Origin of the sequence: Nocardiopsis synnemataformans (assembly GCF_965343085.1) — a bacterium.
GTDB classification, from domain to species: Bacteria; Actinomycetota; Actinomycetes; order Streptosporangiales; family Streptosporangiaceae; genus Nocardiopsis; species Nocardiopsis alborubida.
Window position 1 is genome coordinate 1 of record NZ_CBDRFA010000068.1, and the last position, 45,847, is coordinate 45,847.

Annotated in this window: 44 protein-coding genes, 1 tRNA gene and 2 pseudogenes; 26 read left to right on the forward strand and 21 right to left on the reverse strand. The window is 72.4% G+C overall.

Annotated features, from left to right (window positions below):
• Nucleotides 1-156 precede the first annotated feature (156 nt).
• From ACSIH6_RS29880 to ACSIH6_RS29905, 6 genes are all read left to right on the forward strand, one after another.
• The gene (locus tag ACSIH6_RS29880; protein WP_435111673.1) at nucleotides 157-1,320 is read left to right on the forward strand and encodes an iron-containing alcohol dehydrogenase family protein; all 1,164 of its coding nucleotides are present in this window, start codon (nucleotides 157-159) and stop codon (nucleotides 1,318-1,320) included.
• A 76-nt stretch (nucleotides 1,321-1,396) separates the two neighbouring features.
• A complete protein-coding gene (locus ACSIH6_RS29885; protein WP_435111674.1) occupies nucleotides 1,397-2,884 on the forward strand; it encodes an aldehyde dehydrogenase family protein in 1,488 nt (495 codons plus the stop codon).
• 83 nt (nucleotides 2,885-2,967) lie between these two features.
• Nucleotides 2,968-4,137, forward strand: coding sequence for an FAS1-like dehydratase domain-containing protein (locus ACSIH6_RS29890; RefSeq protein WP_435111675.1), 1,170 nt, complete (start codon nucleotides 2,968-2,970; stop codon nucleotides 4,135-4,137).
• The gene (locus tag ACSIH6_RS29895; protein WP_435111676.1) at nucleotides 4,134-5,717 is read left to right on the forward strand and encodes a class I adenylate-forming enzyme family protein; all 1,584 of its coding nucleotides are present in this window, start codon (nucleotides 4,134-4,136) and stop codon (nucleotides 5,715-5,717) included. The genes ACSIH6_RS29890 and ACSIH6_RS29895 overlap by 4 nt, the downstream gene beginning before the upstream one ends.
• Nucleotides 5,714-6,463, forward strand: a complete 750-nt coding sequence (locus tag ACSIH6_RS29900) for an enoyl-CoA hydratase/isomerase family protein (protein ID WP_435111677.1) — start codon at nucleotides 5,714-5,716, stop codon at nucleotides 6,461-6,463. Before ACSIH6_RS29895 ends, ACSIH6_RS29900 begins: the two co-directional genes overlap by 4 nt.
• 49 nt (nucleotides 6,464-6,512) lie before the next feature.
• Nucleotides 6,513-7,274 (forward strand): IclR family transcriptional regulator, encoded by a 762-nt coding sequence (locus ACSIH6_RS29905; RefSeq protein WP_435111678.1) that lies wholly within the window; start codon nucleotides 6,513-6,515, stop codon nucleotides 7,272-7,274.
• 227 nt (nucleotides 7,275-7,501) lie between these two features.
• On the opposite strand, the pseudogene ACSIH6_RS29910 reads toward ACSIH6_RS29905, so the two are convergent.
• From ACSIH6_RS29910 to ACSIH6_RS29925, 4 genes and pseudogenes are all read right to left on the reverse strand, one after another.
• Nucleotides 7,502-7,795 (reverse strand): annotated as a pseudogene (locus ACSIH6_RS29910) (zinc-binding dehydrogenase); the annotation flags it as partial.
• A 104-nt stretch (nucleotides 7,796-7,899) separates the two neighbouring features.
• A pseudogene (locus tag ACSIH6_RS29915) lies at nucleotides 7,900-8,298 on the reverse strand (alcohol dehydrogenase catalytic domain-containing protein); the annotation flags it as partial.
• A 130-nt stretch (nucleotides 8,299-8,428) separates the two neighbouring features.
• Nucleotides 8,429-9,466: a zinc-dependent alcohol dehydrogenase family protein gene (locus ACSIH6_RS29920; protein ID WP_435111679.1), complete on the reverse strand. Its 1,038-nt coding sequence runs from the start codon at nucleotides 9,464-9,466 to the stop codon at nucleotides 8,429-8,431.
• A gap of 41 nt (nucleotides 9,467-9,507) precedes the next feature.
• Nucleotides 9,508-10,695 carry a CaiB/BaiF CoA transferase family protein gene (locus ACSIH6_RS29925; protein WP_435111680.1) on the reverse strand — a complete coding sequence of 396 codons (1,188 nt, stop codon included), beginning with the start codon at nucleotides 10,693-10,695 and terminating at the stop codon, nucleotides 9,508-9,510.
• 206 nt (nucleotides 10,696-10,901) lie between these two features.
• On the opposite strand from ACSIH6_RS29925, the gene ACSIH6_RS29930 reads away from it, so the two are divergent.
• Nucleotides 10,902-12,173, forward strand: a complete 1,272-nt coding sequence (locus tag ACSIH6_RS29930; protein WP_435111714.1) for an MFS transporter — start codon at nucleotides 10,902-10,904, stop codon at nucleotides 12,171-12,173.
• A 27-nt stretch (nucleotides 12,174-12,200) separates the two neighbouring features.
• Here ACSIH6_RS29930 and ACSIH6_RS29935 read toward each other — a convergent pair whose 3' ends face one another.
• Complete coding sequence (locus ACSIH6_RS29935; protein WP_435111681.1) at nucleotides 12,201-13,106, reverse strand: MBL fold metallo-hydrolase; 906 nt, start codon at nucleotides 13,104-13,106, stop codon at nucleotides 12,201-12,203.
• A 7-nt stretch (nucleotides 13,107-13,113) separates the two neighbouring features.
• Here ACSIH6_RS29935 and ACSIH6_RS29940 point away from each other — a divergent pair, with 7 nt between their 5' ends.
• Entirely contained in the window at nucleotides 13,114-13,512 is a 399-nt protein-coding gene (locus ACSIH6_RS29940; RefSeq protein WP_435111682.1) for a tyrosine-type recombinase/integrase, read from the forward strand.
• Nucleotides 13,509-13,646: a hypothetical protein gene (locus ACSIH6_RS29945; protein WP_435111683.1), complete on the forward strand. Its 138-nt coding sequence runs from the start codon at nucleotides 13,509-13,511 to the stop codon at nucleotides 13,644-13,646. The genes ACSIH6_RS29940 and ACSIH6_RS29945 overlap by 4 nt, the downstream gene beginning before the upstream one ends.
• Before the next feature lie 100 nt (nucleotides 13,647-13,746).
• Here ACSIH6_RS29945 and ACSIH6_RS29950 read toward each other — a convergent pair.
• The 6 genes from ACSIH6_RS29950 to ACSIH6_RS29975 form a co-directional block, all read right to left on the reverse strand.
• Nucleotides 13,747-13,820: transfer RNA gene (locus tag ACSIH6_RS29950), tRNA-Pro, on the reverse strand.
• Between the two features lie 111 nt (nucleotides 13,821-13,931).
• Nucleotides 13,932-15,212: a hypothetical protein gene (locus ACSIH6_RS29955; protein WP_435111684.1), complete on the reverse strand. Its 1,281-nt coding sequence runs from the start codon at nucleotides 15,210-15,212 to the stop codon at nucleotides 13,932-13,934.
• 176 nt (nucleotides 15,213-15,388) lie between these two features.
• Nucleotides 15,389-16,687, reverse strand: coding sequence for an erythromycin esterase family protein (locus tag ACSIH6_RS29960; protein ID WP_435111685.1), 1,299 nt, complete (start codon nucleotides 16,685-16,687; stop codon nucleotides 15,389-15,391).
• A complete protein-coding gene (locus tag ACSIH6_RS29965; RefSeq protein WP_435111686.1) occupies nucleotides 16,684-17,343 on the reverse strand; it encodes a dienelactone hydrolase family protein in 660 nt (219 codons plus the stop codon). Before ACSIH6_RS29965 ends, ACSIH6_RS29960 begins: the two co-directional genes overlap by 4 nt.
• An 84-nt stretch (nucleotides 17,344-17,427) precedes the next feature.
• A complete protein-coding gene (locus ACSIH6_RS29970; RefSeq protein WP_435111687.1) occupies nucleotides 17,428-18,126 on the reverse strand; it encodes a phosphoribosyltransferase in 699 nt (232 codons plus the stop codon).
• 253 nt (nucleotides 18,127-18,379) lie between these two features.
• Entirely contained in the window at nucleotides 18,380-19,033 is a 654-nt protein-coding gene (locus tag ACSIH6_RS29975; protein ID WP_435111688.1) for a TetR/AcrR family transcriptional regulator, read from the reverse strand.
• 74 nt (nucleotides 19,034-19,107) lie between these two features.
• Between ACSIH6_RS29975 and ACSIH6_RS29980 the strand changes: the two genes are divergently transcribed.
• Nucleotides 19,108-20,706: an MFS transporter gene (locus tag ACSIH6_RS29980; protein WP_435111689.1), complete on the forward strand. Its 1,599-nt coding sequence runs from the start codon at nucleotides 19,108-19,110 to the stop codon at nucleotides 20,704-20,706.
• 78 nt (nucleotides 20,707-20,784) lie between these two features.
• Here ACSIH6_RS29980 and ACSIH6_RS29985 read toward each other — a convergent pair whose 3' ends face one another.
• The 3 genes from ACSIH6_RS29985 to ACSIH6_RS29995 form a co-directional block, all read right to left on the reverse strand.
• Nucleotides 20,785-21,150, reverse strand: a complete 366-nt coding sequence (locus ACSIH6_RS29985; RefSeq protein ID WP_435111715.1) for a VOC family protein — start codon at nucleotides 21,148-21,150, stop codon at nucleotides 20,785-20,787.
• 186 nt (nucleotides 21,151-21,336) lie between these two features.
• Nucleotides 21,337-21,684, reverse strand: coding sequence for an aldo/keto reductase (locus ACSIH6_RS29990; RefSeq protein WP_435111690.1), 348 nt, complete (start codon nucleotides 21,682-21,684; stop codon nucleotides 21,337-21,339).
• 18 nt (nucleotides 21,685-21,702) lie between these two features.
• Nucleotides 21,703-22,854 carry an RNA-guided endonuclease InsQ/TnpB family protein gene (locus tag ACSIH6_RS29995; RefSeq protein ID WP_435111691.1) on the reverse strand — a complete coding sequence of 384 codons (1,152 nt, stop codon included), beginning with the start codon at nucleotides 22,852-22,854 and terminating at the stop codon, nucleotides 21,703-21,705.
• A gap of 23 nt (nucleotides 22,855-22,877) precedes the next feature.
• On the opposite strand from ACSIH6_RS29995, the gene tnpA reads away from it, so the two are divergent.
• Nucleotides 22,878-23,306: an IS200/IS605 family transposase gene (gene tnpA, locus ACSIH6_RS30000; RefSeq protein ID WP_435111692.1), complete on the forward strand. Its 429-nt coding sequence runs from the start codon at nucleotides 22,878-22,880 to the stop codon at nucleotides 23,304-23,306.
• A 58-nt stretch (nucleotides 23,307-23,364) separates the two neighbouring features.
• Here tnpA and ACSIH6_RS30005 read toward each other — a convergent pair whose 3' ends face one another.
• Nucleotides 23,365-24,072, reverse strand: coding sequence for an aldo/keto reductase (locus tag ACSIH6_RS30005; RefSeq protein WP_435111693.1), 708 nt, complete (start codon nucleotides 24,070-24,072; stop codon nucleotides 23,365-23,367).
• A 198-nt stretch (nucleotides 24,073-24,270) separates the two neighbouring features.
• Here ACSIH6_RS30005 and ACSIH6_RS30010 point away from each other — a divergent pair, with 198 nt between their 5' ends.
• The 5 genes from ACSIH6_RS30010 (at nucleotide 24,271) to ACSIH6_RS30030 (ending at nucleotide 27,829) form a co-directional block, all read left to right on the forward strand.
• On the forward strand, nucleotides 24,271-24,867 hold the full coding sequence (locus ACSIH6_RS30010) for a TetR/AcrR family transcriptional regulator (RefSeq protein ID WP_435111694.1): 597 nt from the start codon (nucleotides 24,271-24,273) through the stop codon (nucleotides 24,865-24,867).
• Nucleotides 24,868-25,116: 249 nt separating this feature from the next.
• On the forward strand, nucleotides 25,117-26,340 hold the full coding sequence (locus tag ACSIH6_RS30015) for an MFS transporter (protein ID WP_435111695.1): 1,224 nt from the start codon (nucleotides 25,117-25,119) through the stop codon (nucleotides 26,338-26,340).
• Between the two features lie 108 nt (nucleotides 26,341-26,448).
• Nucleotides 26,449-26,841 carry a DUF2267 domain-containing protein gene (locus tag ACSIH6_RS30020; RefSeq protein ID WP_150254920.1) on the forward strand — a complete coding sequence of 131 codons (393 nt, stop codon included), beginning with the start codon at nucleotides 26,449-26,451 and terminating at the stop codon, nucleotides 26,839-26,841.
• Between the two features lie 182 nt (nucleotides 26,842-27,023).
• Nucleotides 27,024-27,353: an ArsR/SmtB family transcription factor gene (locus tag ACSIH6_RS30025; protein WP_435111696.1), complete on the forward strand. Its 330-nt coding sequence runs from the start codon at nucleotides 27,024-27,026 to the stop codon at nucleotides 27,351-27,353.
• A complete protein-coding gene (locus tag ACSIH6_RS30030; protein ID WP_435111697.1) occupies nucleotides 27,350-27,829 on the forward strand; it encodes an SRPBCC family protein in 480 nt (159 codons plus the stop codon). The genes ACSIH6_RS30025 and ACSIH6_RS30030 overlap by 4 nt, the downstream gene beginning before the upstream one ends.
• 63 nt (nucleotides 27,830-27,892) lie before the next feature.
• On the opposite strand, the gene ACSIH6_RS30035 is transcribed toward ACSIH6_RS30030, so the two are convergent.
• Nucleotides 27,893-28,717 carry a universal stress protein gene (locus ACSIH6_RS30035; RefSeq protein WP_435111698.1) on the reverse strand — a complete coding sequence of 275 codons (825 nt, stop codon included), beginning with the start codon at nucleotides 28,715-28,717 and terminating at the stop codon, nucleotides 27,893-27,895.
• A 48-nt stretch (nucleotides 28,718-28,765) separates the two neighbouring features.
• Here ACSIH6_RS30035 and ACSIH6_RS30040 point away from each other — a divergent pair, with 48 nt between their 5' ends.
• Nucleotides 28,766-30,238, forward strand: coding sequence for a potassium/proton antiporter (locus ACSIH6_RS30040; RefSeq protein WP_435111699.1), 1,473 nt, complete (start codon nucleotides 28,766-28,768; stop codon nucleotides 30,236-30,238).
• Nucleotides 30,239-30,267: 29 nt separating this feature from the next.
• Here ACSIH6_RS30040 and ACSIH6_RS30045 read toward each other — a convergent pair whose 3' ends face one another.
• Nucleotides 30,268-31,272 carry a LacI family DNA-binding transcriptional regulator gene (locus ACSIH6_RS30045; protein WP_435111700.1) on the reverse strand — a complete coding sequence of 335 codons (1,005 nt, stop codon included), beginning with the start codon at nucleotides 31,270-31,272 and terminating at the stop codon, nucleotides 30,268-30,270.
• Between the two features lie 147 nt (nucleotides 31,273-31,419).
• On the opposite strand from ACSIH6_RS30045, the gene ACSIH6_RS30050 reads away from it, so the two are divergent.
• The 5 genes from ACSIH6_RS30050 (at nucleotide 31,420) to ACSIH6_RS30070 (ending at nucleotide 37,324) form a co-directional block, all read left to right on the forward strand.
• Nucleotides 31,420-31,974, forward strand: coding sequence for a TRAP transporter small permease (locus ACSIH6_RS30050; RefSeq protein WP_435111701.1), 555 nt, complete (start codon nucleotides 31,420-31,422; stop codon nucleotides 31,972-31,974).
• On the forward strand, nucleotides 31,971-33,245 hold the full coding sequence (locus ACSIH6_RS30055) for a TRAP transporter large permease (protein WP_435111702.1): 1,275 nt from the start codon (nucleotides 31,971-31,973) through the stop codon (nucleotides 33,243-33,245). The genes ACSIH6_RS30050 and ACSIH6_RS30055 overlap by 4 nt, the downstream gene beginning before the upstream one ends.
• Before the next feature lie 90 nt (nucleotides 33,246-33,335).
• Nucleotides 33,336-34,331 (forward strand): DctP family TRAP transporter solute-binding subunit, encoded by a 996-nt coding sequence (locus ACSIH6_RS30060; RefSeq protein ID WP_435111703.1) that lies wholly within the window; start codon nucleotides 33,336-33,338, stop codon nucleotides 34,329-34,331.
• A gap of 36 nt (nucleotides 34,332-34,367) precedes the next feature.
• Nucleotides 34,368-36,434 carry a sugar phosphate isomerase/epimerase and 4-hydroxyphenylpyruvate domain-containing protein gene (locus ACSIH6_RS30065; protein ID WP_435111704.1) on the forward strand — a complete coding sequence of 689 codons (2,067 nt, stop codon included), beginning with the start codon at nucleotides 34,368-34,370 and terminating at the stop codon, nucleotides 36,432-36,434.
• Nucleotides 36,431-37,324, forward strand: a complete 894-nt coding sequence (locus ACSIH6_RS30070; protein WP_435111705.1) for a shikimate dehydrogenase — start codon at nucleotides 36,431-36,433, stop codon at nucleotides 37,322-37,324. The genes ACSIH6_RS30065 and ACSIH6_RS30070 overlap by 4 nt, the downstream gene beginning before the upstream one ends.
• 78 nt (nucleotides 37,325-37,402) lie before the next feature.
• On the opposite strand, the gene ACSIH6_RS30075 is transcribed toward ACSIH6_RS30070, so the two are convergent.
• From ACSIH6_RS30075 to aztA, 4 genes are all read right to left on the reverse strand, one after another.
• Entirely contained in the window at nucleotides 37,403-37,531 is a 129-nt protein-coding gene (locus tag ACSIH6_RS30075) for an MFS transporter small subunit (protein WP_435111706.1), read from the reverse strand.
• 93 nt (nucleotides 37,532-37,624) lie between these two features.
• On the reverse strand, nucleotides 37,625-38,992 hold the full coding sequence (locus ACSIH6_RS30080; protein WP_435111707.1) for an L-lactate MFS transporter: 1,368 nt from the start codon (nucleotides 38,990-38,992) through the stop codon (nucleotides 37,625-37,627).
• Nucleotides 38,993-39,222: 230 nt separating this feature from the next.
• Nucleotides 39,223-40,485 (reverse strand): MFS transporter, encoded by a 1,263-nt coding sequence (locus ACSIH6_RS30085; RefSeq protein WP_435111708.1) that lies wholly within the window; start codon nucleotides 40,483-40,485, stop codon nucleotides 39,223-39,225.
• 155 nt (nucleotides 40,486-40,640) lie between these two features.
• Nucleotides 40,641-41,357 (reverse strand): zinc ABC transporter ATP-binding protein AztA, encoded by a 717-nt coding sequence (gene aztA, locus ACSIH6_RS30090; protein WP_435111709.1) that lies wholly within the window; start codon nucleotides 41,355-41,357, stop codon nucleotides 40,641-40,643.
• A 63-nt stretch (nucleotides 41,358-41,420) separates the two neighbouring features.
• Here aztA and aztB point away from each other — a divergent pair, with 63 nt between their 5' ends.
• The 4 genes from aztB to aztD all read left to right on the forward strand — a co-directional run bounded on the left by aztB (nucleotide 41,421) and on the right by aztD (nucleotide 45,762).
• Nucleotides 41,421-42,329, forward strand: a complete 909-nt coding sequence (gene aztB, locus ACSIH6_RS30095) for a zinc ABC transporter permease AztB (RefSeq protein WP_435111710.1) — start codon at nucleotides 41,421-41,423, stop codon at nucleotides 42,327-42,329.
• The gene (locus tag ACSIH6_RS30100) at nucleotides 42,319-43,518 is read left to right on the forward strand and encodes an ABC transporter (protein WP_435111711.1); all 1,200 of its coding nucleotides are present in this window, start codon (nucleotides 42,319-42,321) and stop codon (nucleotides 43,516-43,518) included. The genes aztB and ACSIH6_RS30100 overlap by 11 nt, the downstream gene beginning before the upstream one ends.
• Nucleotides 43,512-44,480: a zinc ABC transporter substrate-binding protein AztC gene (gene aztC / locus ACSIH6_RS30105; RefSeq protein WP_435111712.1), complete on the forward strand. Its 969-nt coding sequence runs from the start codon at nucleotides 43,512-43,514 to the stop codon at nucleotides 44,478-44,480. The genes ACSIH6_RS30100 and aztC overlap by 7 nt, the downstream gene beginning before the upstream one ends.
• A gap of 79 nt (nucleotides 44,481-44,559) precedes the next feature.
• Nucleotides 44,560-45,762: a zinc metallochaperone AztD gene (aztD, locus tag ACSIH6_RS30110; RefSeq protein ID WP_435111713.1), complete on the forward strand. Its 1,203-nt coding sequence runs from the start codon at nucleotides 44,560-44,562 to the stop codon at nucleotides 45,760-45,762.
• Nucleotides 45,763-45,847: the final 85 nt, after the last annotated feature.

Here is a 45,847-nt window from a genome sequence, read left to right on the forward strand (position 1 = left end):
CCTCCGTATGACTCCGCAGCCAGTCGGAGCGGCGGGCACCCCGGAACTCAATGGCTGTATATACGATCTGTTGTTCCTATATAGGTACCCGGACGCTATGCTCGGTCCCACTTCCTGTCAAGGATCCGACCGCCGACGCCTCTCATGGGAGACCTGATGAGCGCCCTGTCCGTCAGACACACCACCCCGGCCCTGCGCACCTACGCGGGAGAGGACGCGTTGGGCTCGCTCTCCCGCGAACTCGCCCGGACCGGCGTCCAGCGCGTCATGCTGGTCTACGGAGCGTCGATCCGAGACCACGCGAGCGTGCTGGAGCGCGTGGAATCGGCGCTCGGCGACCGCGTGGTGGCCCGCTTCGAGGAGGCGCGCGAGCACAGCCCGCTCCCCTCGGTGGAGCGGGCCAGGGAGACGCTGCTCGGCGCGGAGGCCGACGCCGTCATCCCCGTGGGTGGCGGGTCGGCCGTGGTCACGGCGCGCGCCGCGACGATCCTGGCCGCGGAGGGCGGGGACGCCCGCGACCTGTGCACGCGCCGGGGTGAGGACGGCCGCCTGGTCAGCCCGCGCCTGTCCGCCGCCAAGGCGGCGCAGTGGGTCGTCGCCTCCACCCCGACCACCGCGTACGCGAAGGCCGGCGCCGCCGTCCGCGACCCCCGCAGCGGGGAGCGCCTCGCCCTGTTCGACCCCAAGGCGCGGGCCCGGGGAGTCGTCTTCGACCCGGCGGTGGCCGCCACCGCCCCGCCCCGCCTGGTGCGTTCGTCCTCGCTCAACGCCTTCGCGATGGCGGTCGACGGACTCCAGTCCGCGACCGACGACCCCCTGGCCGAGGCGCTGCTGCGCCACGCGCTGACCATGGTGCGCGAGTGGATCGGCCGCGTCGGCGAGGAGACCGACGGAGACGTGGCCGTGCGGCTGATGTTCGCCTCGCTGCTGGCCGGGCAGGGAAGCGACCACGTGGGAGCCGGGTTGGCCCAGGCCCTGTCCCACGTCGTGGGCCCGCGCTCCACGGTGGGCAACGGCGTCATCGAGGCCCTCCTGCTGCCGCACACCATGCGCTTCAACCTCGGGACCACCGACGAGGCCCTGCGCTCGATCGCCGCCGTGCTGGTCGGACGGGACGACGCCTCCGCGACGGCCGCGATCGACGCGGTCGAGGAACTGCTCGACGGGACCGGGGTACCGACCCGGCTGCGCGACGCGGGGGTGGACCGCGCGGCGATCCCCGAGATCGCCGCGCACGCCCTCGACGACTGGGCCGTCACGACCGTCCCGCGCCGGGCCGACCGCGACGAACTGGAGCGGCTGCTCGACAGCGCCTGGTGAGGGACGGCGCCGACCACGCGCAGGGGCCCGAGCCCCTTTCCCGACCACTCGGACAACGCACACGAAGGAGACGATCATGACGACGACGGTGGGCGACTGGTCCTACCCCGGCGGTGTGAACGGGGACCCCGCCCCCATGCTGGTCGACGGCACCTGGCGCGGGTCGGCGTCGGGCGAGACCTTCCCGACGTTCGACCCGGGTACCGGGGAGGTGATCACCGAGGTCGCCCTCGCCTCGGTCCAGGACACCGACCTGGCTGTGGCCGCCGCGCGCCGGGCCTTCGACGAGGAGCGGTGGATGCGGCTGTCCGCCCAGCAGCGCGGCGCCATCCTCTGGCGCGCGTCCGACCTCATCAGGGCCTCGGCCGACGAGCTCGCCTCGTTGGAGAGCCGCAACATGGGCATCCCGGTCCCCCAGGCGCGGGCGATGGTGCTGGAGGCCGCGGCGCAGTTCCAGTACTACGCGGGCTGGGCCGACAAGATCCACGGCCGCACGATCGACCTCGGACCCGCCGAGCGCAGGATCCAGGGGTACACGCTGCGCGAGCCGATCGGCGTCGTCGCCATGATCGTGCCCTGGAACGCGCCGCTGATCTCGGCGTCCAAGAAGCTCGCCCCGGCTCTGGCGGCCGGGTGCGCGTGTGTGCTCAAACCGGCCGACGAGACGCCCCTGACCGCGCTCTGGCTGGGACAGATCCTCCAGGAGGCCGGAGTTCCGGCCGGTGTGGTCAACGTCGTCACCGGCCCCGGGGAGACGGTGGGGGCCAGGCTGGCTGAGCACCCCGACGTGGACACCGTGGCCTTCACCGGCTCCACCGAGGTCGGGCGGTCGATCGTCCGGGCCGCTGCGGGCAACCTCAAGAAGCTCTCCCTGGAGCTGGGCGGCAAGTCACCGGTGATCGTCATGCCCGACGCCGACCTGTCCGCCGCGATCCCGGGGGTGGCGGGCGCGGTCTTCTGGAACACCGGGCAGGTGTGCGCGGCCGGTACCCGACTCTTCGTGCACGAGTCCGTCTTCGACCAGGTGGTGGAGGGGGTCGCCGAGGCCGGGCGCCGCCTGAGGGTCGGGTACGGAACCGACACGGACGTCGACCTGGGCCCGCTCATCTCCCGCAAGCAGTTGGACCGGGTCACCTCGTACGTGGAGGGCGGGCGACGGGACGGCGCCCGGGTGGTCTCCGGCGGCGCGCGCATCGGCGACGCGGGCTACTTCTTCGCGCCCACGGTGCTGGTCGACGTCGACCAGTCGATGCCCGTGATGCGTGAGGAGATCTTCGGCCCGGTGCTCGGGGTCATGCCCTTCGGCGACGTCGACCAGGCCGTGGCCCTGGCCAACGACAGCTCCTACGGCCTGGCCTCCAGCGTGTGGACGCGCGACGGCGCCACCGGGCACGCGGTCGCCCGGCGCCTGCGGGCGGGCCGCGTGGGCGTCAACGTGCACCGGGCGGGCGGCGTGCACATGCCAGCGGGCGGCTACCGGCAGTCCGGGTGGGGACGCGAGAGCGGCCAGGAGGCCCTGGAGAACTACCTCGAGGTCAAGTCGGTGGTCTCGGCCCTGAACTGAGGCCGGGGATTGACCTCGTCTCATCGGCCTCGTTATATTCATACTAGTGAACTAAAGTTCTTATATACGAACTTGGAGTGAGCATGTCACAGACCGGCCAAGAGAGCATCGGCCGCGAACTCGCCAAGGCGACGTTCACGGACGAGATGCTCGAGGAGATGCGGGCCCTGATCGGCACCGAACTGCGGACCGCCTCGTCGGTGAACAACGAGTACGCCACGCGACTGGCGATCCTGCGCTTCGCGGAGGGCATCGGCGACGACAACCCCCTGTGGACCGACGAGGAGTACGCCGCCTCCGGGCCGCACGGGCGCATCGTGGCGCCGCCGAGCTTCATCTTCGCCTGCCTGGGCTCGGTCCAGGTGGGCTGGCGGGGCCTGGGCGGCTTCCACGCCGAAACGAACATCACCTTCCACAAGCCCATCGGCGTCGACGACAGGATCACCGCGAGCGTGGTCTTCGACGGTTTCGACGGCCCCACCGAGAGCAACTTCGGCGGCCGCCGCATCAAGGACTACCTGCGCCAGGAGTACCGCAACCAGGACGGCGAACTGGTCGCCACCTTCATCTGCTCGCGGATGAGGTTCGAGCGCGGCGAGATGCAGGCGCGCAGGTCCTCCCGCAAGATCGAGCTTCCCCACCCGTGGACCGAGGAGGAGCTGGAGCGGATCGAGGCCGACATCCTGGCCGAGGCCCCGCGCGGCGCCGTCACGCGCTACTGGGAGGACGTGGAGGTCGGGGACGAGCTGGACGTGATCACCAAGGGCCCCATCGGCCTGACCGACGAGATCGCCTTCATCGCAGCCGGTGCCGCCCCCATCCCGCGGATCTCGGCCCACGGCGTCGCGCTGCGCCGCTACCGCAAGCACCCCAAGTGGGCCTTCCGCGACCCGTCCACCCAGGCGCTGGAACCCGTCTACTCGGTGCACTACAACGACTACGCCGCCAGCCTCCAGGGCGCCCAGGCGGCCTACGACGTCGGCATCCAGCGGACCTGCTGGCAGATCCACCACCTGACCAACTGGATGGGCGACGCCGGCTTCCTCAAGGCGGTCCACGGCCAGTACCGCTCCCACGTCTACCTCTCCGACGTCGTGCGCCTGGGCGGCCGTGTCACCGACAAGAAGGTCGACGCCGACGGCGACCACGTCGTGCACGTGGAGACCTGGGCCGTCAACCAGCGCGACCAGAAGGTCATGCCGGGCTCGGCCGTCATCCGCCTGCCGCTGCGGGAGAAGGAGGCGAACCGATGACCGTCCCGACGGACACCGTCTGGGGAACCGACCTGGTACCCGTGGAGGTCGGGGGCCGAACCTACCGCGTGTACGCGGACCGACCGCACCGCCTGGGCTCACTCCTGGACTTCGCCGAGCGCTGGAACGACCGCGCCCACATCGTCCAGGGCGAACGCGTCGTGACCTTCGCCCAGATGCACCAGGCCGTGGCCGCCCGGTCCGGGGAGCTGCGCGCCGCGGGTGTGGGCCCCGGGGACCACGTCGTCCTCCTGGGCTGGAACAGCCCCGAATGGATCGTCAACTTCTGGGCGACCGTCGCCGTGGGGGGCGTGGCCGTCCTCGCCAACGCCTGGTGGAGCGAGGAGGAGCTGGCCGACATCCTCCTGCGCGTCTCCCCCGCGCTGGTGGTGGCCGACGAGCGGGGCGCCCGGCGGCTCCCCGGACTCTGGCCCACGCTGCCCTGGGTCCCCGCTCTGCCGGTGGGCGAGGAGCCCGCCAAGCACATCCCCGACCCGGGCACGGACGAGAACGCGGCGGCCGCGATCATCTTCACCTCCGGCACCTCCGGCACTCCCAAGGCGGCCATGCTCTCGCACCGCTCCCTGCTGGCCGGACTCCAGATGCTGCTGCACATCACCCGCCGCCTGCCCCACCAGGTCGACCTCTCCACCGGTGAGGCCGCGCTGCACACCGGGCCGATGTTTCACGTCGGCGGGGTGCAGACCCTGCTGCGGGCGGTCTGCGTCGGGGACACCCTGGTGATGCCCTCCGGCCGCTTCGACCCCGGCGAGGCGCTGCGCCTCATCGAGGAGTGGGGCATCCGGCGCTGGAGCGCGGTGCCCACCATGGTCTCCCGCGTCCTGGAGCACCCGGACACACGCACCCGGGACCTGACGACGCTGCGCTCGCTCACCGTGGGCGGCGCCCCCGTCCGCGCCGAGTTCCTGGAGCGGGTCCGCACAGGGCTGCCCGGCGTCGAGCCCAGGATCGCGACCGGCTACGGGCTCACCGAGAACGGAGGACAGGCCGTCGCCGCGTCGGGGGCCGACACCGTCGCGCGCCCGGGCACCACGGGCAGGGCTCTGCCGTGCGTCGACGTCATGATCGCCCCGAGCACCGAGTTCACCGACGGGGAGATCCTGCTGCGCAGTCCCACGCAGATGTCCCACTACCTGGGGAACACGGAATCCCCGATCGACGAGGGGGGCTGGCTGCACACCGGAGACCTGGGGCGCCTGGACGAGGACGGCTACCTGTGGATCACCGGCCGGTCCAAGGACATGATCATCCGCGGCGGTGAGAACATCGCCCCGGCCGCGGTCGAAGGCGCCCTGGTGGCCCTGCCGGAGGTCGACGACGCCGTCGTCTTCGGTCTGCCCCACCCGGACCTGGGCGAGGAGGTCGTGGCGGCCGTCGTCCTGGCCGAGGAGGCCGATCCCGCCGCCCTGGGAGCACAGCTGCGCGACCGCGTCGCCTCCTTCTCCGTACCGAGCCGCTGGGTCGCGCGAAGTGAATCCTTCCCCGTCAACCACGCGGGCAAGGTGGACAGGAACGCGGTCATCGCCGATGCCCGCGCCAGGATCGAGGAGGGCGCATGAGCCAGCAGGTGGCGACCGAGATCGACGGCCACGTGGGGATCGTGGAGGTCCGCCGGGGACCGCACAACTTCTTCGACGAGCACAGCCTGCGCGAGGTCGGTGAGGCCCTGACCCACCTGGACACCGTGGACGAGGTCAGGGCGGTGGTCCTGTGCTCCCAGGGCCGCAACTTCTGTGCCGGAGCCGACCTGCGCGGTGTGGACGGGCACCTGCTGCGCCGGGTCTACCGGGCGGCGGCCTCCCTGTTCACCACGCGCAAACCGATCGTGGCCGCGGTCCAAGGCGCCGCCGTCGGCGGTGGCCTGGGCCTGGCCCTGGCCGCGGACTTCCGGGTGGCCGCCGCCGACGCCCGACTCACGGCCAACTTCGCCCGTCTCGGCTTCCACCAGGGGTTCGGGCTCTCTGTCACCCTGCCGGAGATCGTGGGCCGACAACTGGCGATGGAACTCCTCTACACCGGCCGCAACGTGAAGGCCCACGAGGCGCTGGCCATCGGGCTGTGCGATCGGGTGACCGACGGCGATCCCCGAGAGGCCGCCGTCGCCTGGGCCGAGGAGATCGCCGGATCGGCGCCGCTCTCGCTGACAGCAATCCGTGCGACCCTGCGCCGCGACATCGCCTCGCGCGTGGTCGCCGCCCTGGACGAGGAGGCCACCGCCCAGACGGCCCTGCTGGAGACGAAGGACTTCGCCGAAGGCGTCGCGGCGTCCATCGGCAAGCGCCCGCCCGTCTTCACCGGCGCCTGAGGTGGCACGGAAAACGAGCGCGAGTCGGCCACCGAGAGGATGCGGTTAAATGGCAGGCGTGACCGACAAGCCGAGCGAGAGCGCCGACCGAACTCCGCAGAACCACCGCACCATCGACCGTGTCACCCGCATCGTCGAGGAGGTCGTGTACAACCCCGGCATGACCTTCGCCGAACTCTCCCGGGCCCTGGACGCGCCCAAGAGCTCGGTACACGGTTTCATCCGCGGCCTGCTCGCCACAGGATGGCTCTACCAGGAGAGCAACCGGTTCTATCTCGGTCCGGCACTGCACGGGTTGACGGTCGCCAGTGGCCACCTGCGCGCCGGTTCGGTGACCGACGCCGACCTCCACGCCCTGCACGAGGCCGCCGGTGTGACCGTGTTCCTGGGTGTCCAGGCCGGTGACCACCTCATCTACGTTTCGGAGGCGGGAGCCGACCAGCTCGTGGGGTTCGCAGCCCGCAAGAACATCCGCAGGGGGCTCCTGGATACCGCCGGAGGTAAGGCACTGCTGGCGGCCCTGCCGCCGGAACAACGTGACTCCTACCTGCGCCGTCACTCCGGCGAGAACGGCGCCCTGGTCGAGGCGTTCCTGTCCGAGTACGACGACATCCGCGACACGCGAATCGCGCGCAACACCCTGCACTCGGGGACGCGGTTCGCCCTGGCGACCGCCGTGCGGGACAGGGCGGGCCGTGCCGTGGCGGAGACGACGCTCGTGGGCCCCAGCGTCACCATGCAGCCGCGGGAGAAGGAACTGGCGGCGACGCTGCTGGAGCACGTCGACCGCTGGCAGAAGCGATCGGTGTGAAGCGGTCCAGGGCGGTGGGAGCACCTGGTAGGTCGTTCCCACCGCCCCGGCGGCACCGCGACCGGCGTGCCTCGGACCACCACGTCCAGTGTGACCCGGCGCCCCGTGGCCCCGTCTTCGTGGTGGTTATCCGAGGGTGGCGACGTCGATGACGAAGCGGTAGCGCACGTCGCCCCGTGTGATCCGGTCAGACAGCGGCGGTTGCGCAGGAGCGAGTGGGCCACGACGCTCAGCGGCCGGGGAGGCACCCCCAGGTTCACGAACGTGCCCCCGAGGGCGAGCATCTCCAGGTAGGCGTCCAGGTCCAGGGGGACGGGGACTGTGGACACGAGCAGATCGAAGGAGCCGGAGCCAACCAGGGGCGGTTCTCCCGGCGGGGTGAGCACGAAGTCGTCGGCGCCCAGGCGCAGCGCGTCGTCGCGTTTGAACGCGTCGATCTCGAACACGGTGGTGTGCGCGCCGAGGGCCGCCGAGATCTGGGTTCCGAGGTGCCCCAGGCCGCCGAGACCGAGGACGCCCACGCGGGCCCCGGGACCGGCGTTCCACCGCCGCAGGGGTGAGTAGAGGGTGATGCCCGCGCACAGCAGCGGTGCGGCCTCGCCAGTCCGAGCGCGTCGGGAATCCGGACTACGAAGCGCTCGTCGACGACGATGTACTCGCTGTAGCCTCCGTGGGTGAGCGTGCCGTCGTGGTCGCGCGCGTTGTAGGTCAGGACGTGGTGGTCGCAGTACTGCTCCTCACCGGCCGTGCACGCCTGGCAGTCTCCGCAAGCGTTGACCAGGCACCCCACTCCGACGCGGTCCCCCACGGCGAACCGGGTGACCTCGCCGCCCACCGCGGAGACAGTTCCGGCGATCTCGTGGCCGGGCACGATGGGGAAGGTGGTCGAACCCCACTCGGCCCGGGCGTGGTGGACGTCGGAGTGGCAGATGCCAGCGAAGGCGATGTCGATGAGCACGTCCCGGGGCCGCGGTTGACGCCGTGTGATCGTCATCGTCTCAAAGGGTTCACGCGGCCCGCGCATCGCCCTGGCCAGGACGGCCGTTCCCTGCTTCCCTTCCTCCTCGGACGGCTGCCGGGAGGCCGTCCTGACTGCTTCGGTTCGGGCCGTGGTGACGGGTGTGTCGTTCACGGTGCTCCCCCATGCCCTCGGGTCAGAAAACGAAGACGCCCTTACCCGAGGCCTGTTTGTCGAACTCGGTGTAGGCCTCGGAGGCCTGGTCGAGCGACCACCGGTGGCTGAAGAGGTCGTCGACTGGTAGGTCGTGGCGAGCAACGAACTCCGCGCACCGTATCTGTTGGACACTCGACATCGACCAGGAGGTCATGACGGTGACCTGCCGGGAGAGGTTTCTGCGCACGTCGACGCTGACGGTTCCGCCGAGGCCGACCACGCACAGGCGGCCCCACGGTGCGAGGGATCCCAGAGCCGCGTCCGCCGCCGCCGTTGATCCGGAGGTCTCCAGGACCAGCGGCGCACCACCGCCCGTGGTGAGTTCCCTGATCGCCTGGACGGGGTCGGTCTCCGCGGGATCCACCGTCTCGGCCGCCCCGAAGGCGCTCGCCTGCCTCAGCCTGTCCGCGGACAGGTCCACCGCGATGACGCGCGAGCCGCGCGCGACGGCCAGCATGGTGGCCGACAGGCCGACGGGGCCTTGGCCGAAGACCACGAGGTCCTCTCCCCCCACGTCACCGAGTCGTTCGAGGCCGCCCCAGGCCGTCCCCGTCCCGCACCCGATGGCGGCTCCGGCCTCGAAGGACAGTTCGTCGGCCAGGGGTAGGACCGAGGCTGCGGCGACCTTCATGTAGGACGCGTGCGCGCCGTGGGCGTTCTTGCCGTACACCTGCGCGGGCGCGGTGGAGCACATCTGGGCCCACCCGGAGCGGCAGGACTTGCACGCGCCGCAGCCGGCGTAGTGGTGCACCATCACCCGGCTCCCGACGGGCAGCAGTTGGCCGTCCACTCCGGGGCCCAGTTCGGCGATGATCCCCGCGGGTTCGTGTCCGCCGATGCAGACCTGGTGGTCGGGCGTGTCCGCTCCGGCGGGATCCGCGCGGTAGTAGTGCAGGTCGCTTCCACACATGCCCGAAGCGGTCACGCGCAGGACGACCTCTCCCTCCTGCGGTGTGGGATAGGCGAAGGTGCGGAGGGCGACACGCCGTCCGCCCTCGAAGACCAGACCCTGCACCATCGACCTCCTTGTTCACGTGTACGACGCGGGTCGTAGCGAGCTCAGACCACACCGAGGGAGCGGAGTTCGGCGATCTCCTCGTCGCTCATGTCCAGTTCCTCGTTGAGGATGTGGTCGGTGTCGGCGCCCAGGCCCGGAGCCCGCGCGGGCTCCACCATCGGTGAGTCCGAGAGGAAGAGGGGGCTGCCCAGGGTGAGCCATGAGCCCTCCTCGTCGCTCATCCGGCGCAGGACACCGCGTTCGGCGACGTGCGGATCGTCCATGAGCTCGGCCAGGTCCACCACCGGTGCGTTGGGGATGCCCGTCTCGGCCAGCAGGTCCGCGACCTGCTGCTTGGTCCGGGTGCTCGTCCACCGCTCCACGATCCGGTCGACGTCGTCGACGTGGGCGCACCGGCCCGCCATCGAGTCGAACCGGGGTTCGCGGGCCTCGGGGTCGTCCATGATGTCGCGGAGCCTGTCCCAGTGCCCTTGGGTCGGGCACAGCACGGTCACCCAGCCGTCGCTGGTCCGGTAGGCGTTGTAGGGGACGACGGCGAGGCCGCCGTGCCGGTTGCCGGTCCGTTCGGGCATGGTCCCGCCGCTGTTGACCATGCCCGCGATGTTGGAGGACAGGGAGGGCAGGATCGCGTCCTGGAGCGCGACCTCCACGTGCTGGCCGCGTCCGGTGCGCTCGCGCTGGTAGAGGGCGGCGAGTACGCCGCCGGCCAGGTGGATTCCGGCCATGAAGTCGACCACGGAAGGGCCCGTGCGGACCGGGGCTCCGTCCATGAAGCCGGTCGTGCTCATGACGGCCGTACGCGCCTGGATGGTCAGGTCCATCGCAGGCTGGCCCGCGTAAGGACCGAACGACCCGAAGCCAGTGCCCGAGGCCATGACCAAGCGCGGGTTGACGGCGCTCAGAGCCTCGTAGCCGAGACCGAAGCGATCCATGGCGCCCGGTGAGAGGTTCTGGACCAGGACGTCGGCCCCCTTGGCCATGTCACGCAGGACCTCCTGCCCCCTGGGGTGTTTGAGGTCCAGGCGCATCGCGCGCTTGCCCGCGTTGAGCATGGAGAACTGCACGGACGCCCCGTTACTGTCCGCCGTGGCCAGACGGCGGTAGGGGTCGCCCGCCGGTGCCTCGATCTTGATGACGTCGGCACCGAGTCGCGCGAGGAGCATCGAGCAGTAGGGGGCGAAGTAGAACTGCCCCACGCAGATCACCTTCACGCCTTTGAGCGCCGACATCGTGCCGCCTTCCAGTCGCGGATTGATCGCATTTACGAACATTAGTTTGCTAATGCGAAATCCTAGGCTCCCCCACCCCTGGTGTCAACGAGTCCCACCGTGAGGCAGGCGACCACCCCCGGAGACCAAAGGAGGCCTCGGACAACGCCACCGAGACCGTGGGCTGAGGCGCACATAAATCCGGTGCCCTGGACCCTTGACGCGTGATGCGCAAGGTGGCGCTGGCCAGCTTCATGGGCACCGTCATCGAGTTCTACGACTTCATCATCTACGGCACCGCCGCGGCCCTGGTCTTCTCCCAGGTCTTCTTCCCCGCCCTGGGCACCCACGCCGGAACCGTGGTCTCCTTCGCCACCCTCGGCGTCGCCTTCGTCGCCCGCCCCGTCGGCGCGATCCTCTTCGGCCACTTCGGCGACCGGATGGGCCGCAAGCGCACCCTCATCACCACGATGCTGACCATGGGGGTCGCGACCGTACTCATCGGCCTCCTGCCCACCGCGGAGTCCATCGGCGTGGTGGCCCCGATCCTCCTCATCCTGATGCGGATCGCCCAGGGGCTGGCCGCCGGAGGCGAGTGGGCCGGCGCCGCGCTCTTCACCTCGGAGAACGCGCCCAAGGGCCGCCGCGGGTTCTGGGCCATGTTCACCAATCTGGGCGGGGCCGCGGCCAACATGCTGGCCGCGACGACCTTCCTGGTGACCAGCGTCTTCATGTCGGACGCCACCTTCGTCTCCTACGGGTGGCGGATCCCCTTCGTCCTCAGCGCGCTGCTCGTGGTCTTCGGCCTCTACGTCCGGCTGAAGCTGGACGACACCCCCGTCTTCACCCAACAGGCGAAGAACGGCGGAACGAGCTCACTCCCGTTCAAGGAGGCGGTCCGCAACCAGTGGAAGCAGATCCTGCTGAGCGCCGGAACCCTGCTGTTGGCCTTCGCCCTCAACTACATGGGGGCGTCCTACCTCACCAACTACGGCACTGCCACGCTCGGGCTGGACCCGTCCGTGGTCCTCGGCGCGGGTGTGCTGGGCGGCCTGGTCCTCGGTATCGGCATCGTCTCCGGCGGCACCCTGTCCGACCGTCTCGGGCGTCGGCGCGTGCTGATCACCGCGAACGCCGTGGGCATTCCGTGGGCGCTGCTGCTCTTCCCCCTGTTGGACGCTCAGTTCATCGGGTCGTTCTGGATCGGGCTCGCGGTGAGCTTCCTCATCGCGGGACACGCCTTCGGAGTCGCCGGGGCGTTCCTCTCCGAGCTCTTCCACACCCGTTACCGCTACACCGCGGCGGGGCTGGCCTACAGCCTCGCGGGGATCTTCGGTGGGGCTCTCCCCCCTCTGCTCGCCGCGAGCATCATCTCGACCTGGGGCGGGTTCACGTTCGGGGTTCTGCTGGCGGCCGTCGGTGTCGTTTCGATCCTCAGCACCCTGGTACTCAAGGAGACCAAGGACTCCGAGCTGGTCGACGCGGTTCGTACCAGCTGAGGCCCCGCACGCGCACGTGCGGCCGCGTCACACCCCCGTCGTGGAACGCCACCGCAGAGGTACGCCGTCGGACTGCCTGATCCGGCCCTCCCGCTGGAGGCGGACCAGGTGCGCGAGGGTCTCGCCGAGGGCCGACCGGGCCCCTCGGGGGTTGAGAGTCGCGAACGGCCGGGACCAGGAGACGACATTGGCGACCTCCCAGACGGTCCCGCACCCGCCGAGGACCGCGGCCAGGACCTCTTCGAGTCTCTCCTGGTGGTGCACGGTCACGACGGCGAGCCTCTCATCGAAGCGGTCGAAGGACCACTCGTGGCCTGGAGCGGCCAGGACTCCACCGTGGGGTTCGAGCCGGGCCAGCGACCTCTGGTAGTCGCCCAGGGGGTCCTCCCTCGAGGTCGGCCGACGGGAGATGTTCGCCGACACCCGGGGAAGCAGGTGGTCACCGGTGAATAGGACGTTGCGGGAGCGGTCGTGGAAGACCGTGTGCCCGGGCGTGTGGCCTGGGGTGTGGATCGCCACCAGGTCGCCTCCGGTGCCGGGTATGGCCTCGCCGTCGCGCAACTCCCTGTCCGGGGCCTGCGACGGCATGTCCCGCATGAGCTGTGCGCGGTCGCTGAGGAGGTCGTCCGTCCTTGACGCGGGCACCCCCATGCGCCGGACCCAGTCCTCGATCTCGGTGAGGCGCTCCACGCGCTGCGCTTCGGTGCGGGCGGTCTGCGGCAGCTCCGCCGGGTGCAGCGCGATCCAGGCGCCGGTGTGCTCGCGCACCCGGCCCGCGAGCCCGTAGTGGTCGGGATGGGCATGCGTGACGACCACCCCGAGGAGGTCGTCGAGGCCGCCCCCGGCCCGCGCGAGCCCCGCAGTGAAGAGATTCCAGCCCTCGTCGCCGTCCCACCCCAGGTCGATCGCGACGAAGCCGCCGTCACACCGCAACAGGTAGGTGGATCTCCCCGGGGCGCGGACCGAGGAGCTCCGGTCCCTGACCTGGGACCAGATCGACACCACGGGCCAGGTCCCCACGATCCACGTGTGGACCTCGGTACGCGGCGACGGGGACACCAAGACCCGACGGTCACGGCGCTCCCTGGAACTGCCCCGCATCGCCGTCACAGCGGTGAACGCACACCGGGCCATGCAGGCCCGAGAGCGTCTCGCGGCAGCCGAACTGTGGCAGGACAACGACCTCATGTTCTGCACCCGATACGGGACACCGCTGGACCACCACAACGTCCTGCGGGACCTCCGCACCATCATGAGAAAGGCAGGACTCAACCAGGACGAATGGACCGCGCGCGAGCTGCGGCACACGTTCGTGTCACTGCTGTCGGCCACGGCGTGAGTATCGAGGAGATCTCACTGCTCGTGGGACACGACGGAACCGACACCACCGAACGCGTCTACCACCACCAACTGAGGCCGGTGCGCCGCCCCGCGGCCAAAGCCATGGACAACATCCTCAACGACGTGGGCTGACGACCCACATGCCCCGGTTACAGCCCCACTTCCACCCCACCTGGAACGCAGAAAGAGGCCCACCGAATGGTGGACCCCTCGCTGACCTGCTATTCCTCTGTCGGGACGGCGGGATTTGAACCCACGACCCCTTGACCCCCAGTCAAGTGCGCTACCAAACTGCGCTACGTCCCGTCCGCTGCGCGGACACCGTTCCCGGCCCCGCCAACAGGTGAAACTGTATCGCATCCGGCAGGGAGCTCGAACCGGATATCCGGCCACAGGCGCCGAGCACGGGGCTCTCTCTCAGAGCACCAGCCCCTCGACGAGGGACTCCTCGTCCTCACCCGTGTGCACGACGACCGCTCCCGGGGCCGCGAGCATGTCGACCAGCACCTGCCCCTCGAGGGCGATCCACCGCGCCGTGTCCCAGGACACCGACTCACCGAAGGGCGCCACCGCCACCTCGGCCCGTCGGTCGTCCGCCCCGAGGGAGGCACGCGTGCGCGGGACGAGTACCACGTCCTCCAGCGCGACGACGTTCTCGGTGCTCGCGTACCCGCCCAGGAGGCTCTCCGTGTCCGCCGTCGCGGTGATCCCGCCCGAGGCGTCGACGCGGTGGAACAGCGAACCGTCGTGCAGACTCTCACGGAGCACACCGCCCGCGGTGTCGACCTGCACCACGCTCTCCTGTTCGTAGTCCCCGTCCCTGCCCCAGCCCTCGTCCGCCACGAGTGTGGGAAGGCGGTCGAGCCGCTCCCCGGTGGCGGCGTCGAGCACGCGCAGGGCCGGATCGGCGTCGTACTGTTCCAGCGCGATCACCGGGGTGCCGTCTCCGGTGGGCACGGGCCGCCCGACCGGTTCGGGCGCCGTCTCTCCCGGGGCGGTGGCCCACGCGTGGCGCCAGGCTTCCTCTCCGGTGGTGAGGTCCACCGCCGTGACCGCGACCTCCACCCGGTTCTCGCCCGAGAAGAGGCTGAAGAAGCTCTCGTAGGCCGAGTGGTCCCCCAGCCTGCTCTGCCTCTCGGGGGCGCACCCGTGCAGGGTGACCAGCAGGTCGCCGTACCGCAGGGGGTCCTCGTGGCGGCAGGCCAGGCCGTCGTCGGCCTCCGCCAGCGTGCGCGACCACAGTTCCCCGCCGCCGTCCAGCGATCTCGCGGTCAGCGTGAGCGAACCGCCGGGGCCCGTCCGGACGAGCCCGATCCGGGCCTCGGGGGTCATCGCGACGAGGCTGCCCCACCCGTTCTGCTGGAGCGCGGTGTGCTCGCCGGTGACCTCACCGGTCGCGATGTCGAGTACCACCGTGGTCCACTCCACCGGCTCCCCGTCCGCGCCGGGTTCGGTGCCCTCGGGAACGTCGCCGCGAACGTGGCGCACGTACACGTGCGCGTCGTCGGCCCACACGCTCCGGCCCCGGTCACGCGGGCGCCGGAAGGACCACCGCTCCTCGCCGGTCGTGCCGTCCAGGGAGACCGCGCCGTCGTCGAGCAGGACCAGGGGCCCGTGGGTGCCCGCGCGGACCTCGTCGATCCGCGTCCCCATCGGGGACGCCCAGCTCCACCCCACCCGGCTGACCGCCTCCGGCACGCGAGCCTCTGCGGCTGCGCGGACGCCAGCATGAACAGGCACCCCAGCTCACCGGGTCCCCGTCCGGTTCCAGGTGCCCGGTCAGGATCCGTGCACACAGACGGAAACCGCGCACGCGTCCGGAAACCGCGCACACGAATGGAAACCGTGCACGCGCCAGGGGCAGCCGGTCCGCGTCACTGGCCGCTGGGCCAGGTCTCCTCCTCGCCCGAGTCCTCCTCGACCTCGTGCAGGGGCGTGAGCGCGCGGGTGCGGTCGACGAACACGAAGGCGTCGTAGCGCTCCCCCAGCACGGTCGGGACGTAGTTGCGCCGCCCGTCGCGCCCGGGGTGGTAGACGACTCCGATGGCGCGGTGCGGCAGGATCTCGTCCGCGAACGGATCGACCGCCCCGTCCCCGGTCAGGACCAGCAGGCCCGTCTCCCCCTCGAACGACTGGTGCAGCAGTGCCTCCACGCTCCCGTGGCGCGCCGCGGGCACCGGCATCGGCTCGGGGGTCTCGCCCCACGCCCGTGCGGCCATGACCCGGCCCTCGTAGGTGCCGAAGCCGACGAGGACCGTGTCCTCGTCCCCGTGGCGCTCGCGCACCAGCTGCCCCACGTTGACCATGCCCGCGGCGGCCATGTCGGTGGCGCGCGCGTCGCCGACGTGGGTGTTGTGCTCCCACACGACGGCCTTGGCGCCGGGCCCGTGGTGCTCCATGAGCCGGTCGAGCGTGTCGGCCATGTGGTGGTCGCGGACGTTCCACGACTCGGCCCCGCCGCGCACCATCGCCCGGTAGTACTGCTCGGCGCCCGCGAGCACCTCGGCGTTCTGGCGCGCGGCGAAGTCGGCCAGGCCCTCGGCGGGCGATGCCTCCCCCGCCCGCTCGCGCAGTTCGGCCAGCAGGCGCACGACCTCCGCCTCACAGCTCTCGGGCACCAGCCGCGTCGCGCGGGCGTAGGCCTGGGGGTCCTCTCCGTAGGGCTCGAAGCAGCGGTAGGCCCTCAGGGCCGGTTCGACCTGCTCGGGCATGTTCTCCCGCAGCCACCCCAGCACCGCGTACAGCGACTCCCACAGGCTGTAGACGTCCAGGCCGAAGAACCCGGCGCGCCGCTCCGGCGCGAGCCCCAGGTTGCGCTCGCGCAGCCACCGGGCGAACTCCAGCACCTCGGTGTTGGCCCACATCCACTGCGGCCACCGGCGGAAGCCCTCCAGGATCTCCTTGGGGTCCTCGGGCGCTCCCTGCGCGCCCACGACACCGCAGTGCAGCTCCTGGAAGTCCGGCCAGTCGCCCTCCACCGCGACGAAGGAGAAGCCCGCCTCGTCGATCAGCCGCCGGGTCAGTTCCGCCCGCCAGCGGTAGAACTCGGCGGTGCCGTGCGAGGCCTCGCCCAACAGCACGTAGCGCGCGTCGCCGATCCGTTCCAGAACCGGGTCCAGCGACCTCGGGCCGGTCAGCCGCAGGAGGGCGTCCGGGCCGATCCCGGGGCTCACCTCTCCACCTCGCCCAGGATGCCCGCGAACCAGCCGGAGGCGGCGTCGGCCACCTCCTCCAGCGCACCCGGTTCCTCGAACAGGTGGGTGGCGCGGGGGACGACGTGGATCCGGTGCGGGGCGCTGAGCCGGTCGGCCGCGTCCTCGTTGAGCCGCAGGACCTCGGTGTCCGCGCCGCCGACGATGAGCAGCGTCGGGGCGCGCACGACCTGGAGCGCCTCCGTGCCCGCGAGGTCGGGGCGGCCGCCGCGCGAGACCACCGCGGCGACCAGGTCCGGGCGCTCGGCGGCGGTCCTCAGCGCGGCGGCGGCGCCGGTGCTGGCGCCGAACAGGCCGATGGGCGTCCCCGCAGTGTCCTCGTGCGCGGCCAGCCAGTCCACGGTGCCGGTGAGCCGCCGGGTGAGCAGGTCGATGTCGAAGCGCTGCCGCCCGGTCGCGCTGTCGGCGCGCTCCTCCTCGGGGGTGAGCAGGTCGAGCAGGAGCGTGGCGACCCCGATCCGGTTGAGCTCTTCGGCGACGGCCTGGTTGCGCGGGCTGTGGCGTGAGCTTCCGCTGCCGTGCGCGAAGGCCACGACCGCGGTCGCCCCGGGGAACACGGCCAGCCGCCCGTCGAGCCGCGCGTCCGGCGTGCGTACCGTCACGTCGACGGCGGTCATGGTGGTCTCCCTTCGTGGGGGCCGGGCTCCCGTGCGGTGCTCCGGCCCGGTGTCGTCCGCCGCGTGCACGGCGGCCGGTGGCGGTCAGGGACGGCCGGAAGGGCCGCCGCCGGAACCGCCAGGACCGCCGGGACCACTGGAGTCGCCGGGTCCCCGGGGAAGCCTCACCAGCAGGCCGCGGACCTCGTCGTCGGTGACCTGGGGAAACCTCTCGTACCAGAGGCTGACCGCGCCGAAGTCCGGCGGCGTCTCCAGGCAGACGACCCGGTCGCAGACGTCGGAGAGCGCGCGCACGGCGTCGGGCGCGCCCACGGGAACGGCCAGCGTCAGGGACGCGGGGCGCCGGGCGAGCACCGAGGTCAGCGCCGCCCGGGCACTCAGCCCGGTGGCCAGCCCGTCGTCGACCACCACGACGTCGTATCCGCCGACCTCGGGCTCGGGGTCCTCCCCGCGGTAGGCCAGCAGCCTGCGCCGCGCCTCGGCCTGTTCGGCCCCGACCATGTCGGCCAGGCGCCCCTCGGGAATGCCCAGCAGGTCCAGCGCCCTCTGGTCGAACAGCGGAGGCCCCTCGGCCGTGGTCGCCCCGATCGCCGTCTCCGGGCTCCCCGGGGCACCGATCTTGCGCACGACCACGACGTCCAGCGGCACACCGACGGCCTCGGCGACGGGCCTGGCCACGGGAACACCGCCCCGTGGCAGGGCCAGCACGCGCGGGCGCGGTCCCGCCTGCTCCGCCACCGCGCGGGCCAGCCGCTCGCCCGCCTCTCGCCGGTCCCGAAACACGTATGTCACCTCACCCCGGTCGCGTCGTCGCGGCGCCCGGATCCCGTGGCGCGAAGGCCCGCGTCCGCGCAGTTCAGCGGTGCGCGCGGGCCGTGTGGTGAGCGCTACCCCGGTGCCTCCGGCGCACACATGGCGCAGGCCGGGCACGCCGGGGCCCGCCTTCGTGACCGGGAACACCACGGCCCGACGCGTCCCTCTCCGAGCGGGCCTTCCAGGACGTCCGGTCCCGAACCCCGCCCACACCGGTGCCTCGCTACTCGCCGGTCCCCTCCCCGCCGTGCCCCGCCGAGGCGTGCTTGGCCGCCTCTGCCTCCAACGTGGTGAAGTCGCGGGCCAACCCTCGCAGGAGGGTCGTGACCGCGTGGCCGATCTCCGTGCCGTCCACTGGCGCGTGCCCGAAGAGCAGCCGGTAGTGGACCAGGGAGGCCAGGGTGTCGACCGCCAGCGTGAGGTCGACGTCGTCGCGCAGGTCGCCCCGATCACGCGCCCGTTCGAGGGCGTCGCGCACCGCCGCGCGGGGAGGCGTGAAGAGCGTGTCCATGAACCTGCGGTGCAGTTCGGCGTCACCCAGGCAGTCGGCGAGCAGAGGGCTGAAGAACTCCGGCCCCATACAGGTGAAGGTCCGCGCGAACAGCGACAGGGCCTCGTCCAGGTCGCACAGGGTGCAGCCGGTACGCGGCGGCTCCACCCGCCCCATGCGCCGCTCCAGTTCGGCGAGCACGAGCAACTGCCGGTTGGGCCAGCGCCGGTAGAGGGCCGCCTTGCTCACCTGTGCCCGCCTGGCGACCTGCTCGATCGCCAGTCCCCGGTAACCGCCCTCCTCCAGGACATCGGAGACCGCGTCGAGGACCGCCGTGTCGATGTGCGTGTCACGGGGACGTCCGCCTCCGCCAGAGCGCTGAGCCATTGACGTCATCTCTCCTTCGCGCCTAATATCCGATTCGGACCGTATCGTATCGAAACGAGAGACAGAGGACAACCATGGCCACGGACGTACCCCCGCGCGCCGGCCCCCGCCAGTGGCTCGGGCTCGGTCTGCTCACCCTTCCGCTGTTCGTGCTGGCCGTGGACGCGAGCATCCTGTTCCTCGCCGGACCGCACATCGGCACCGACCTGGATCCCAGTCCGACCCAGTGGCTGTGGGCCATGGACGTCTACGGCTTCGCCATCGCCGGTCTGCTCGTCACCATGGGCTCGGTCGGCGACCGCATCGGCCGCAGACGGCTGCTGCTCATCGGCTCCGTCGTGTTCGCCGCCGCCTCGGTGGGGGCGGCGCTGGCGGACTCCCCCACGGCGCTCATCGCCGCGCGCGCCGCCCTCGGCGCCGCCGGCGCCACCCTGATGCCGTCCACGCTCGGGCTCATCCGGACGATGTTCCGGGACGGTCGTCAGCGCACGACCGCGGTCGCGGTGTGGATGACGACCTTCTCGGTGGGCGTCGCCCTGGGGCCGCTCGTAGGCGGCGCACTGCTGGAGGCGTTCTGGTGGGGGGCGGTGTTCCTCGTGGCCGTGCCGTTCATGCTCGTCGTGGCCCTGCTCGGGCCGGTGCTGCTGCCCGAGAGCCGGGACCCCTCCGCGGCCCGGACCGACGCGGTGAGCGTGGTGCTGTCCGTCGCGGCGATGCTCGGCGTGGTCTACGGCCTCAAGGAGATGGTCGCCTCCGGCCCCGGAGCGGTGTCCGTCGCCGTGCTCGCCGTCGGTCTCACCCTGGGCGTGGTGTTCGCCCGCAGGCAGAGGACCCTGGCGACACCGCTGGTGGATCCCGTGCTGTTCCGGTCCCGGACCTTTCGCACCGCCCTCGCCCTGCTGGTCGTGGGCGTCTTCACCGTCACCGCGGTGAACTTCCTCGTGCCGCAGTTCCTCCAGTCGGGCGCCGGGCTGCCCCCGCTGCGGGCGGGCCTGCTGACCGTGCCCGTCGCACTGTCCGCGATCGCCGGTTCCCTCGCCGCGCCCGCCCTGGCCGGGCGCTGGGGCCCGTCCCCGGTGGTCATCGGCGGTGCGCTGCTCTCCCTGGCCGGGTACCTGCTCCTGGCACAGGTGGACGCGCAGGGGCCGCTGTGGGTACTGGTGGCGGGCGGGTCCCTGGCCGTGCTCGGGCTGAGCCCGACGACGGTGCTGACCACCGACCTGGTGGTCTCCTCGGCGCCCGAGGAGCGTTCTGGGTCAGCCGCGGCCCTGTCCGAGACCGGCGGCGAACTCGGTGTGGCCCTGGGCATCGCGGCCACGGGCAGCCTGGTCTCCGCCGTCTACCGGCTGCGGGTGGAGGGGCTGCTGCCCGGTGGCCTGCCGACCAACGCCCTCGCAGCGGCCCGGGAGGACATCGGGTCGGCCTTGGAGGCAGCCGCGGGGCTGCCCCCGGCAGTGGCCGGAGAGGTGGTCGCCGCCGCCCGGGAGGCCTTCGGGGACGCCTTCACCACCGTCGGGTACGTGTGCGCCGCCGTCGCCGCGGGGCTGGCCGTGCTCGCCGCCGTCGGCATGCGCCCGCGTCGCGCGGAGGGGTCGGAGCGGGCGGGCGACGCGGACGGAGCGGGCCGGATCGACGGTTCCGGCGGTGCGGACCAGGCGCGGGAGCCGTCTTGACTCCGGTCCACCCCGGACGGCCCTCCGCACGGACCGGCCCGTCCGGTGCGCTGCCACCGCGCCGGGGCCGGTTCCGCGCTACTCGCCCAGGGTGCCGTCGAGGCGCTGGACCACGCAGAACTCGTTGCCCTCGGGGTCGGCCATCACCGCCAGCAGGTGACCGTCCTCCTCGTAAGTGGGGCGCAACACCTCGGCTCCCAGCGCGCGCACCCGCTCGATCTCCGCGGCCACGTCGTGGACGAGCAGGTCCAGGTGCATCCGGTTCTTGCCGGGGCGGGGCTCGGGCACCTTCTGGAGCACCAGGTCGGGCCAGCGCCCGTTCGGGTCCTTGAGGGCGAGGTAGACCGGGTGCTGGCCCTCCTCGCGCTCGAAGCCGAGCGCGGCGCACCAGAAGTCGGCGGCGGCGTGGAGGTCGTTGGTGTCGAGTACGCAGACCAGGCGCACGTGGCGCTCCCCTCGGTTCACCGTGCGGACCGCGGCCGCGGTCCGTACGGCCACCCTACGACGGAGGCCCCGCACGGCGGGAGACCCCGAAAGCGCCGGGGCGGTCAGTCGCCACGACGCCGCGGAGCCCGCCCGCGCGGAAGGTGGTCCTCTCGTCCGTCCGCGCGGCGGGTTCGGCGTCTAGGCTCAGGACGCGGTTCCAGGAATGAGCAGCCCCTCGGCCTCCAGGTCCGCCCACAGGGCCTCGGGGACCGGGGCCGCCAGAAGCCGGGCGTCGTGCGTGATCTCCCCCGCCGAGCGGGCCCCCACCAGGACCCCGGCCACCGCAGGATGGCGCGCGCAGAAGGCCATCGCCGCCTGAGGCAGGCCCACGCCGTGGCGGCGGGCCACCGCGGCGATCCGCAGCGCCCGGTCGCGCAGCGGGCCGGGGGCGGCCGCGTAGTCGTAGGTGGCGTCGGCGGAGGGCTCGTCCACGGCCAGGATCCCGCTGGTCAGCTTCTCGGCCCTGAAGGGCCGAGCTTGCAGCTCTTCCACACACCTGGCAGGTGTGCTTCAGGCCGCGTCGTCGGCAGCGTGACTCACTGCCCAGCCCGCCACACCCCTGGAGGAGATGTTGCGGGCTGCGTTCACATCGGCGTGCTCAGCGAAGCCACACGACGTGCATCGGAAAGTGGCCTGGTTCGGCCGGTTCCTCTTGTCGACGTGGTCACACGCGCTACACCCCTGGGAGGTGTAGGCCGGGTCCACGTACACCACCGGCACCCCGGCCCGTTTCGCCTTGTAGGCGATGTAATCGCCCAGTTGGGCGAAGGACCAGGAGTGCAGTGTGACCCGCTGGGGCTTGCGTAGCCGTGCCCTCTTGCGGATACCGCCCAGGTCTTCCAGGGCGACACCCCGCGAGGTGCGTTGAGCCTCGGTCACGATCTGCTTGGAAATGCGGTGGTTGACGTCCTTGGCATGGCGCGCCTCACGCCCGGACAGTTTGAGCAGGAGACGCTTGGCGGACTTGGTGCCCTTCTTCTGCAACCGCCTGCGCAGGTGCCGGTTGCGGTGGCGGACCTTGTTGATCTGCTTGCCCGAGTAAACGGCCCCGTCGCTGGTGGTGGCAATGTTGGCGATGCCGAGATCAACACCCACAAAACCGTCTGGGGTGTACTCGTCGGCCTCGGGCACCTCACAGGTGGCGTACAGGTACCAGTTGTTGCCGCGCTTGACCAGGTCGGATTCGCCCTTGCGGAACTCGGTGAGCACCTTCGCCTGGTCCGGTGAACACGCGAACGCTATGCCCCTCACCCGGCCGTGCACGGTCCAGATCGACACCGTGCGCGCGTCTATCTGCCAGGACAGGCACCGGTCGTCGAACGGCTGCGCGGCGTCCTTGCGGAACCGAACCGGCGTGTTCTCCACCCGGGTACGCCGCTTCGACCCCTCACAGCCGTGGTTCCCGGCCTTGAGGTTGGCCTTCAGCGTGGCATAGGCCCCCGCGACCTTGCGTGCGCAGTGGATCGCCGGTTGCGCGGACAACCCCATCGCTTTGAGGTCGTCGTAGACCAGCCGCTGCAACGGTGTCTTCGCCTTCACCCCGGACTCGTGCGCACGGCGCGAGGCGCGGTTGGCTGCCTGGTTGCACAACTTCAGCGTCTCCCACAGCGTCGCCTCCTGGGCGGCGTCGGGGAGCAGCTTCACCTGCACAACGATCTTCACACCCACAGGTTACCGTCTTATCCATGTCACCAAGATGGGAACCAGATCCCAATATCAGGCCTGGAAGAAGCGTCGTCTACAACCTTCATGCTCATCTTGTCTTCGTCACCAAGTACCGGCGTGGTGTCCTCACCGACCAGATGCTGACCCACTGCGAACAGGTCATGCGGCAGGTGTGCGAGACCATGGGAGCTGAGTTGCGCGAGTTCAACGGCGAGGATGACCACGTCCACCTGCTCGTGGACTACCCACCCAAACTCCCTGTCTCGACGATGGTCAACCGGCTCAAGGGCACCTCGGCGCACTACCTGCGCAAGCAGTTCCCCGACCACGTGCGACGGTTCCTCTGGGGCAACCACTTCTGGTCGCCGTCCTACTTCGCCGCCTCGTGCGGGGGCGCACCGCTGTCGGTGATCGCGGAGTACATCGACCAGCAAAAACGCCCGGGCTGACCGCCCGGTCGGGTGAGGGAAGCGATTCCTCCCGGCCGTGAACGGCCGGGATTCCTCGCTAGAAGATGTTGAACACCCCGGCCGCGATCACCGACACCCCCGCGCGCAGACAGGCCGGGAGCATCGTGGCCGCCGCGCCCTGGTCCAGCAGCGTGTACCTCCCCGCGAGCAGCACGACGTCCACGTCGGTCTCCACGGCGAAGCGCTCCAGCATGCGCGCCTGGTTCATGCCCGCGCCGATCGCGCCGACCACGCCCTGGTCGCGCAGATCGCGCAGGGCCGGGTAGGCCTCCCCGACCGCCTGATCCCAGTGGTGGTCGGGGTCGTGCAGGAGCACCACGTCCACCCGGTCCAGGCCCAGCCGCTCCAGGCTCCGCTCCAGGGAGCGGCGCACCCCGTCGGCGCTGAAGTCCCACCGCCGCCCGTACGCGGCGGGGACGGCGAATCCCTGGTCGTCCAGCCGCCCAGCGCGGTGCGGGGTCGGCTCCAGCAGGCGGCCGACCTTGGTCGAGACCACGTACTGCTCGCGGGGCAGACCGGCCAGGGCGCGGCCCAGGCGGCGCTCGGCCAGGCCCAGGCCGTAGTGGGGGGCGGTGTCGAAGTAGCGCACGCCCGCCTCCCACGCCGCCAGGACCGTCGCGGCCGCGGCCTCCTCGTCCACCTCCTGGTAGCCGCCGTTGCCGAGCGGGGCGGTGCCCAGCCCGAGGGGGCTGAGCGTCACCGACGACCTGCCCAACCGGACCCGCGTGACGGGGCTGTGTTCCATGCCGTGGTTCTCCCTCTGCGCTGGTGGACGGCGCCGACCGGGTCTCCGGCCCCGCGGGGGACCGCTCCGGACGGCGCCCGCCGGGCGCGGGTCCAGTGCCCGCGCCCCTGACTACCACTTCCGCGGCCTCGGTCGGTACCCCGGTTCCGCCCTCGATTTTTTGTAACGATAGGTCCATAAAGTGGTACCGTCTGGAACATGGGCAGACCACGCCAGTTCGACGAGGAGCACGTGATCCGGGCCGCCTACGAGGCGTTCCGGGCCAAGGGCTTCGACGGGACCTCCACAGCCGACCTGTGCCAGGCGACCGGGCTGACCCGCAGCAGCCTCTACAACACCTTCCACTCCAAGGAACACCTGTTCCGCCGGGCGCTCTCCCACTACGTCACCACCATGACCGCGCGCCAGGGAACCGTGCTGGACTCCACGGAGGGCAGCGGGCTGGACCGGATCGGGTCGCTGCTCGCCGTGATCGTGGCCGACGAGACCGCCAACCGGGAGAGCGGCCGCGGAGCAGGCTGCTTCACCGTCAACACCATCACCACGATCGCCTCGCGCAACCCGGGAATCGCCCAGGTGGTGGAGGCCGACCTGCACAAACGCCTGTCCTCACTGCGCCTGACCGTCATGGACGGCCAGCTCGACGGCTCGATCGCCGCCGACCGCGACCCCGGTGACCTGGCCTGGTACGTGGTCTCGCTCATCTCCGGGATGAGGGTCGCGGCCCAGTCGGGCGCCGGACGCACGGTGCTGGAAGGCGTCGCCTCGACCGGGATCGAGGCGCTCCGCCCCTGACCCGCGCTCCCCAGCGCCCTCCCCGACCCGCCCCCGGGCCCGCCCGCTCCCCGGTCCGCTCCGACCCCCGACCTGTCCGCCCCCGCACTCCCCCGAGCCCCGACTCAGCCCGACCGCCCCGACCACCCCGGAACCGCGTGCCCGCGCGGGCCCTCCACTCCCGCAGCGGCACTGCCGTGTGCCCGTCGGGCGTCTCCCCGCGCGCCCCAGTTTTGGTCTGATCGATTCAAAACCTGGAAGGAAACCCCCATGCCCAAGTCCGTCCACCTCATGGCGCTCGGCATCTTCGCCATGGTCACCAGCGAACTGCTCGTCGGCGGACTCATGCCGCAGATGTCCGAGGATCTTGGGGCCACCATCCCGCAGATCGGATACCTCATTACCGCGTTCGCGCTGGCGATGGCGCTCGGCGGCCCGCTGGCGACCCTGTCGGTGCTCCGGTTGCGCACGAACCACGCGCTGATGGTGCTGTTCGCCGTCTTCTTCGTCGGCAACGCGCTGGCCGCCCTCTCCACCTCCTACTGGCCCATGCTCGCGGCCCGCGTGGTCACCGGCGCGGCCTCCGGCGCGTTCTTCGGAGTCGCCCTGTCGGCGGTCGCCCAGGTCACCGCGCCGCACCTGCGCGGGCGCGCCACCGGCGTGGCCCTCCAGGGCCTCATGGTGGGCACCCTGCTCGGCCTGCCGCTGTCCACGCTCGTCGGCGGCCAGTTCGGCTGGCGCGCCGCCTTCGCCGCCGTCGGGGTGCTGACCGTGGTCGTGGCCGTGGCCACCATGCTCGCCCTGCCGCGCTTGGAGAGGCCCGAGGAGGCCGGGGCCCTGCGCTCCGAGCTGGAGGTGTTCCGCCGCCCGCGCCTGTGGACGGTCATGGCCACCTCCACGCTCGTCATCGGCGCCACCTTCGCGGCGTTCTCCTACTTCACGCCGATCCTCACCGAGGTCACCGGCTTCTCCCGCGACATCGTGCCGCTGCTGCTCCTGGGCTACGGCGGGGCGACGGTCGTCGGCAACATCGTGGTCGGCCGTCTGGCCATGTCCCACACCGTGACCGTCATCGTGACCGGCCTGGCGCTCAACACGGTCTTCCTGGGCGTCTTCGCCCTCTTCGCCGAACTGCCGGTCCCCGCCCTGCTGGCGATGGCGGGCATCGGCCTGGTGGGCATCACGCTGAACCCCGCGATGATCACCCGCGTCCAGCGCGCCGGGAACCCGCGTGCCCTGGTCAACACCGTGCACTCCTCGTTCATCACCATGGGCGTGGTCGTCGGCTCCTGGTTCGGCGGCATGGGCATCGACGCCTTCGGGCTGCGCGCCCCGCTGTGGGTCGGCGTCGGCCTGGCCCTGCTCGCGCTGCTGGCCATGGTGCCCGCGGCCCTGACCGCGCGCAGGGTGGGCCACGAGGCCACCGACCTGTACGTCCCGCCCGCACCGAGTCCGGCGAAGGGGGACCGTGCCGTCCACCCCACGGACGCCTGACTCCCTCCGACGGCCCCGACCTGCGCGGACCCCGCCCGCTCCCCGGTGATTGCCCCCGCCGAGGAGCGGGCAGGGGATCCGGACATCCGCCACCACGTGGAGGTCGAGATGCACTACGACGAGTTCCTGAACGAGGTCCGCGAGCTGGGCGAGTACGCCGACCGCGACGAGGCCGAACAGGTCAGCCGCGCGGTACTGGGCGTGCTGGCGCCCCGGCTCCAGGCGAACGGCGCGGAACACCTGGTCGCGCAGCTGCCCGACGAACTGGGCGAGGCGATCCAGCAGGGCGAATTGCTGGAGGCGGAGTCCTTCGGTGTGGAGGAGTTCCTCACCCGGGTGGGCGCCGCCACCGGGGCCCGGCCCCGGACCGCCGAGTGGGACGCCAGCGCCGTGCTCACCACCGTCTCCCGCCGGGTCACCGGGGGCCAGCTCAACCACATCCTCAGCCAGCTCCCCTCCGGCTACGCCGCGCTGTTCGGCAAACCGGAGCTGAGCGGCTGAACCCGCCCCGGGCCCTCCGGGTGTGCCCGACGGGGCCCGGGCCCTCCTGGTGGTCAACCCTCCGGGCGGCCGGGCGGCGCCGTCCCCAGCAGGCCAGGACGCCCCCATCGGGAAGTCGGGAAAGCACACACCCCCTCCTTCATGCCTTGACGGTTATATAACCACTTGGACATACTCAACACATGCCCGATCTGTTCGCCGTCCTGGCCGAGCCCAGCAGGCGCCGCATCCTGGACGCGCTGCGCCGCAGCGAGGGCCTGCTCGTCAAGGACCTGGTCGCCGGGCTGGACATGAGCCAGCCCAACGTCTCCAAGCACCTGCGCGTGCTGCGCACCGCCGGACTGGTCTCCGAGACCGCCGAGCGGCAGGGGCGGCGCTACCGCCTGCGCGCCGAGGCGCTGCGCGACCTGGACGACTGGCTGCGCCCCTACCGGGCGTTCTGGACGGAGCGGCTGGACGAACTGGGCGAGTACCTGGACTCCACGCACCCACAGGAGGGGCAGCAGCCATGAGCACCGAGGTCAGCGTCGACGCGAGCACGCCCGGCGCACCCGTACTGCACTTCACCCGCCGCTACCCGCACCCGCTGTCGGCGGTCTGGGCCGCGCTGACCACCGACGAGGCGCTCAGCCGGTGGTTCCCCTGCCGGGTGGCGATCGACGCGCGCGAGGGCGGCGCGCTCACGCTCACCTTCCCCGGCGAGGAACCGCGGACCGCGCCGATCACCGCGTTCGCGCCGCCGCACGTCCTGGCCTTCCACTGGGACGGCGAGGACCTGCGCTGGACCCTGGAGGAGGACGGCGACGGGTGCGTGCTGCGCCTGTCCAACACCGTCGCCGACCCGGTCTGGACGGCCAACACCGCGGCCGGGTGGGACGTGTGCCTGCGCGCTCTCGCCGCCGTGCTGGACGGGCGCACGGAGCGGACGCAGGCCGGTCCCGACGAGGCGCTCATCGCGCACTACCGCGAGGCCCTGGCCACCGACTGAGGCACCGGGACCCCTCGCCTCGCACGGGCAACGTTTCCGGTCAGCGCACCGGGGAGCGGGACCTCAGGACGAACGCGTGAGGAGGAGGGGTCGTGGGCTGGCCGCGAGGATCCGCGAGCTGACGCTGCCCAGGACGAGCTTGGGAATCCCCACCCGGGCGCGGCTGGCGAGCACCGCCAGGGCGCCGGGGCGGCGGTGGAGCAGCCCGGTGATGTCGCCTGCGGGGTCGGCGCCGGTCAGCACGGTCGTCCGGACCGCCAGGCCGTCCGCCTCCAGCCTCCGCGCGGCCCCCGACAGCCGCGCCCCGGCCACGGCCGCCCCGCCGGGCGAGGCCACGTGCACCAGCTCCACCTCCAGCCCGAGCTGGCGGGCCCACCCCCGCCCCAGGGCGAGGGTGGCGGCGTCGCGGGAGCCGCCGTCCAGGCACACGAGGGCGCGGTCACCGGCCCCGCCTCCCTCGTCCCGCAGGTACCCGGGACCTATCATGAGCACCGGGGCGGCGGCCTGGCGCAGTACGTGTTCGGTGACGCTGCCCGCCACCAGGCGTGAGAACCGGTCCCGGTTGTGGGTGGCCATGCACACGACCGTTCCGGGCTGCTCGGCGACCGCGTCGACGATCACGTCCCCCGGCCAGCCGGAGCCGACCATGGAGACCTCGACGCGGTCGTAGTCCAGGCCCGCGGCGACCGCGTCGACGTCCTCGGCCCACGTGCCGTTCACGCGGTCGTGCACGGTCAGCAGTTCCAGGGGGACCCTCAGGACGCGGGCGGCGCGCAGCGCGGGGCCGAGGGCGGCGGCCGCACCGGCGGTGCCGTCCAGGGGCACCAGGAACCGGGTGATGGCGCGGGTGGGGGCCCGTGCGGCGCCGTCTTCACCACCGGCGGCCATCGGCACTCCCCCCTCCACCGCGTCCCAGAGCCGACGACGGGGGGAACCATGGCAGTGCACCTGCCCGCCGACGGGTGGATCCTGGCGGCCGGACTCCTGCTGGTGGCGGCGATCCTGGCGTCGGGCTTCGCCAACCGCATCCGGCTGCCCGGTCTGCTGCTCTTCCTGGCGCTGGGCATGCTCATCGCCGACGACGGACTCGGGCTGATCCGGCTGGACGACCCCGAGATCGCCCAGATCGGCGGAGCCGTCGGACTGATCCTCATCCTCTTCGAGGGCGGCCTGACGACCAAGCCCGGGGACCTGCGGCGCGCCGCCGCTCCCGGGTCCGTGCTGGCCACCGTGGCCGTGGCGGGCACGGCGCTGATCCTGGCGGCGGGCACGTACCTGCTGTTGGACGTGCGCCCCCTGACCGCCCTGCTCATCGGCGCGGTCGTGGCCTCCACCGACGCCGCGGCGGTGTTCGCCATGCTACGGAGGGCCCCGCTGCCCCGCAAGGTCGCCTCCCTGCTGGAGGTGGAGTCCGGCGCCAACGACCCGATCGCCATCCTGCTCACCATCGGCCTCATCGCCACCTGGCAGGACACACCGTCACCGGCCGAGTGGGCGCTGTTCGCCCTCATGCAGCTGGTCGGGGGCCTGGTCGTGGGCGCCGTGGCGGGGCTGGCCGGAAGCTGGCTGCTGACCCGCGTCAACCTGGGCCCGGCTGGGGTCTATCCGGTGCTGGCGCTGGGCGTGGCCGGGGTCTCCTACGGCGTCGCGGCGCTGGCGGGCGCCTCGGGCTTCCTCGCGGTCTACGTCACCGGGCTGGTCGTGGGCGCCCGCGCGCCCCTGCACCGGCGGGGCATCCGGACCTTCCACGAGGGGCTGTCCAACACCGCCGAGGTGGGGCTGTTCCTGCTGCTGGGCATGCTGGTCTTCCCCTCCGACCTGCCGGGGGTGGCGCTCCCGGGGCTGGCCGTCAGCGCCGTCCTGGTCCTGGTGGCGCGTCCGGTGACGGTGGCGCTGTGCCTGGTGTGGTTCGACTACACGTGGCGGGAGATCGTCTTCGTCAGCTGGGTCGGGCTGCGCGGGGCCGTGCCGATCGTGCTGGCCACGTTCCCCTTCGTGGCCGGGTACCCGGACGGCGCCCTGATCTTCAACGTCGTCTTCTTCGTCGTGCTGGTCTCCGCGGCGGTGCAGGGCACCAGCATCCGCGCCGCCGCGGGCCTGCTGGGGCTGACCCGGGGCGGCCACTCGCTCGACCCCGTGGCGGCGGACATCCCGATCAGCGACCTGGGCACCGAGCTGATCGAGGTGCGCGCGGCGCCGGGGCTCTACATCGTGGGCAGGCGGCTCGGGGAGCTGGACCCGCCGCACGGCCTGGTCACCACGATCGTGCGGGGCAAGCGGGTGCTGGTGCCCTCGGCGCACACCCGGATCCGTGAGAACGACCTGCTCATCGTGGCCATGCCGCGCCGCCCCGACGCCCAGAGGCTGGTCACCGCCTGGGCCAAGGGCGAGGACGCGGCTGGGTCCTGACGCCGGGCCGGAGCCGCGACCCGGCTCCCTCACCCGGGCGCCTGTCCGGTGGAGGCGCGGATGACCAGGTGCGAGGGGAGCATGACCCGCCGGTCGGGCGTCGTGCGGGCGGTGGAGCGCGACCGGTTCTCCAGCAGCAGTTCCACGGCCGAGCGGCCCGCCTTGTCCTGGGGCCCGGCCAGGGTGGTGAGCGAGGGCACGCAGAAGTCGGCCCCGAAGATGTCGTCGTAGCCCACCACGCTGATCCGCTCCGGCACGCCCACGCCCCGCTCGGCCAGGCGGCGCAGGACCCCGATCGCCAGCAGGTCGTTGTGCGCCACCACGGCCGTGGCCCCGGTGACCAGGACGGCGTCGGCCGCGGCGCCGCCGCCGACCAGGCGGGGCGGGAAGGGGCCCAGGCGCACGGCGCGGATCCCGTGCCGCTCGGCGCCCTCGCACAGCGCCTCCCAGCGTTCCCCCGCCAGCCAGGACTGGTGCGGGCCCGACAGGTAGACCAGCGACCGGTGGCCCAGCGAGGCCAGGTGCTCCACGATCTGGCGGCTGCCGACCCGGGTGTCGACCACGGCGCTGGGCAGGCCGAGCACCTCGCGGTTGACCAGGGCCAGGTTGTGCTCCTCGGCCAGCTCCAGGATGCTCTCGTCGGACATGCGGCTGGCGGCGAGGATGAACCCGTCCACCGAGCGCGCCAGGTGCTCGATCTTGGTGCGCTCGTTGTCGGCGGACTCCTCGGTGTCGCTGAGGATGAAGGTGATCCCGGCCGCGGAGGCGCGGCGCTCGGCGCCCCGGATGGTGCCGAAGAAGTGGGGGTTGGTGATGTCGGGCACCAGCATCGCCACGGTCGCGGTCCGCCCGGACTGGAGCGCGGTCGCCAGGGGGCTGGGGCGGTAGCCGAGGCGTTCGGCGACCCGCAGGACGTGCTCGCGCGTGGCGGTGTTGACGCGGCGCGGGTTGCGCAGGGCCCGCGAGACGGTGGAGGCGGCCACACCCGCCTCCCGGGCCACGTCGTAGATGGTGGTGCGCTTCGGTGAGCTCATGGGAGTCTTCTACGCGTTTTGACAACTTTTGGCAATCGCTTGCCATTGTTCGGACGCGAAACCTAGGGTTCACACCACACCGAGGAACGTGACTCCCGTCATGCTTCCTGACCTGCGCCGACAGCGTCCGACCGTTGAGTGGAACCGATGGCAGACAGACCCCCCGCCCCCGAAGACCGACCTCCCCGTCCCTCCCGCCCCGCGCCGGTGCGGTGGCTGGAGACCGCCGAACTGGTCACCGGCGTCGCGCTCCTCGCGATGATCCTCGTCCTCATGCTCCTCCAGGCCACCCAGCGCCACCTGCCCGTGGACGGCTGGGTCTGGACCGGGGAACTGGCCCGCCTCGGGCTGGTATGGCTCGCGTTCTCCCTGGTCAGCTACCTGACGGGCCGCGACGAGCACATCACCCTCAAGATCGTGGACTTCGTGCTCGACGGCCGCGCCCTGCGCGCGGTGTGGATCCTGGCCAACCTCGTGGTCGCCGCGGTGGGCGTGATGTGCGTCCTGGAAGCCGTCGAACTCGTCTTCGGCGGCTCCCCCCAGCAGACCCCGGCCCTGCGCGTCCCCGTCTCCTGGACCTACGTGATCCCCCTCGTCGGCCTGGCGCTCATGTCGCTGCGGGCCCTGGCCAACGCCCTCCTGGTCGCCGAACCACCGCAGCGCGAGGGCCGCGCCGCCGACTCCGGGGAGGAGGTGCGATGAGCGCGTTGCTGGTCGTCCTCGGCATCCTCGTCCTGCTGGTCCTGCGGGTGCCCATCGCCTTCGCGATCCTGGGACCGTGCCTGACCTACATGGTGGTCGGCGGACAGTCCACCGGGCTGAGCCTGCGCACGGCGGCCCAGGAGGTCAACAGCTTCCCGCTCCTGGCCGTCCCGCTGTTCATCCTGCTCGGGGTGATCGCCAACCACACCGGGATCGCCGACCGGCTCTTCGGCTTCGCCCGGGTGCTGTTCGGCCGGGTGCGCGGCAGCCTCGGCTACGTCAACATCGGCGTGAGCGTGGGCTTCTCCTGGATCAGCGGGTCGGCCCTGGCCGACGTCGCGGGCATGGGCAAGATGCTGGTCCCGGCGATGAACAAGGCGGGCTACCCCCGGCGCTTCACCCTGGGGCTGACCGCGTCCACCAGCCTGATCAGCCCCGTCATGCCGCCCAGCATCCCGGCGATCGTGTACGCCTCCGTGGCCGCCGTCTCCACGGCCGGGCTGTTCGCCGCCGCGGTGGTGCCCGCGTTCCTCATGGCGGGCGGGCTGACCCTGGCCGTGTTCCTGTGGGCGCGGGGCAAACCCGAACTCGCGGGACAGCGCGCGCAGAAGGGCGAGGTGCGCACCGCGACCGTGCGGGCCCTGGGCCCGCTGGGCACCCCCGTGCTGCTGCTCGGTGGCATCCTCAGCGGCCTGTTCACCCCCACCGAGGCAGCGGCGGTCGGCGTCGCCTACGTCCTGGTCCTGGGCCTGTGCTACCGCACCCTGAGCCCGCGCGCGCTGTGGCGCATCGGCGTGGAGACCGCCACCACGGCCGCCTCCATCGCCATCATCCTGGCCGCCTCCGGGCTGCTGGGCTGGGTGCTCGCCCGCGAGCAGGTGCCCCAGCAGGTGGCCTCCCTGCTGCTGGGCCTCACCGACAGCCCGACCGTCCTGCTCCTGCTGGTGGCCCTGATCCTGCTCCTGGTCGGGACGGTGCTCGAACCCGTCGCCGCGCTGGTCATCACGGTCCCGGTCCTGCTTCCCGTCGTCGTCCAGGTGGGGGTCGACCCCATCCACTTCGGCGTGATCACCATCGTCAGCCTCATGGTCGGCCTGCTCACTCCCCCGATCGGCGGCGTGCTGTTCGTCCTGGGCTCGGCCACCCGCACCCCCATGCACGAGGTGTTCCGCGGCACCGCGCCCTTCCTGCTGCCGCTGGTGGCGGTCCTGCTGCTGCTGACCCTGGCCCCCGACCTGGTCCTGTTCCTGCCCGGACTCCTGGACCTGTGACACCCCGCCGTACCCGCGACACCCGCCCGCGCCCGACCACCCCGGACATCCCGGGTACCCCTGACACCCCACTCCCGAGGAGGGAACCCCATGCGCACCATCACCCGCTGGACCGCGCTGCTCCCCGCGGCGGCGCTCGCCCTGACCGCCTGCGGCACCGGCGGATCCGACGACGACGCGACCACCCTGACCTTCGCCAACAGCTACCCCGAGGACCACCCGCACACCCGCTGCGGCATCGACCTGGTCGCCGAGCGCGTGAACGGCGCGGACGCCGGGTTCACGGTCGAGACCTTCCCCAACAGCCAGCTGGGCAACAACACCGAGACCTTCGCCTCGGTGATGTCCGGCGACATCGACATGGACGTGCAGGGCTCCGCGGCGCTGGGCTCGGCCTACGAGCCGATCGGCGTCCTGGACGCCGCCTACGCCTTCCGCGACGCCGACCACCTGTTCTCCTACTTCGACTCCGAGGGCTCCCAGGAGCTCAGGGACGGCTTCGCGGAGGCGACCGGGGCCCGGATCCTGGACGTGTGGTACTTCGGCGACCGCCACTTCACCGCCAACCAGCCCATCCGACGGCCCGAGGACCTGGAGGGCCTGCGGATGCGCTTCCCGGACTCGCCCATCTACCTGGCCAACGCCGAGGCGCTGGGCGCCGAGCCGACCACCGTGGCCTTCGAGGAGGTCTACCTCGCCCTCCAGCAGGGCACCGCCGACGGCCAGGAGAACCCGATCCCGACCATCCAGGGCGACAACTTCGTCGAGGTCCAGTCCCACGTCAGCCTCACCGGCCACCAGGTCGGCTCGCAGATGATCGTGGTCTCGGGGCAGACCTGGGACGCGCTCACCGAGGAGCAGCGACAGGTGCTCCAGGAGGCCGTCAGCGAGGTCCGTGCGGAGAACCGGGCCTGCATCGAGGAGGCCGAGGAGCAGATCCTGGAGGAGTGGAGGTCCGAGGGCGCCATCGAGATCGTCGACGACGTGGACGTGGAGGCCTTCCGTGCCCGGGTCCAGGACCACTTCGCGCAGAACCTGGACGGGGAGCAGCTCGCGCTCTACGAGTCCTTCCAGGAGACCGAGTAGGCACGGGAAACGAGGAAGAGGAGGGGGAGCACGACCATGCGGCGCTCCATAGCCACCGTGTCACTGAGCGGCACCCTGGAGGAGAAGCTCGAAGCCGCGGCCCGGGCCGGGTTCGACGGTGTGGAGATCTTCGAAAGCGATCTGGTGGGGTCGGCGCTGCCGCCCCGCGAGGTCCGGGCCCTGGCCGACTCGCTGTCCCTGGCCATCGACCTCTACCAGCCCTTCCGCGACTTCGAGGGGGTGGGCGAGGCCCAGCTGGAGCGCAACCTCAGGCGCGCCGAGGCCAAGTTCGCCCTCATGGTGGAGCTGGGCGTGGACGTGCTCCTGGTGTGCTCCAGCGTCGCGCCCGCCGCGACCGGGGACGACGCGCGCTCGGCCGCGCAGCTGCACCGCCTGGCCGAGGCGGCGGCACCCTTCGGGGTGCGCATCGCCTACGAGGCCCTGGCGTGGGGGCGCTGGGTGAACGACTACCGGCACGCCTGGCGGCTGGTCCGGCTGGCCGACCACCCCGGGCTCGGGGTGTGCCTGGACAGCTTCCACATCCTGTCGCGGGGGCACGACCCCTCGGGCATCCGCGAGATCCCGGGCGAGAGGATCTTCTTCCTCCAGCTCGCGGACGCGCCGCTGATGCCGATGGACGTGCTGCACTGGAGCCGCCACCACCGGTGCTTCCCCGGCCAGGGCGCCTTCGACCTGACGGAGTTCACCGGGCACGTGCTCGCGGCGGGCTACACCGGGCCGCTGTCGCTGGAGGTGTTCAACGACGTGTTCCGGGCCTCGGACCCACGGCGCACGGCCGCAGACGCGCTGCGGTCGCTGGCGCTGCTGGAGGACGAGGTCGGTCGACGGGTCCCGGGACCGGCCCCGAACGCCGGGAACGGCGCGGTCGCCGTTCCGGAAAGCGGAAACGGCGGCCCGGCCCCGACCCGGGAGGACAGCACCGGTTCAGGTGCTTCCCCGGCCCGGGGAAGCGACGCGGGCACGGTCCCGGGACCGGCCCGGGAGGACGGCGCGGCCGTGGAACTGGTGCGCCTGCCCTCCCCCGCGCGGACCCGGGGCTACGCCTTCGTGGAGGTCGCGGCGCCCGAGCACGCGGCCCGGCGGGCGCGCGACGCCCTGCGGGGCCTGGGCTTCGCACACACCCGCGACCACCGCTCCAAGCCGGTGCAGCTGTGGGAGAACGGGCGGGCGCGCGTCCTGCTCAACGCCACCGACCCCCAGCTCGGGCACACCTGGAGCGACGACGCCGCGGTGACGGCCCTGGGCGTCGACGTGGCCGACGCCGACGGCGCGATGCGGCGGGCCGAGCGGCTGCTGGCCCCGCCGCTGCCACGGCGACGCGACCCGGCCGAGTCGGTCCTGCGCGCGGTGGCCGCGCCCGACGGGACCTCGGTCTTCTTCTGTCCGAGCGAGCCCGCGGACGGGGAGGACTGGCTGGCCGACTTCTCCGTTCCGGTGCGCGAGCCGGACGGGTCCGGTGGGGTCGCCCTGACCGGCATCGACCACGTGGGGCTGTTCCAGCACCTGGACCACTTCGACGAGGCCTCGCTGTTCTACCGCTCCGTGCTGGGCCTGGACCCCGACGACGGCACCGAGCTGGCCGCCCCGGACGGCCTGGTGCGCAGCCGCGCGCTGAGCCGGGGCGGGGCGGCGCCGCGCATCGCCCTGAACGCCCCGCTGCTGGGGCGGGGGCCCGACGACGCGCGGGGAGGGCCCCAGCACGTCGCCTTCGGGTGCGAGGACGTGTTCGCGGTCGCGCGGGCGATGCGGCGGGGCGGCGCCGAGCCGCTGCGCATCCCCGACAACTACTACGCGGACCTGGCCTGCCGCACGGACCTGGAGCCGGTGGCCCTCGAACTCATGCGCGAGTTCGGCGTCCTGTACGACCGGTCGGAGGAGGGCGAGTTCTGGCACTTCTACACGCCGATGCTGGACGGGCGGCTCTTCCTGGAGGTGGTGCAGCGCGGGGGCGGGTACCGCGGCTACGGCGCCGCCAACAGCTCCCTGCGCATGGCGGCGCAGCGCGCGGAGGCCCAGCGCACGGAGACACCGCGCACGGCTGACCGGCGGGCGGCTAACCGGCGGGCGGGGGCGGACCGATGAGCGCGGCGACGACCGAGCCGGTACGGGCGCGCGCCCGTTCCTCCCTGGTGGGGCTGATCGGCACGGGCGTGGGCCCCTCCCTGACCCCGCCCATGCACGAGCGCGAGGCCGCCGAACTGGGGCACCGCATGATCTACCGGACCGTGGACCTGGCGGAGCTGGGGCTGGCCCCGGAGTCGGTCGGCGGTCTGGTGGCCTCCGCCCGCCACCTGGGCTTCAACGGCCTCAACATCACCCACCCGTGCAAGCAGCTGGTGCTGCCCGCGCTGGACGGCCTCACCCCCGAGGCGGCCACCCTGGGCGCGGTGAACACGGTGGTGTTCCGGTCCGGCTCCGCCGTGGGGCACAACACCGACTGGTCGGCGTTCGCGCGCTGCCTGGAGCGCGGGCTGCCCGGCGCTCCCCTGGACCGCGTCGTGGTGCTGGGCGCGGGCGGGGCGGGCGCGGCCGTGGTCTACGCCCTGCTCGCCGCGGGCGCGCGGGAGGTGGCCGTGGTCGACACGCGGGTGGACCGCGCCCGCGACCTGGCCGCGCGGATGGGCGGGCACTTCCCCGGGGCGCGCTGCCTGGCGGACGGGACCGACCGGATCGGCCCGCTCCTGGCGGCGGCGGACGGCATGGTCAACGCGACGCCGACGGGCATGGCGCACCACCCGGGCACCCCGGTCCCGGCCGGTCTGCTGCGCCCGTCGATGTGGGTGGCCGACATCGTCTACCGGCCGCTGCGCACCGAACTCCTGCGTCAGGCCGCGGAGAGGGGGTGCCCGACCCTGGCGGGCGGGGAGATGGCGGTGTTCCAGGCCAGCGAGGCCTTCGGGCTGTTCACGGGCCTGGAGGCGGACGCCGGGCGCATGCTCGCGCACTTCCACACCCTGCTCGCGGAACCCTGAACGGGGTGGACGACACCCCTCCGGTCCGGGCGGCGCGACCGGTGCCGTGGAGCCCAGGCCGGAGGGTGGCGCTGACCCTCAGGAGACGAAGAGCGCCGCGGCGTCCACGGCGGTCTGCGCCACCCCGTAGGCCAGGGCGGCGAGCACGAGCACCCACAGCAGGATCGCGGTGACGGTGGAGGCGTTGGTGGTCCGGTTGCCTGACATGTGTGGCCTTTCCTCGGTTCCTCGGTGACCGGTGGGGATCGTGTGTGCGGCCCGGGGGCGGGGCCAGTCGCGGTCCCGCCCCCGGGTCCGGACTCAGCCGCGCCCGGCGACGCGTTCCCGGTCGCGCTGGTGGACCCGCTCGGGCAGGGGCCGGACCAGCATGTTCGCGAGGAAGCCCACGGCCATGACGCCGACCATGACGTAGAGGGAGAGCCCGTAGAGCTCCGCCCCGTCGCGTCCTGCGGACAGCTGGGCGTCGGCGATGACGTTGACGATCATCGGCCCGGCGACCCCGGCCAGCGACCAGGCGGTGAGGATCCTGCCGTGGATGGCGCCCACGTTGAAGGTGCCGAACAGGTCCTTCAGGTAGGCGGGCACCGTGGAGAAGCCGCCGCCGTAGAAGGACAGGATGACGCCGGTCAGCGCCACGAACAGCACGATCGAACTGGTTCCCGCGACGGCGATCAGCAGGTAGAGGAGCCCGCCCAGGCCGAGGTAGCCGATGTAGACGCGCTTGCGGCCGATCACGTCGGAGGCCGAGGACCACACGAGCCGTCCGAGCATGTTGCACAGGGAGAGAAAGCCGACGTAGCCCGCCGCCTCGGCCGGGCCGACCCCGGTGAAGAACTCCTGCACCATGGGCGAGGCCTGTTCCAGGATCCCGATCCCCGCGGTGACGTTGCAGAAGAGCACGGTCCACAGGAGCCAGAACTGCGGAGTGCGCACGGCGGTCTCCACCGACACCCCCTCCAGGGCCGGGGACCTGCTCGCGGAGGCCTCCTTCGGCTCCTCCGCCGGAGCGCCCGCGGGCCGCCAGCCCGGCGGGGGGACGCGCACGGTGAAGGCGCCCAGCATCATGACCACGAAGTAGATGGCGCCCAGGGTGAGGAACGCGGGGGCGATGGCGTCGGCGGGGGTGTCGGCGTAGCGGCTGAGGAGTTCGGAGGACAGCGGCGAGGCGATGAGCGCGCCGCCGCCGAAGCCCATGATCGCGATGCCCGTGGCCAGGCCGGGCCGGTCGGGGAACCACTTGATGAGGGTGGAGACCGGAGAGATGTAGCCGATGCCCAGGCCGAGCCCGCCGAGGAAGCCGTAGCCGAGGTAGACCAGCCAGAGCTGGCCGGTCGCCACGCCGAGCGCGCCGATCACGAAACCGCCCGACCAGCACAGGCCGGAGACGAACATCGCCTTGCGGGGACCGTTGCGCTCCACCCACTTGCCGCCGAACGCGGCCGACAGGCCGAGCATGACGATGGCGATGCTGAAGATGATCCCGATCGCGGTCAGCGAGGTGTCGAACCGCTCGACCAGCGGGTTGCGGAAGACGCTGAACGCGTACACCTGGCCGATGGACAGGTGTACCGCCAGGGCCGCGGGCGGGATGAGCCACCGGCTGTAGCCGGGTGGCGCGATGCTCCTCTCGTAGTCGAGGAACGAGGTCAGGGGACTGGTGCGCGTCATGGATCCCGCTTCGTGTTCTGCCTGTCGCGGTGGGGGCGTGGACGCCGGGGCCGCTCCTGCCGGTCCGGGATCCTCCCGGGGTTGCCGGGAACCGGGCTGGGCGGGGCGTTTCACCCTGTCGAGAGCAGCCTCCTCACGGAGAGTGACCGTGCGAATGTCGAACGTCTGTGCCGGAAGCGAACTTATGTGATGAATGCGTCGTGATCAAGCCCTCAGCGGACACGAACCGGTCAAACACCCCATTTCTCTCGACGCCCCCGCGCCACCGGGACCACGGCGACGGCCGCGGCGGAGAAGACCGCGCTCACCGCGAAGACGAAGGGCAGGCCCACGAGGATGATCACCGCCGCCATGAGCACCGGGGTCAGCGTCGTGCTGACCGCCTGGAGCCAGTTCTGCGCGGCCAGGGCCCGCCCCGCCCAGGAGGCCCCCGCCGTCTCGGCGACGGCGGTGAAGGTCAGTCCGTTGTGCCACATCGTCAGGACCAGGCAGGCCAGGAGCAGCGGCACGGCCGTCCACGCCCAGATCCCCGGCAGCACCGCGAGCAGCACCAGGCAGACCCCCGAGACCACCGCCAGCCACCGCACCGGGCGCATCCGGTCCCCGGTCCGGTCGGACCAGACCCCCAGCAGCAGGCGCCCGGCCGCACCGGGAACCTGCGCCACCGCGACGACCGCGCCCGCGGCGGGCGGGCTCCACCCCTGTTCCTGCACCAGGTAGATGACGGCGTAGGTCACCAGCGCGATCTGCGGGACGCCGAGCAGCATGCTCACCCCGTGCACCCGCCAGATGTGCCCGTGCCGGTAGGGCGACCCCGTCGCGGCGCGCGCAGTGTGGTCCGCGGCGTGCGCGGTGTCGTCAGCGGTGTCGGCGTGCGCGGCGGCGTCCGCGCTCGTGGTGTCCCCGGCCGCCTCCGGTGCCGGGGGCCGCCCGGGAGCGGAGGCGGGCATCGCCAGCACGAACGGGACCGCGAGGAGCGCGAGCACCGCCGGGAGCGTCATCGCGCCGACGAACCCCCAGGCACCGGCCGCCCAGGGCAGCACCAGGGCGGAGACACCCACGCCGAGGGGCAGCGCCGACTGGCGGATGCCCATGGCCAGGCCGCGTTCGCCCTCGGAGAACCAGGACAGCACCAGCCGCCCGCTCGCCGCGTTGACCGGGCCGCCGACCGCGCCCACCAGTAGCAGGACCGCGACGGCTCCCCGCAGCCCCGAGACCGCCCAGAGCAGGCCGAGCGCGCACGCCGTGAGCAGCAGGCTCAGCGCCATCGTCGGCCGCTCCCCGAACCGGTCGATCACCAGGCCCCACACCAGGAGCGTGAGCAGCAGGCCGAGCGAGGGCAGTCCGGCCAGCATCCCGGCCTGCGCCGTGGTGACGCCGAAGGCGTCCCTCAGCTGCGGCAGCACGATGGGCACGCCGAACATCGCCGACACACTGGCCACCTGCGCCACCATGCTGACCGAGAGGACGACCCAGCGGTTCCGTACGAGCACCCCGGAAGCCTAGTGGGCCGCCCGGAAACGTTGCGGGTGTGATGGGAGAGGCTCAACCCTCGATGATCTTGTACTTATAGCGAGGCTCGACGGTCCAAACTCGCTACAAGTACAAGAAGCGTCACGGCGGAGGGGGCGGGCCGCCGGGGCCGCTGCTACCCGGCCGCGTCCTCCCGGTCCCCCTCGCGGAGCCAGGGTCCCCGCGCCCCCTCCCAGGCCCGCGCGGCCTCCTCCGGCGGCCCCTCGGCCGCGATCCGCCCGTCCGCGAGCACGAGGCAGTGGTCGGCGTCGAACGCCTCGTCGGGGGCGTGGGTGGCGTGCACGACGGTGACCCCGTCGGCGCGGGCCCGCTCCAGGACGCGGCGCACGTACTCGCGCGCACGGTGGTCCAGCCCGGCCGAGGGCTCGTCGAGCAGGAGCAGGTCCGCCTCCTGCGCCAGGCCCTGGGCGATGAGCACCCGCTGGCGCTGACCTCCCGAGAGCTCCCCCAGGCGGCGTTCGGCCAGGTCCGCGACGTCCAGGCGTTCGAGGCACTCGCCGACCACGGCGCGGTCGCGCCGGGTCAGCGGCCGCCAGAACCCCCGGTGCGCCCACCGGCCCATCGAGACGGCCTCGCGCACCGTGACGGGCAGGGCGTCGGGGACCGCGCTGCGCTGGACCACGAAGGCGGGGCGGGTCGGACGCGAGGCCCGGAGCCCGCCCCGGCGGACCGCGACCGTACCCGCCAGAAGGCCGAGCAGCGTGGACTTGCCCGACCCGTTGGGCCCCACCAGCGCCGTGACCGCGCCCTGCGGGACGGCCGCGTCGATTCCCCGCAGGACGTCCCCGCGCCCGTACCCCGCGTACACGCCGTCCAGTTCCAGCCGGTTCATCCTGTTCCTCACGCTCACCCCGATGTGCAAATGATAATGGTTATCGTTATACAGTGTCCCACTATGGAAGCTCTGTTCGACCCGTTCGGGGTCGTGTTCGTGCAGCGTGCGCTGTGGGGAGGGATCCTGGTCTCCCTCATCTGCGCCGTCGCCGGGACCTGGGTGGTGTTGCGCGGCATGGCCTTCCTCGGCGACGCGATGTCGCACGGGATGCTGCCCGGGGTGGCACTGGCCTCCCTGCTGGGCCAGAACCTCATGCTGGGGGCGGCCCTGGCCGCCGGGGCGATGGCCGCGGGCGTCACCGCGCTGGGCCGCTCCTCCCGGCTGTCCCAGGACACGAGCATCGGACTGCTCTTCGTCGGGATGCTCTCGCTCGGCGTGATCCTGGTCTCGCACTCGTCCTCCTTCGCGGTCGACCTCACGGGCTTCCTGTTCGGGGACGTCCTGGCGGTGCGCGAACAGGACCTGGTCCACCTGGGGCTGGCGCTGGCCGCGGCGCTGGTCGTCGCGGTCGCGGGGCACCGGGCCTTCCTCGCCCTGGCCTTCGACCCGCGTAAGGCCGCCACCCTGGGGCTGGCGCCCCGGGTCGCCCACGGCGTCCTGCTCGGCCTGGTCACCCTGGCCGTGGTCGCCTCGTTCCACGTGGTCGGCACGCTGCTGGTGTTCGGCCTGCTCATCGCGCCCCCGGCCGCGGCGGCCCTGTGGGCGCGCAGCGTTCCCGCGATCATGCTCGGCGCGGCCGTGCTCGGCAGCGCCGCGACCTTCCTCGGCCTGCTCGCCTCCTGGCACTGGGAGACGGCGGCCGGGGCCACGATCGCCGCCACGGCCACCGCGTTCTTCTTCGTCTCGGCGCTCGCGGCGGCCGTGCGCTCCCGCGGGCGCGGCTCCCCCGACCCGACCTCCGACCCGCCCCCCGACACCACCCCCGACCACCCCGTACAGATGGAGAGGCCGATGACACATGAGGCGTGAACACCGCACCGGCGCGCTGGGCGCGGCCGGACTGTCCGCTCTGGTCCTGCTGACCGGCTGCGGCGCCGCGCAGGACACCGCGGAGCGACAGCCCGAGGAGGAGGTCCCGCACGGCTACGTCGAGGGCGCCGAGGAGACCGCCGAGCCCCAGTCCCGCCTCGTGGTCGCCGACCCCGCCAGCGGAGACGTCCGGGTGCTCGACCTGATCACCGAGGAGACGACGGAACTCGGCCCCGTGGAGGGCCTCGACGGCATCGCCGGGGACGGCCGCTTCGCCTACCTCCACTCATCCGACCACCGGATGACCACCGTCGTGGACAGCGGGTCGTGGACCGTCGACCACGGAGACCACAAGCACTACTACCGGACCGGCGTCGGGCTCGCGGGCACGGTGGAGGGCCTCTCCGCGGGCCGGGTGGCCTCCGACACCGCCCTGACCGCCCTCACCGCACCGGACGGCGCCGCCGTGCTCGACCGTGCCGCGCTGGAGGAGGGGTCGGTCGAGGAGGCCGCGGCCGTTCCCGACGGCGCCGCGGTGGTCCTGCCCTTCGCCGAACACCTCCTGGTCGCCGGGGGCGGTTCCGAAGGCGCGGTCGAGGTGCACGACCGGGAGGGATCCCCCGTCGCGACGCTCGACGCGACCTGCGTCGATCCCCTCGGCCAGGCCGTCACCCGGCGCGGAGCGGTCATCGGCTGCGCCGAGGGCGTCCTGCACGTCACCGAGGAGGACGGGGAGTTCTCCGGCGACATGGTCGCCTATCCCGAGGGTTCCGGGGAGCGGGTCGAGGAGTTCGGGCACCGCCCCGGTTCGGCGACCCTGGCCTCGGTCTCGACCGGCGGCGACCTGTGGGTCCTGGAACTGGCCGAGCCCGGGTGGACCCCGCTGGAGCTGGAGGGCGCCGTGACCGCGACGGCCGTCGGCGCGGGCGCCCCCGTCCTGGCCCTGACCGGGGACGGGACCCTGCACTCCCTGGACCCGGCCTCGGGCGAGGAACTCGCCTCCGCCGACCTGCTCGACGGCACGGACACCGCCCACGCCCCGGTCATCCGGGCGGACACCAGCCGCGCCTACGTCAACGACACCGGACGCGGTGTGGTGCACGAGATCGACTACAACGACGACCTGCGCGTGGCGCGGACCCTCGACCCGGGAATCGCGCCGCACCTCATGGTCGAGACGGGATGGTGACCGCCGTGACGACGCCGAAGGCGCTCCTGCGAGCCGCGACCGCGTCCGCCCTGGCCGGGGCCGCCCTCCTCGGCACGGCCTCCTGCTCCCCGTCGGAGGACGGGGACGAGGGGATCGTGGTGACCACCAACATCCTGGGCGACCTCACGCGGGAGATCGTGGGCGAGGAGGCCGAGGTCACCGTCCTGATGAAGCCCAACGCCGACCCGCACTCCTTCGGCATCTCCGCGAGGGAGGCCGCACTCGTGGAGAACGCGGCGCTCGTGGTCTACAACGGGCTCGGGCTGGAGGAGGGCGTGCTGCGCAACGTCGCCGCCGCCGAGGAGGCCGGGATACCCGCCCTGGAGGTCGGCGCCCAGGTCGACCCCCTGGCCTTCTCTCCCGGCGGGGACGCCGCCTCGGGCAACGAGGACGAGGGCGAGCCCGACCCCCACTTCTGGACCGATCCGCGCAGGGCCGTCCAAGCGGTCGACCTCATCGCGGAGCACGTGGTCACCGAGGTGGACGGCGTGGACGCCGAGGCCGTGCGCGCCAACGCCGAGGCCTACACCGGACAGCTGGAGGAGCTGGACGCGTGGATGGCCGAGGAGTTCGCCGCGATCCCGGAGGAGAAGCGCAACCTGGTGACCAACCACCACGTCTTCGGCTACCTCGCCGAACGCTACGGGTTCGGGGTCGTGGGCGCCGTGATCCCCAGCGGCACCACCCTGGCCTCGCCCAGCAGCTCCGACCTCAAGTCCCTGGCCGACGCCGTGCGCGAGGCGGGCGTCGACGCGGTCTTCGCCGACTCCTCCCAGCCCGACCGCCTGGCCACGGCCATGGCGGAGGAGGCGGGCGTGCGCATCGAGGTCGTCCCCCTGTTCTCCGAGTCGCTGAGCGAGGAGGGCGGGGGCGCGGCCACCTACCTGGAGATGATGCGCTCCAACACCGAGGCCATCGCCACCGGACTGCGTGGCGACTGACCGGGCCCCAGGCCCGGCACGACCGCGGCGGCCCCTCCCCCCGCCCGCAGCGGACCCTTCCACCCCGAAAGAGAGAAACGTGAACACCCCGACGAACAACGCGACGACGCGGTTCCCGGCGCGGGCGGCGCTGCCCGTGCTGCTGTCCGCAGGACTGCTGCTGACCGCCTGCGGCACCGGCGAGGAGGCCGGTCAGGAGCAGGGCGGCGAGGAGCGGGCCGCCGCGGAGGCCGTGGTGGAGAACCCGGTCGTCACCACCTACGACGGCGGCCTGTACGTCCTGGACGGCCAGAGCCTGGAGGTCGTCCAGGACATCGCTCTGGAGGGGTTCAACCGGATCAACCCGGCGGGCGACGACCGGCACCTGCTGGTCTCCACCTCGGAGGGCTTCCAGGTCCTGGACGCGGCCGGCGCGGAGCTGACCGACACCCTCTTCCCCGCCGACACCCCGGGCCACGTCGTCCGGCACGCGGGCAGGACCGTGCTGTTCGCCGACGGCAGCGGCGAGATCACCGCCTTCGACACCGACGCGCTCGGCGACGGCCTGCCCGAGACCGACGTGCGCAGCGCCGAGGAGGCCCACCACGGCGTGGCCGTGGAGCTGGCCGACGGCGAGATGCTGCTGACCCTGGGTGACGAGGAGGAGCGCGTCGGCGCCGTCGTCCTGGACGCCGCGGGAGAGGAGGTCGCCCGCAGCGAGGAGTGCCCGGGCGTCCACGGCGAGACCACGGCCGAGGGCGAAGCGGTCGTCATCGGCTGCGAGGACGGCGTCCTGGTCTACCAGGGGGGCGAGTTCACCAAGGTGGACAGCCCCGACGACTACGGGCGCATCGGCAACCAGGCCGGGAGCGAGGAGTCGCCGATCGTGCTGGGCGACTACAAGACCGACCCCGACGCCGAGCTGGAGCGCCCCGAGCGGGTCGCCCTGGTCGACACCGCCGCGGGCGACCTGACCCTGGTCGACCTGCCCGCCAGCTACACCTTCCGTTCCCTGGGCCGCGGCCCCGACGGCGAGGCCCTGGTCCTGGGCACCGACGGCAGCCTGCACGTGATCGACCCCGAGGCGGGCGAGGTCGTGGACAGCATCGAGGTCATGGACGAGTGGCAGGAGCCGCTGGAGTGGCAGCAGCCCCGCCCTGCGCTGTTCGTGCGCGGCGCCACCGCCTACGTGAGCGACCCCGCCACGAAGCAGGTCCACGCACTGGACCTGGAGTCGGGTGAGGTCACCGCGTCGGTGACCCTGGACGCCGAGCCCAACGAGCTCAGCGGCGTCGTCTCCTAGGCGACCCTCCCCGCCGGGGCGGGCGTCCCTGCGCCGGACCGCGCCCTCCGGCGGAACGCGCTCCCGGCCGGACCGCGCCCACCAG

Excerpts from the sequence above, each read along its gene's own strand:
- ACSIH6_RS29920 (WP_435111679.1), bottom strand. The coding sequence starts at position 9,466 with ATGGTGCAGGGTCTGGTCTTCGAGGGCGGACGGCGTGTCGCCCTCCGC.
- aztB (WP_435111710.1), top strand. The coding sequence starts at position 41,421 with ATGGAAGCTCTGTTCGACCCGTTCGGGGTCGTGTTCGTGCAGCGTGCG.
- ACSIH6_RS30025 (WP_435111696.1), top strand. The coding sequence starts at position 27,024 with ATGCCCGATCTGTTCGCCGTCCTGGCCGAGCCCAGCAGGCGCCGCATC.
- ACSIH6_RS29930 (WP_435111714.1), top strand. The coding sequence starts at position 10,902 with ATGCGCAAGGTGGCGCTGGCCAGCTTCATGGGCACCGTCATCGAGTTC.
- ACSIH6_RS29975 (WP_435111688.1), bottom strand. The coding sequence starts at position 19,033 with ATGGCTCAGCGCTCTGGCGGAGGCGGACGTCCCCGTGACACGCACATC.
- ACSIH6_RS30030 (WP_435111697.1), top strand. The coding sequence starts at position 27,350 with ATGAGCACCGAGGTCAGCGTCGACGCGAGCACGCCCGGCGCACCCGTA.
- ACSIH6_RS29880 (WP_435111673.1), top strand. The coding sequence starts at position 157 with ATGAGCGCCCTGTCCGTCAGACACACCACCCCGGCCCTGCGCACCTAC.
- ACSIH6_RS30045 (WP_435111700.1), bottom strand. The coding sequence starts at position 31,272 with ATGAGCTCACCGAAGCGCACCACCATCTACGACGTGGCCCGGGAGGCG.
- ACSIH6_RS30075 (WP_435111706.1), bottom strand. The coding sequence starts at position 37,531 with ATGTCAGGCAACCGGACCACCAACGCCTCCACCGTCACCGCGATCCTG.
- ACSIH6_RS30055 (WP_435111702.1), top strand. The coding sequence starts at position 31,971 with ATGAGCGCGTTGCTGGTCGTCCTCGGCATCCTCGTCCTGCTGGTCCTG.
- ACSIH6_RS29895 (WP_435111676.1), top strand. The coding sequence starts at position 4,134 with ATGACCGTCCCGACGGACACCGTCTGGGGAACCGACCTGGTACCCGTG.
- ACSIH6_RS30080 (WP_435111707.1), bottom strand. The coding sequence starts at position 38,992 with ATGACGCGCACCAGTCCCCTGACCTCGTTCCTCGACTACGAGAGGAGC.
- ACSIH6_RS29905 (WP_435111678.1), top strand. The coding sequence starts at position 6,513 with ATGGCAGGCGTGACCGACAAGCCGAGCGAGAGCGCCGACCGAACTCCG.
- ACSIH6_RS29925 (WP_435111680.1), bottom strand. The coding sequence starts at position 10,695 with ATGTCGGCGCTCAAAGGCGTGAAGGTGATCTGCGTGGGGCAGTTCTAC.
- tnpA (WP_435111692.1), top strand. The coding sequence starts at position 22,878 with ATGTCACCAAGATGGGAACCAGATCCCAATATCAGGCCTGGAAGAAGC.
- ACSIH6_RS30015 (WP_435111695.1), top strand. The coding sequence starts at position 25,117 with ATGCCCAAGTCCGTCCACCTCATGGCGCTCGGCATCTTCGCCATGGTC.
- ACSIH6_RS29890 (WP_435111675.1), top strand. The coding sequence starts at position 2,968 with ATGTCACAGACCGGCCAAGAGAGCATCGGCCGCGAACTCGCCAAGGCG.
- aztC (WP_435111712.1), top strand. The coding sequence starts at position 43,512 with ATGGTGACCGCCGTGACGACGCCGAAGGCGCTCCTGCGAGCCGCGACC.
- ACSIH6_RS30060 (WP_435111703.1), top strand. The coding sequence starts at position 33,336 with ATGCGCACCATCACCCGCTGGACCGCGCTGCTCCCCGCGGCGGCGCTC.
- ACSIH6_RS30050 (WP_435111701.1), top strand. The coding sequence starts at position 31,420 with ATGGCAGACAGACCCCCCGCCCCCGAAGACCGACCTCCCCGTCCCTCC.
- ACSIH6_RS30065 (WP_435111704.1), top strand. The coding sequence starts at position 34,368 with ATGCGGCGCTCCATAGCCACCGTGTCACTGAGCGGCACCCTGGAGGAG.
- ACSIH6_RS29900 (WP_435111677.1), top strand. The coding sequence starts at position 5,714 with ATGAGCCAGCAGGTGGCGACCGAGATCGACGGCCACGTGGGGATCGTG.
- aztA (WP_435111709.1), bottom strand. The coding sequence starts at position 41,357 with ATGAACCGGCTGGAACTGGACGGCGTGTACGCGGGGTACGGGCGCGGG.
- ACSIH6_RS29980 (WP_435111689.1), top strand. The coding sequence starts at position 19,108 with ATGGCCACGGACGTACCCCCGCGCGCCGGCCCCCGCCAGTGGCTCGGG.
- ACSIH6_RS30100 (WP_435111711.1), top strand. The coding sequence starts at position 42,319 with ATGAGGCGTGAACACCGCACCGGCGCGCTGGGCGCGGCCGGACTGTCC.
- ACSIH6_RS30035 (WP_435111698.1), bottom strand. The coding sequence starts at position 28,717 with ATGGCCGCCGGTGGTGAAGACGGCGCCGCACGGGCCCCCACCCGCGCC.
- ACSIH6_RS30070 (WP_435111705.1), top strand. The coding sequence starts at position 36,431 with ATGAGCGCGGCGACGACCGAGCCGGTACGGGCGCGCGCCCGTTCCTCC.
- ACSIH6_RS29885 (WP_435111674.1), top strand. The coding sequence starts at position 1,397 with ATGACGACGACGGTGGGCGACTGGTCCTACCCCGGCGGTGTGAACGGG.
- ACSIH6_RS30010 (WP_435111694.1), top strand. The coding sequence starts at position 24,271 with ATGGGCAGACCACGCCAGTTCGACGAGGAGCACGTGATCCGGGCCGCC.
- ACSIH6_RS30005 (WP_435111693.1), bottom strand. The coding sequence starts at position 24,072 with ATGGAACACAGCCCCGTCACGCGGGTCCGGTTGGGCAGGTCGTCGGTG.
- ACSIH6_RS29965 (WP_435111686.1), bottom strand. The coding sequence starts at position 17,343 with ATGACCGCCGTCGACGTGACGGTACGCACGCCGGACGCGCGGCTCGAC.
- ACSIH6_RS30040 (WP_435111699.1), top strand. The coding sequence starts at position 28,766 with ATGGCAGTGCACCTGCCCGCCGACGGGTGGATCCTGGCGGCCGGACTC.
- ACSIH6_RS30020 (WP_150254920.1), top strand. The coding sequence starts at position 26,449 with ATGCACTACGACGAGTTCCTGAACGAGGTCCGCGAGCTGGGCGAGTAC.